This window comes from Erythrobacter sp. HA7-11 (genome assembly GCF_055693605.1).
Window position 1 is genome coordinate 1 of sequence record NZ_JBVFUF010000002.1, and the last position, 55896, is coordinate 55896.

Annotated in this window: 56 protein-coding genes and 4 pseudogenes (1 of these 60 only partly in view); 31 read left to right on the forward strand and 29 right to left on the reverse strand. The window is 57.4% G+C overall.

Annotated elements, in window-relative coordinates; genetic code table 11:
- Positions 1 to 22: 22 nt before the first annotated feature.
- The 4 genes from ACZ1GU_RS00100 to ACZ1GU_RS00115 all read right to left on the reverse strand — a co-directional run bounded on the left by ACZ1GU_RS00100 (position 23) and on the right by ACZ1GU_RS00115 (position 2565).
- A complete protein-coding gene (locus ACZ1GU_RS00100) occupies positions 23 to 1216 on the reverse strand; it encodes an efflux RND transporter periplasmic adaptor subunit (RefSeq protein WP_472646121.1) in 1194 nt (397 codons plus the stop codon).
- 243 nt (positions 1217 to 1459) lie between these two features.
- A complete protein-coding gene (locus ACZ1GU_RS00105; RefSeq protein ID WP_472646122.1) occupies positions 1460 to 1726 on the reverse strand; it encodes a GlsB/YeaQ/YmgE family stress response membrane protein in 267 nt (88 codons plus the stop codon).
- A gap of 175 nt (positions 1727 to 1901) precedes the next feature.
- Positions 1902 to 2201 (reverse strand): CtrA inhibitor SciP, encoded by a 300-nt coding sequence (gene sciP, locus ACZ1GU_RS00110; protein ID WP_218316081.1) that lies wholly within the window; start codon positions 2199 to 2201, stop codon positions 1902 to 1904.
- Entirely contained in the window at positions 2194 to 2565 is a 372-nt protein-coding gene (locus ACZ1GU_RS00115) for a hypothetical protein (RefSeq protein WP_472646123.1), read from the reverse strand. Before ACZ1GU_RS00115 ends, sciP begins: the two co-directional genes overlap by 8 nt.
- Before the next feature lie 166 nt (positions 2566 to 2731).
- On the opposite strand from ACZ1GU_RS00115, the gene mnmA reads away from it, so the two are divergent.
- On the forward strand, positions 2732 to 3898 hold the full coding sequence (gene mnmA / locus ACZ1GU_RS00120) for a tRNA 2-thiouridine(34) synthase MnmA (protein ID WP_472646124.1): 1167 nt from the start codon (positions 2732 to 2734) through the stop codon (positions 3896 to 3898).
- A 12-nt stretch (positions 3899 to 3910) separates the two neighbouring features.
- Here mnmA and ACZ1GU_RS00125 read toward each other — a convergent pair whose 3' ends face one another.
- Positions 3911 to 4261 (reverse strand): hypothetical protein, encoded by a 351-nt coding sequence (locus ACZ1GU_RS00125; protein ID WP_472646125.1) that lies wholly within the window; start codon positions 4259 to 4261, stop codon positions 3911 to 3913.
- A gap of 34 nt (positions 4262 to 4295) precedes the next feature.
- Between ACZ1GU_RS00125 and ACZ1GU_RS00130 the strand changes: the two genes are divergently transcribed.
- Positions 4296 to 5060: a serine hydrolase domain-containing protein gene (locus tag ACZ1GU_RS00130; RefSeq protein WP_472646126.1), complete on the forward strand. Its 765-nt coding sequence runs from the start codon at positions 4296 to 4298 to the stop codon at positions 5058 to 5060.
- On the forward strand, positions 5027 to 5452 hold the full coding sequence (locus tag ACZ1GU_RS00135; RefSeq protein WP_472646127.1) for a hypothetical protein: 426 nt from the start codon (positions 5027 to 5029) through the stop codon (positions 5450 to 5452). The genes ACZ1GU_RS00130 and ACZ1GU_RS00135 overlap by 34 nt, the downstream gene beginning before the upstream one ends.
- Here the strand turns inward: ACZ1GU_RS00135 and ACZ1GU_RS00140 are convergent.
- The 3 genes and pseudogenes from ACZ1GU_RS00140 to ACZ1GU_RS00150 all read right to left on the reverse strand — a co-directional run bounded on the left by ACZ1GU_RS00140 (position 5437) and on the right by ACZ1GU_RS00150 (position 7248).
- Positions 5437 to 6241, reverse strand: a pseudogene (locus ACZ1GU_RS00140) (PhzF family phenazine biosynthesis protein). The gene ACZ1GU_RS00135 and the pseudogene ACZ1GU_RS00140 overlap by 16 nt on opposite strands.
- Positions 6238 to 6900, reverse strand: a complete 663-nt coding sequence (gene pdxH / locus ACZ1GU_RS00145) for a pyridoxamine 5'-phosphate oxidase (RefSeq protein ID WP_472646128.1) — start codon at positions 6898 to 6900, stop codon at positions 6238 to 6240. The pseudogene ACZ1GU_RS00140 and the gene pdxH overlap by 4 nt, the downstream one beginning before the upstream one ends.
- A 138-nt stretch (positions 6901 to 7038) precedes the next feature.
- Positions 7039 to 7248, reverse strand: coding sequence for a hypothetical protein (locus ACZ1GU_RS00150; RefSeq protein WP_472646129.1), 210 nt, complete (start codon positions 7246 to 7248; stop codon positions 7039 to 7041).
- A 267-nt stretch (positions 7249 to 7515) separates the two neighbouring features.
- Between ACZ1GU_RS00150 and ACZ1GU_RS00155 the strand changes: the two genes are divergently transcribed.
- Genes ACZ1GU_RS00155 through fabI form a run of 3 tightly spaced genes read left to right on the forward strand, consistent with a single transcriptional unit; the run spans position 7516 to position 10363 of the window.
- Positions 7516 to 8472 carry a DnaJ C-terminal domain-containing protein gene (locus ACZ1GU_RS00155; protein ID WP_472646130.1) on the forward strand — a complete coding sequence of 319 codons (957 nt, stop codon included), beginning with the start codon at positions 7516 to 7518 and terminating at the stop codon, positions 8470 to 8472.
- 60 nt (positions 8473 to 8532) lie between these two features.
- Positions 8533 to 9522: a YihY/virulence factor BrkB family protein gene (locus ACZ1GU_RS00160; RefSeq protein ID WP_472646131.1), complete on the forward strand. Its 990-nt coding sequence runs from the start codon at positions 8533 to 8535 to the stop codon at positions 9520 to 9522.
- Positions 9523 to 9526: 4 nt separating this feature from the next.
- The gene (gene fabI, locus ACZ1GU_RS00165) at positions 9527 to 10363 is read left to right on the forward strand and encodes an enoyl-ACP reductase FabI (RefSeq protein ID WP_472646132.1); all 837 of its coding nucleotides are present in this window, start codon (positions 9527 to 9529) and stop codon (positions 10361 to 10363) included.
- Positions 10364 to 10394: 31 nt separating this feature from the next.
- Here fabI and ACZ1GU_RS00170 read toward each other — a convergent pair whose 3' ends face one another.
- From ACZ1GU_RS00170 to ACZ1GU_RS00185, 4 genes are all read right to left on the reverse strand, one after another.
- The gene (locus ACZ1GU_RS00170; protein ID WP_472646133.1) at positions 10395 to 11462 is read right to left on the reverse strand and encodes a hypothetical protein; all 1068 of its coding nucleotides are present in this window, start codon (positions 11460 to 11462) and stop codon (positions 10395 to 10397) included.
- Positions 11463 to 11561: 99 nt separating this feature from the next.
- A complete protein-coding gene (locus tag ACZ1GU_RS00175) occupies positions 11562 to 13739 on the reverse strand; it encodes a GumC family protein (RefSeq protein ID WP_472646134.1) in 2178 nt (725 codons plus the stop codon).
- Between the two features lie 7 nt (positions 13740 to 13746).
- The gene (locus ACZ1GU_RS00180) at positions 13747 to 14457 is read right to left on the reverse strand and encodes a polysaccharide biosynthesis/export family protein (protein ID WP_472646135.1); all 711 of its coding nucleotides are present in this window, start codon (positions 14455 to 14457) and stop codon (positions 13747 to 13749) included.
- Positions 14458 to 14482: 25 nt separating this feature from the next.
- Positions 14483 to 15907, reverse strand: a complete 1425-nt coding sequence (locus tag ACZ1GU_RS00185; protein WP_472646136.1) for an O-antigen ligase family protein — start codon at positions 15905 to 15907, stop codon at positions 14483 to 14485.
- Between the two features lie 312 nt (positions 15908 to 16219).
- Between ACZ1GU_RS00185 and tviB the strand changes: the two genes are divergently transcribed.
- From tviB to ACZ1GU_RS00275, 18 genes are all read left to right on the forward strand, one after another.
- Positions 16220 to 17524 (forward strand): Vi polysaccharide biosynthesis UDP-N-acetylglucosamine C-6 dehydrogenase TviB, encoded by a 1305-nt coding sequence (gene tviB, locus ACZ1GU_RS00190; protein ID WP_472646137.1) that lies wholly within the window; start codon positions 16220 to 16222, stop codon positions 17522 to 17524.
- Between the two features lie 94 nt (positions 17525 to 17618).
- Positions 17619 to 17852, forward strand: coding sequence for a glycosyltransferase (locus ACZ1GU_RS00195; RefSeq protein ID WP_472646138.1), 234 nt, complete (start codon positions 17619 to 17621; stop codon positions 17850 to 17852).
- Positions 17758 to 18834: a hypothetical protein gene (locus ACZ1GU_RS00200; RefSeq protein ID WP_472646139.1), complete on the forward strand. Its 1077-nt coding sequence runs from the start codon at positions 17758 to 17760 to the stop codon at positions 18832 to 18834. The genes ACZ1GU_RS00195 and ACZ1GU_RS00200 overlap by 95 nt, the downstream gene beginning before the upstream one ends.
- Positions 18834 to 20624 (forward strand): N-acetylneuraminate synthase family protein, encoded by a 1791-nt coding sequence (locus ACZ1GU_RS00205; protein WP_472646140.1) that lies wholly within the window; start codon positions 18834 to 18836, stop codon positions 20622 to 20624. The genes ACZ1GU_RS00200 and ACZ1GU_RS00205 overlap by 1 nt, the downstream gene beginning before the upstream one ends.
- Positions 20625 to 20655: 31 nt before the next feature.
- Positions 20656 to 21084: an acyltransferase gene (locus ACZ1GU_RS00210; protein ID WP_472646141.1), complete on the forward strand. Its 429-nt coding sequence runs from the start codon at positions 20656 to 20658 to the stop codon at positions 21082 to 21084.
- Positions 21081 to 21482, forward strand: a complete 402-nt coding sequence (locus ACZ1GU_RS00215; protein ID WP_472646142.1) for an acyltransferase — start codon at positions 21081 to 21083, stop codon at positions 21480 to 21482. Before ACZ1GU_RS00210 ends, ACZ1GU_RS00215 begins: the two co-directional genes overlap by 4 nt.
- Positions 21476 to 22549: a hypothetical protein gene (locus ACZ1GU_RS00220; RefSeq protein ID WP_472646143.1), complete on the forward strand. Its 1074-nt coding sequence runs from the start codon at positions 21476 to 21478 to the stop codon at positions 22547 to 22549. The genes ACZ1GU_RS00215 and ACZ1GU_RS00220 overlap by 7 nt, the downstream gene beginning before the upstream one ends.
- 223 nt (positions 22550 to 22772) lie before the next feature.
- Positions 22773 to 23816 carry an NAD-dependent epimerase/dehydratase family protein gene (locus tag ACZ1GU_RS00225; protein WP_472646144.1) on the forward strand — a complete coding sequence of 348 codons (1044 nt, stop codon included), beginning with the start codon at positions 22773 to 22775 and terminating at the stop codon, positions 23814 to 23816.
- The gene (locus ACZ1GU_RS00230) at positions 23816 to 24832 is read left to right on the forward strand and encodes a WaaS/CpsH family glycosyltransferase (RefSeq protein ID WP_472646145.1); all 1017 of its coding nucleotides are present in this window, start codon (positions 23816 to 23818) and stop codon (positions 24830 to 24832) included. Before ACZ1GU_RS00225 ends, ACZ1GU_RS00230 begins: the two co-directional genes overlap by 1 nt.
- Before the next feature lie 231 nt (positions 24833 to 25063).
- Positions 25064 to 25951 (forward strand): hypothetical protein, encoded by an 888-nt coding sequence (locus ACZ1GU_RS00235; RefSeq protein ID WP_472646146.1) that lies wholly within the window; start codon positions 25064 to 25066, stop codon positions 25949 to 25951.
- Positions 25948 to 26517, forward strand: coding sequence for a serine O-acetyltransferase (locus ACZ1GU_RS00240; protein WP_472646147.1), 570 nt, complete (start codon positions 25948 to 25950; stop codon positions 26515 to 26517). Before ACZ1GU_RS00235 ends, ACZ1GU_RS00240 begins: the two co-directional genes overlap by 4 nt.
- A gap of 11 nt (positions 26518 to 26528) precedes the next feature.
- Positions 26529 to 27725, forward strand: coding sequence for a lipopolysaccharide biosynthesis protein (locus tag ACZ1GU_RS00245; protein ID WP_472646148.1), 1197 nt, complete (start codon positions 26529 to 26531; stop codon positions 27723 to 27725).
- A 101-nt stretch (positions 27726 to 27826) separates the two neighbouring features.
- Positions 27827 to 28402, forward strand: coding sequence for a dTDP-4-dehydrorhamnose 3,5-epimerase (gene rfbC, locus ACZ1GU_RS00250; protein WP_472646149.1), 576 nt, complete (start codon positions 27827 to 27829; stop codon positions 28400 to 28402).
- Positions 28403 to 28453: 51 nt separating this feature from the next.
- Positions 28454 to 29452, forward strand: coding sequence for a dTDP-glucose 4,6-dehydratase (rfbB, locus tag ACZ1GU_RS00255; RefSeq protein WP_472646150.1), 999 nt, complete (start codon positions 28454 to 28456; stop codon positions 29450 to 29452).
- Between the two features lie 5 nt (positions 29453 to 29457).
- Entirely contained in the window at positions 29458 to 30315 is an 858-nt protein-coding gene (gene rfbD / locus ACZ1GU_RS00260; protein WP_472646151.1) for a dTDP-4-dehydrorhamnose reductase, read from the forward strand.
- Positions 30315 to 31187, forward strand: a complete 873-nt coding sequence (gene rfbA / locus ACZ1GU_RS00265; protein ID WP_472646152.1) for a glucose-1-phosphate thymidylyltransferase RfbA — start codon at positions 30315 to 30317, stop codon at positions 31185 to 31187. Before rfbD ends, rfbA begins: the two co-directional genes overlap by 1 nt.
- Before the next feature lie 648 nt (positions 31188 to 31835).
- Positions 31836 to 32705 carry a sugar transferase gene (locus ACZ1GU_RS00270; RefSeq protein WP_472646153.1) on the forward strand — a complete coding sequence of 290 codons (870 nt, stop codon included), beginning with the start codon at positions 31836 to 31838 and terminating at the stop codon, positions 32703 to 32705.
- Between the two features lie 49 nt (positions 32706 to 32754).
- Positions 32755 to 33768 carry an NAD-dependent epimerase/dehydratase family protein gene (locus ACZ1GU_RS00275; protein WP_472646154.1) on the forward strand — a complete coding sequence of 338 codons (1014 nt, stop codon included), beginning with the start codon at positions 32755 to 32757 and terminating at the stop codon, positions 33766 to 33768.
- Positions 33769 to 33772: 4 nt separating this feature from the next.
- Here the strand turns inward: ACZ1GU_RS00275 and ACZ1GU_RS00280 are convergent, their stop codons facing one another.
- The 9 genes and pseudogenes from ACZ1GU_RS00280 to ACZ1GU_RS00320 all read right to left on the reverse strand — a co-directional run bounded on the left by ACZ1GU_RS00280 (position 33773) and on the right by ACZ1GU_RS00320 (position 41243).
- Complete coding sequence (locus ACZ1GU_RS00280) at positions 33773 to 34402, reverse strand: hypothetical protein (protein WP_472646155.1); 630 nt, start codon at positions 34400 to 34402, stop codon at positions 33773 to 33775.
- Positions 34403 to 34518: 116 nt separating this feature from the next.
- The gene (locus tag ACZ1GU_RS00285; RefSeq protein ID WP_472646156.1) at positions 34519 to 35040 is read right to left on the reverse strand and encodes a demethoxyubiquinone hydroxylase family protein; all 522 of its coding nucleotides are present in this window, start codon (positions 35038 to 35040) and stop codon (positions 34519 to 34521) included.
- Positions 35037 to 35513, reverse strand: coding sequence for a disulfide bond formation protein B (locus ACZ1GU_RS00290; protein WP_472646157.1), 477 nt, complete (start codon positions 35511 to 35513; stop codon positions 35037 to 35039). The genes ACZ1GU_RS00285 and ACZ1GU_RS00290 overlap by 4 nt, the downstream gene beginning before the upstream one ends.
- Positions 35514 to 35533: 20 nt before the next feature.
- Positions 35534 to 36880: a S41 family peptidase gene (locus ACZ1GU_RS00295; RefSeq protein WP_472646158.1), complete on the reverse strand. Its 1347-nt coding sequence runs from the start codon at positions 36878 to 36880 to the stop codon at positions 35534 to 35536.
- 146 nt (positions 36881 to 37026) lie between these two features.
- Positions 37027 to 38262: a murein hydrolase activator EnvC family protein gene (locus tag ACZ1GU_RS00300; RefSeq protein WP_472646159.1), complete on the reverse strand. Its 1236-nt coding sequence runs from the start codon at positions 38260 to 38262 to the stop codon at positions 37027 to 37029.
- An 18-nt stretch (positions 38263 to 38280) separates the two neighbouring features.
- Positions 38281 to 38704, reverse strand: a pseudogene (locus ACZ1GU_RS00305) (23S rRNA (pseudouridine(1915)-N(3))-methyltransferase RlmH).
- A gap of 134 nt (positions 38705 to 38838) precedes the next feature.
- On the reverse strand, positions 38839 to 39249 hold the full coding sequence (gene rsfS, locus ACZ1GU_RS00310) for a ribosome silencing factor (protein WP_472646160.1): 411 nt from the start codon (positions 39247 to 39249) through the stop codon (positions 38839 to 38841).
- 66 nt (positions 39250 to 39315) lie between these two features.
- Positions 39316 to 40005, reverse strand: coding sequence for a nicotinate-nucleotide adenylyltransferase (locus ACZ1GU_RS00315; protein ID WP_472646161.1), 690 nt, complete (start codon positions 40003 to 40005; stop codon positions 39316 to 39318).
- The gene (locus tag ACZ1GU_RS00320) at positions 39969 to 41243 is read right to left on the reverse strand and encodes a glutamate-5-semialdehyde dehydrogenase (protein ID WP_472646162.1); all 1275 of its coding nucleotides are present in this window, start codon (positions 41241 to 41243) and stop codon (positions 39969 to 39971) included. The genes ACZ1GU_RS00315 and ACZ1GU_RS00320 overlap by 37 nt, the downstream gene beginning before the upstream one ends.
- A gap of 251 nt (positions 41244 to 41494) precedes the next feature.
- Between ACZ1GU_RS00320 and ACZ1GU_RS00325 the strand changes: the two genes are divergently transcribed.
- Positions 41495 to 42643, forward strand: a complete 1149-nt coding sequence (locus ACZ1GU_RS00325) for a M23 family metallopeptidase (RefSeq protein WP_472646163.1) — start codon at positions 41495 to 41497, stop codon at positions 42641 to 42643.
- A gap of 49 nt (positions 42644 to 42692) precedes the next feature.
- Positions 42693 to 43112 (forward strand): bactofilin family protein, encoded by a 420-nt coding sequence (locus ACZ1GU_RS00330; protein ID WP_472646164.1) that lies wholly within the window; start codon positions 42693 to 42695, stop codon positions 43110 to 43112.
- Positions 43113 to 43177: 65 nt separating this feature from the next.
- On the opposite strand, the pseudogene ACZ1GU_RS00335 reads toward ACZ1GU_RS00330, so the two are convergent.
- The 4 genes and pseudogenes from ACZ1GU_RS00335 to ACZ1GU_RS00350 all read right to left on the reverse strand — a co-directional run bounded on the left by ACZ1GU_RS00335 (position 43178) and on the right by ACZ1GU_RS00350 (position 47576).
- Positions 43178 to 44844: pseudogene (locus ACZ1GU_RS00335) on the reverse strand (long-chain-fatty-acid--CoA ligase).
- 167 nt (positions 44845 to 45011) lie between these two features.
- Complete coding sequence (locus tag ACZ1GU_RS00340) at positions 45012 to 45776, reverse strand: cell cycle transcriptional regulator TrcR (protein WP_472646165.1); 765 nt, start codon at positions 45774 to 45776, stop codon at positions 45012 to 45014.
- A gap of 71 nt (positions 45777 to 45847) precedes the next feature.
- On the reverse strand, positions 45848 to 46549 hold the full coding sequence (locus ACZ1GU_RS00345) for a glutathione S-transferase family protein (protein WP_472646166.1): 702 nt from the start codon (positions 46547 to 46549) through the stop codon (positions 45848 to 45850).
- Positions 46542 to 47576, reverse strand: a complete 1035-nt coding sequence (locus tag ACZ1GU_RS00350) for an NAD(P)H-quinone oxidoreductase (RefSeq protein WP_472646167.1) — start codon at positions 47574 to 47576, stop codon at positions 46542 to 46544. The genes ACZ1GU_RS00345 and ACZ1GU_RS00350 overlap by 8 nt, the downstream gene beginning before the upstream one ends.
- Before the next feature lie 110 nt (positions 47577 to 47686).
- Here ACZ1GU_RS00350 and ACZ1GU_RS00355 point away from each other — a divergent pair, with 110 nt between their 5' ends.
- From ACZ1GU_RS00355 to ACZ1GU_RS00375, 5 genes and pseudogenes are all read left to right on the forward strand, one after another.
- The gene (locus ACZ1GU_RS00355) at positions 47687 to 47890 is read left to right on the forward strand and encodes a DUF1192 domain-containing protein (protein ID WP_472646168.1); all 204 of its coding nucleotides are present in this window, start codon (positions 47687 to 47689) and stop codon (positions 47888 to 47890) included.
- Positions 47891 to 48024: 134 nt separating this feature from the next.
- A pseudogene (gene clpA / locus ACZ1GU_RS00360) lies at positions 48025 to 50462 on the forward strand (ATP-dependent Clp protease ATP-binding subunit ClpA).
- A 66-nt stretch (positions 50463 to 50528) separates the two neighbouring features.
- A complete protein-coding gene (locus ACZ1GU_RS00365) occupies positions 50529 to 51560 on the forward strand; it encodes a ligase-associated DNA damage response exonuclease (RefSeq protein ID WP_472646169.1) in 1032 nt (343 codons plus the stop codon).
- Complete coding sequence (locus ACZ1GU_RS00370) at positions 51560 to 53170, forward strand: cisplatin damage response ATP-dependent DNA ligase (protein WP_472646170.1); 1611 nt, start codon at positions 51560 to 51562, stop codon at positions 53168 to 53170. Before ACZ1GU_RS00365 ends, ACZ1GU_RS00370 begins: the two co-directional genes overlap by 1 nt.
- Positions 53171 to 53249: 79 nt before the next feature.
- Entirely contained in the window at positions 53250 to 53759 is a 510-nt protein-coding gene (locus ACZ1GU_RS00375; RefSeq protein WP_472646171.1) for a DUF1993 family protein, read from the forward strand.
- A gap of 22 nt (positions 53760 to 53781) precedes the next feature.
- Here the strand turns inward: ACZ1GU_RS00375 and ACZ1GU_RS00380 are convergent, their stop codons facing one another.
- The 4 genes from ACZ1GU_RS00380 to hemB all read right to left on the reverse strand — a co-directional run.
- Positions 53782 to 54348, reverse strand: a complete 567-nt coding sequence (locus ACZ1GU_RS00380) for a gamma carbonic anhydrase family protein (RefSeq protein WP_472646172.1) — start codon at positions 54346 to 54348, stop codon at positions 53782 to 53784.
- A 78-nt stretch (positions 54349 to 54426) separates the two neighbouring features.
- Positions 54427 to 54933, reverse strand: coding sequence for a GNAT family N-acetyltransferase (locus ACZ1GU_RS00385; RefSeq protein WP_472646173.1), 507 nt, complete (start codon positions 54931 to 54933; stop codon positions 54427 to 54429).
- The gene (locus ACZ1GU_RS00390; RefSeq protein WP_472646174.1) at positions 54926 to 55504 is read right to left on the reverse strand and encodes a GNAT family N-acetyltransferase; all 579 of its coding nucleotides are present in this window, start codon (positions 55502 to 55504) and stop codon (positions 54926 to 54928) included. The genes ACZ1GU_RS00385 and ACZ1GU_RS00390 overlap by 8 nt, the downstream gene beginning before the upstream one ends.
- Positions 55497 to 55896, reverse strand: partial view of a porphobilinogen synthase gene (gene hemB / locus ACZ1GU_RS00395; protein WP_472646175.1) — the final stretch only. Its footprint extends 596 nt past the window's final position; the window shows 400 of its 996 coding nt (coding positions 597–996); its start codon lies beyond the right edge, outside the window; the stop codon is at positions 55497 to 55499. Before hemB ends, ACZ1GU_RS00390 begins: the two co-directional genes overlap by 8 nt.

The window sequence follows — 55896 nt, forward strand, 5'->3', positions numbered from 1 at the left end:
TGTTGCGGAAGTTCATGTGGGCTTACCCTTCTTCTTCCTCGCGGCGCGGATTGACCGTTTCGCCCGGGTTGAGGAAACCGCCCGCCCGCAGGACAACTTGCTCATTGCCGCTCAAACCATCAGTAATGGCGATGCCTTCCGGTGTATTCATACCTGTCGTGACCGAGCGCCGCTCCACCTTATTTTCTTCGCCAATAACGTAGACATAACTGCCTTCGCTATCAGCCAGAACCGCGCTTTCGGGAAGGACGGTAGCGACCACGGTGCCGCTTTTGATGACAGCGGTTGCAAAGCCTCCGGGACGCAGTTCGGGCGCATAAGGCAAAGCGATCCGCGCGGTTCCCTGACGGTTCTGCGCGTCGATCGTGGGCGAAATCTGCCACACTTGACCGCTAAAGCTCTTCTCAGATCCGGTCGGGACCACACTCGCCTGGACACCCTGACCAAGACTGGCGAGCTGCGCTTCGCTAACCTGAGCAAGCATCTCCATCTCACCGCCGCGGGCGATGCTGAAGAGGGCGGGCGTTCCGCCGCTTACCGTCTGTCCGGGCTCGACATTGCGCTCAAGGATCAAGCCAGCCGCAGGAGCAACGATGTTCAGCCGGGCGTTGCGGGCGCGCAGCTCACGCAATTGCGCCTCGGCCACCCGAACCCGCGCGACAGCTGCATCGCGGGTTGAAGTCAGCCGATCAACGTCCGCTTTCGAAATGAAGCCGCGCTCGACCAGCTGCAGGGCGCGATCAAGATTGGCCTGCGCAAGATTGGCATCGGCCTGTGCAACCGAGATCTGCGCCGCTTGCGCCTGAGCTTGCTGCGATTGAACCGAACGATCGATGACCGCAAGAACTTGTCCCTGACTCACCCAATCCCCGGCATCGACCGGCACGGAGACAACGCGGCCGCCTTCTCCGACAACACCAACGGGAAGCTCGCGCCGTGCAGCAATTGTGCCCGGCGCGTTGATTTCGCCTTCGACTGTGGTTTGTCCGGGCGCCACCACGGTGACCGTTGGCGCCTGCGAATTATCATCAGCAACTGCTTCACCGCCGCCGCTGGTCGCGACGGTGTATGCCGCAATCGCCAGCAAGAGCCCGATTACGATGATCCCGCCGATCTTGATCTTTTTGGAAATCAATGGCTTGTCACCACCAAAATCCGAGACATCCGACGGCACACTATCGGCTGCTTCTGCGACAATCGAACTCTCGTAATTCATGGCCAATCCTCAGGCATACTATCGCAGGTGTGTTATACCCATAACTCACCCAAGGCAATAGTCATAGGCGCACGGAGCGAATCGGGCAATGCGCGGTTCGACTGATGACTTTCAGACTAGACGAGCGGCATTTGGGATAAGTTCCTCCACGCCCAAGAAAAAGCCTGCATTACCGACAGATAAAAAGGGCAGAGCCGCAGTTAAGCAGCCCCGCCCTTTTGGCAAATACCTTGGTGGCGCGTTTTAGCGCACACGTCCACGCTGAATAAGGTTGACGATGCCCAGCAGCACAACCGCGCCGACCACAGCAACGCCAAGTCCGACCAGTGAAAATTCCTGAACACTGCCGCTGATGCCGAGCAACGGTCCCGCGATCATATTGCCGACGATAGAACCGACACAACCAACGACGATGTTCCAGAAAATCCCCATCGAGGCATCGCGGTTCATCACGAGGCTTGCGAGCCAACCGGCAACACCGCCGACGATAAGTGCAATAATCCAACCCATAACTGTTTCCTCCTCATTTATTTTCAAACGGTTATATTGCTGCAACTCCACAGGTGCAGTCCCGTTCCCGGCTCATTCGACCGTGGCGTGGAGGAAGTCTAGACGCTTTGTGTGCAAAATACCAAACGGGCCGCCCTCTTTCGAGAGCAGCCCGGTTTTGGTCGAATTGTCGAAATCAGTATTTCAGCTGGCGCTCGTATAGATCGCGGTAGTGCTGGATGCGGGTCACCCGCAGGCCTTGCATGCCCGAACGGTCGACAGCGCGCTGCCACGAAGCAAACTCTTCGAGTGTAAGTCCGTAGCGCTCAAGCACTTCGTCGATTGTCAGGAGCCCGCCATTCACGGCGGCCACAACTTCGGCCTTGCGACGCACAACCCAACGCTTCGTCTTGGGCGAAGGCAGGTCGTCAATCGTCAGCGGCTCGCCAAGAGGGCCGATCACTTGTGCAGGGCGGATGTCCTGATTTTCAATCATTTGTATTCTCTCGATCGCCTCTTGCTGCGTCGGTCTCGTCTGCCAACGGGATTACCGCAGAGGCTTTGCGACCCTCTAAAGCAATAGGGTTAACGGGCCGTTCGCCTTCCAGAATAGCAGCGAAGTAACTTGCCGCTGCATCCCCAAAGCTGGCCACATTCATGGATCCTTGTGCAGCATCGCGGCGCATAACTTCGCGCAGATCGTGTGCAGCACTGATCCTTGCGGACAGTTCGTTCCATCCGATCGCGCGCAATGCGTCGCCAGCGCGCGCACCATCACCGTCCGGGACCACCACTTCGCCATGAGCGAGTGCGGTTTCAGCCTTGAGCGCGGTTTGAATCGATGAAACATCTTCGAACATTCGCTCGTCTCTAAAGCGCGAAGGTCAAGATGTAGTAAAACCGGTATTTACCGCAGGTTAGGAATGATGTCCGGAAATGAGACAATCGATTGGCGCCGCAGAGCCGCGCCCTTCACCTCAAAGCACTGGAAAACTGCGGCTGGTGAGACTAAATAGTGCGCTCTTCATGACCACAACACTTACTCTTGATAGCCTGCCCGACCTCGGGCTTGATGCTGCATCCCTGTTCGATCTTGGCAAACCGGCAAGCGAAGCGCGCATTGTCGTAGCCATGTCGGGCGGAGTCGATTCGTCGGTGGTCGCAGCTTTGGCCGCCGCGAGTGGGGCCGAAGTCATCGGCATTACCTTGCAGCTCTATGACTATGGTGCGGCGACAGGCCGCAAAGGCGCGTGTTGTGCAGGGGATGACATTCAGGATGCCCGCGCAGTTTGCGACCGCCTGGGCATTGCGCACTACGTCTTCGATCATGAGAGCGCATTCCGCGAAGAGGTCGTCGAGCAGTTCGCCGATGAATATCTCGCCGGGCGCACGCCCGTGCCCTGCATCCGCTGCAATATGGGGCCGAAATTCACCGACCTGTTTCGCATGGCGCGAGAGCTAGGCGCGGATTGCCTGGCGACCGGGCATTATGTCCAGCGGGTTGAGGCAGAAGGCGGTCCGCACCTTTACCGCGCGGTCGATCCCGCGCGCGACCAGTCTTATTTCCTCTATGCGACGACGCAGGAGCAGCTCGATTACATCCGCTTCCCCTTGGGCGGCCTGCCGAAGACCAAAGTGCGCGAGCTTGCCGAGGCAGCGGGCCTGCGCAACGCGGCCAAGCCTGACAGTCAGGATATCTGCTTCGTTCCCGATGGCAATTACGCAAAGATCGTAAAGTCGCTGCGCCCAGAAGGCGGCGTGGCAGGAGACATCGTGCACGCGCAGACCGGCGAGACTTTGGGCCAACATAAGGGCATCGTCCATTTCACCGTCGGCCAGCGCAAAGGCCTTGATATCGGGGGCCAGCCTGAGCCGCTCTATGTTGTGGGTCTTGACGCGTCCAAGCGCGAGGTGCGCGTCGGTCCGAAGCTGATGCTGGCTGTCGATGAAGCGCATCTGATCGAAACCAACCGGATTGGCGATCTGCCCGATGAACCTCTGACAGCTAAGGTTCGCAGTCTGGCGAAGCCTGTGCCGATTGAGCTGGTGGGCGCTCTGGGTGACAACGCGCCTGCAACGATCCGCTTTGCCTCACCCGAATTCGGCGTTGCTCCCGGGCAAGCGGCGGTCATCTATTGTGGTGAGCGCGTGATCGGCGGCGGCTGGATCGACGGAACGAGCGCCGCCGCATAGCGCGCGCGGCGCTTAGCCCTCCCACTTCTCCATCACGCAGCCATATCCCTCGCGGTATCGCGCGGTCGAGTCTGTGACCAAGGGAAAGCGCGCGGTTACGCTTTTGGCATCAACATCATCGACCAAGGTGACCAGCTCGGTCCCGGGCAATTTGTCTTTCTCGCAATCTTCCAGGCTTCGCCCAGCGATGAACCGGCACGAGCAGGCGACCCGCGCAGTGTAGGCCGTGCCGACCTCGGCATAACCGCGGATTGGCTCGCGGTAAGCAAAGACCAGGGCCGCGATCGCGCAGATCGCGAAGAGAAAAAGCCACAGAATGGCGCGCGATTTGCCCGAGCGGCGCGCGATGTTTGGATTTGCCATTGCCAAGCGAGGGTCCTTGCCCAATTGAGTGCGCATGTTTGCACGTTTCCGCTTCCCTAGCTGCGCTCCGGTCGTCCTGTCAGCCCCTTTGATGATGCTTTCTGCATGCGCCGATACCGCGCCTGCGGGCCCTGCACCGCTCAACGAAAAGGCAATGGCAGCTGTCACCGAGAATGCCGGCGCGCCGCGCGAACAATTGGCACGCGAGGTTGATGAGATTTTCACCAGCGAGGGCATGGGGGAAACCCGCGCAATTGTGGTGATGGCGGACGGTGAATTGGCCGCAGAGCGTTATAGCGCAGGCTATGATGCCGAGACCCGGTTCATCAGTTGGTCGATGGCCAAAACCATCACCGCCGTCATGGTCGGAATGCTTGTCGCCGATGGCCGGCTGCAGCTTGACGAGGCAGCGCCGGTCGCCATGTGGCAGCGCCGCGGAGATCCGCGCGCCGAAATCACCGTGCGTCACCTGCTGCAAATGCGCAGCGGGCTGCGCCACACCGAGGCTGGCGATCCGCCTTATGAATCCGCCGAGGTGCGTATGCTGTTCCTCGATGGCCGTGATGATATGGCGAAGTGGGCAAAGGAACAGCCGCTAGAGGCCGAGCCGGGCGAAAAGTTCGAGTATTCCTCCAACACGACCGTGATCCTCGCCGATATCGCGACGCGCGCGCTAACTGGCAGTAACGATCCCGATGCTCGGCGCACGGTACCGTCAGCGAGTATTTGCAGGAGCGGCTGTTCGAGCCGCTTGGGATGGATTCCATGGTGCTCGAGTTTGACGCCTCGGGAACTTTGATCGGTGGAAGCCTGATGCACGCCACAGCACGCGATTGGGCGAAGTTCGGCGAGTTTATGCGCCGCAATGGCCGCGCACCAAGCGGTGAACAGCTTGTGCCCAGCCGCTACATTGAAGCAATGGTAGAGCCATCGCCCGCATCCCCGCATTACGGCCTGCAGACATGGCTCAACCGGCCCATGGAAGAGGCTGGTGACGACACGCAGCATCCGCTCTTCCCAGACCGCGCACCGCAGAGCCTTTTTTCGCTGATCGGACATATGGGGCAATACGTGTTGGTCTCGCCCGAACAACGCGTAACTCTCGTTCGTTTAGGGCATTCGACCTCTGAAGAGCGTGAAGTGATGCTGCAACAGGCCGCGGATATTCTTGCGCTCTATCCTGTCAGGTAGAACGTCCCTTCCACGACTGTCACGCAAGCGCCGCCCAGTTCGACGCGCTCGCCATCAAGGCGGCAGGTAAGGTGCCCTCCACGCTGCGACGCCTGATAGGCGGTGAAAGTGTCGCGGCTGAGATCGTTCACACCAGAAGGGTGTGAGAACCGCGTGCGCGCCGCCGGTTACCGGGTCTTCATCTATTCCGTAGCCGGGCACGAAAACGCGGCTGATTATGTCTGTTGCATCGCCCGGCGCGGTGCAGACGAACAGGTCACCGCCCAATTCGGCTAACTTGCGAAAGTCGGGATCAAGCGCCCTGATCGACGCTTCATCGTCATAAAGGAACAGGCTGTAGCCGAGCGAATTGCGCCACGTTTCTTGAGGAGAGCCGCCCAACAGCCTGATCGCTTCGGGCCAATCGTAAGGCTCGGTTTTGATCGCGGGGAGCTCGACAGTGTAGACACTGTCCGTGCGGCGGACCCGAAGTAGTCCTGCCTCGCGAGTCCGAAATGTTACGCGCTCACCACCGCCTCTTTGAAGCAGGACATGCCCGCTCGCCAAGGTCGCGTGACCGCAAAGGCGGATTTCGGCGGTTGGGGTGAACCAGCGCAATTCCCAATCCGCCTCACCGCTCTGGTCGCGGACCAGAAATGCCGTTTCCGCGAAGTTGTTCTCAGCACCGATTTTGACAAGGACGTCATCGGGCAACCACTCATCCAGCTCCATAACGGCAGCTTGGTTGCCGCCGAACGGCTCTGCGCTGAAGGCATCAACGTGCCAGTATGGAATGGCAGGTTGCGTCACGGATAGAGCAGCGTGTCCGTCCAGTCACCACTGGCTACCCGCGTAAACCGGCGGCGATCATGCAAGCGGTTGTCGCGATCCATCCAGAACTCGATGGCCTGCGGAACGAGCGTAAAGCCTGTCCAATGAGCAGGGCGTGGGACTCTGCCCGCCTCTGCATGTTGCGCACGCAGGGCATCGACACGGGCGAGATATTCGTCGCGGTTTGCGAGCGGTCGAGACTGATCGCTGGCGGCTGATCCAACCTGGCTCTTGAACGGGCGTGAATGGAAGTATGCATCGGCGCGCTCGGGGCTCACCTCATGCAGCTCGCCCTCGATGCGAATCTGACGCCTCAGGCTTTTCCAGTGAAACAGCATGCTGGCCTGCGAATTGGCGCGGATTTCCTGACCCTTGCGACTGTGAGCATTGGTATAAAAGGTGAAGCCACCTCCTCCAATATGGGCTGGAGCGTCGCTTGGCCCATACTCTTTGAGCAAGACCATCCGCGCCGAAGGAGCACCATCCGGAGTCGCGGTCGCCAGCGCCACCGCGTTCGGATCATTGGGCTCGCTTGTCTTTGCAGCCGCAAACCATTCGTCGAACAGCGCGTAAGGGTCCGCGCCGGACAGTATCGCACTCTCGGCCAGTTGGTCTGGGTTTAGATCGATATTACTCATTGAGACGATCTAGGGCGAGAGCGTCGCTTTTTACAGTGCTGAAAATGCAAGCATGAAGGCGGCACCGACGCCAAATACATTTCGGCCCGGTATCCTGCGGGACACCGGGCCGAAAAAATCGACTATCGTCAAATTCGCTTATGCGCTGACAGGATCAAACTCATCGTCCGATGCTGCGAGGACAGCAATCGCTACAATACCTGCCAGAAGGCCGAGAGCGAGAAAGGAGCTGTTCTCACCCAGTTCGTTTTCATCAGCTACAGGAGCGATGGCTGGCGCAGCAACCTGCGCCATAACAGGAGCAGTAGCGAGACCGAGAACGGCAACGCCTGCCGCAATCTTTTTCATAATCATAAAAGCAACCTCAAAAAATGAAGAAATCAATGAATTCCAGTGTCGTCTTAGCCAGCTTTGCATGACAAGTCGACGACTTTGGCCCGAAAAATGACAATTTCATCAAAGGAGTCGCAATTTTCCCACACTTCCGGGCAGTGAAGTGATCCTATTTAGCAAAGATTGCTGCGCCAAGAGAAGGTTTATTGAGTGGCACACTCCTGCGCGTGGATCACGCTTCAAAGCTTGCACCCATCGACTGTTGCACCTAGCTACCACGCTATGGCTGACCCATACAGCACCCTTGGCGTTGCGCGCACGGCTTCCGAGAAGGAAATCAAAAGCGCATACCGTAAACTCGCCAAGGAGTTGCATCCCGATCGTAACAAGGACAACCCCAAAGCGGCTGAGCGCTTTTCCGATGCGACCAAGGCCTATGATCTGCTGTCTGACAGTGCCAAGCGAGCGCAATTTGATCGCGGCGAAATCGATATGGAAGGCAACCCCACCAATCCGTTCGGCGGATTTGCCGGCGGGGCTGGGCCCGGCGGGTTTGGCGCAGGCGGATCTCGCCAACGTTACACCAGCGAGGATTTCGGCGGCTTCTCGCCAGACGACATGGATTTAGGCGATCTGTTCGAGGGTCTTTTTGGCGGTGGCAAGCAGCGCGGCGGATCGCGTCGAGGGTTTGGCCAGCGCCCCCCACCACCGCCTCCTAAGAAGGGCGCGGATATCCAATACCGGCTGGCGGTGCCATTTGTGGACGCTGCTGCGGGACGTGACCAGCGAATCACTTTGGCTGATGGCAAGACCATAGATCTGAAACTTCCGGGCGGCGTCGAAGACGGCACACAGATGCGGCTCAGGGGCAAGGGACACAAAGGACCCGGCGGCTACGGCGATGGACTGGTTATTGTAGAGGTCGGAGGCCACCCCTTCTTCCGCCGCGATGGCGACCATATCCGGATGGACTTGCCGCTCACGCTTGATGAAGCCGTGCGCGGCGCGAAGGTGAAATGTCCGACCGTCGATGGCCCGGTCATGCTGACGATCAAGCCGGGTACCAATGGCGGCACGGTCATGCGGTTGGGCGGCAAAGGCTGGACGACCAAGGGCGGAAAGCGCGGCGATCAGCTGGTAACACTGGAAATCCAGCTGCCAGAAGATCTCGACGGGTTTGCGCAACGCATTGATGGCTGGAGCGATCCGGCCAAACCGCGTGAGAAATTCGGGCTATAGGCACCCATTGACGCAATGATTGGCGACCCCTCCGGCCTACCTGACAGATCAGAACGTGAGGTGCGTTCACTATCGCCAGAGGCGCGCAGGCAATCGGCCCAGATGGAGGCGCAGGGCCTGCTCGGCCACACCGATGAAGCGGCCAGCATGCGCCAACGTATGCTGGCTCGGCTCGGTCCCGGGACACGCGCTTTTGAAGTGATAAGACGCGCCGCAATCGGCACCTATAATGATGGTTTCATCCATGCGGGAAATCTCGCCTACCTCTCAATGTTGGCGATTTTCCCTTTCTTCATTCTCGGAGCTGCGTTGATCGAACTGGTTGGGGGGCAAGAAAACAGCGAGGCGCTGATCGAAACCGTTCTGGTCGCCATGCCGCCCACAGTCAGACAGGTGATCGCTCCGGTCGCGACCGACACGATGGACGCACGCAGCGGCTGGCTCTTGTGGTTTGGCGCGGCGGTCGCGCTATGGACAGTATCGAGCCTGATTGAGACCATCCGCGATATTCTCCGACGCGCCTATGGAACGACGGCAAGCCACGCTTTCTGGAAATATCGGCTGCTTTCCGCCGGGCTCATCCTTGGGGCAGTGGTGCTGTTGATGGTGTCGCTCTTCGCGCAGGTCGCCATCGGAACTGCACAGCAAGTGATCGATGCCCGCTTCCCGCAACTGACCGAAGTCATCGACACACTGCGGCTGTCGCGCATTGTTCCGGCCCTGGGCCTGTTCGGCTCGCTCTATCTGCTCTTCTACACGCTGACGCCCGCTGCCTACCGCAGCAGCGGCTATCCCAAATGGCCCGGAGCCTTGTTTACAGCTGCATGGTGGCTGGCTGTTTCGAGCGCGTTGCCCCCGATCCTGCGGAGCTTCTTCAGCTACAGCCTTACCTATGGAAGTCTCGCCGGGATCATCATCGCCCTTTTCTTTTTCTGGCTCGTCGGCTTAGGGCTGGTAATAGGCGCAGAATTAAATGCCGCCTTGGCCGAACCGGAAGGCGAGGTAGAGGCGGACAGGATTTCAAGCGCGGCGGATGCGCAAGGAGAATAAGCTGATGGCAAATTCCGGTCAGGGGCTGATGAGGGGCAAGCGCGGGCTGATCATGGGGCTCGCCAACGACAAGTCGATTGCCTGGGGCATCGCAAAGCAACTGGCCGAACAAGGCGCGGAATTGGCTTTCTCTTATCAAGGTGACGCTTTGGCGAAGCGGGTGAAGCCGCTCGCAGAGCAACTCGGCAGCGATTTTACTTTCGAATGCGATGTCTCCGACATGGAAGCGCTCGATAAGGCCTTCGCGGTGCTCAAGTCGCGCTGGGACACGATCGATTTCGTGGTTCACGCGATCGGATTTTCCGACAAGTCGGAACTGCGCGGCAAATATGTCGACACCAGCCTCGACAACTTTCTGATGACTATGAACATCTCCGCCTATTCGCTGGTAGCCGTAGCCAAGCGCGCGGCAGAGATGATGCCGCCGCTGCAAGAGGATGGCACTGGCGGCGGCAGTATCCTAACGCTCACCTATTATGGCGCGGAAAAAGTCATCCCGCATTACAACGTCATGGGGGTTGCAAAGGCGGCGCTGGAGACCAGCGTGCAATATCTCGCGAATGACCTTGGCCCAGCTGGGATCCGCGTCAACGCGATCAGCGCCGGCCCGATCAAGACCCTGGCCGCGAGCGGGATCGGCGATTTCCGCTACATCCTCAAATGGAACGAGCACAACTCTCCCCTGCGCCGCAATGTGTCGATTGACGAGGTCGGCGGCTCAGGACTCTATTTCCTCTCCCACCTTTCCAGCGGCGTGACAGGGGAAGTGCACCACGTTGACGCCGGGTACCATACGGTGGGTATGAAACAGGAAGACGCGCCTGATCTGACGGTCACCTGATGGCAAGTGTGTCCTCTAGAGGACGCCTTGGCTAGCTAACGTCGATCTTCGTGATGAGGCCGCGCAAGGTCGGCTCACCCTGAAACACACGGGCCGACACGCTGACTTCCACAAAACCGCAATCTTGATCTGGCAGAGGCGCTTCATACTCAGCCTCGCCCGTCACAAGTAGCTGATCAAATAGGAACGAGGACGCACCAGCGCAGCGCACGCGCAGCCTTACCTTGTCGGCATGAATGGCCGGCTCAATCGAGGTATTGATCGTGATCGAGAATGTGCTGCGCTCCGCCTTGTAAAGCCGCCTCATCAATTCTCCGCCTGCACCAGAGCGGACTTGAAACTCGATACCACTGTTTTTTCGGTTGAGCTGCGCGCGGAGGTTTCTGGTATCTGAAAAGCTCCAATCAAAGGGAGGAAAATCAGTTCGCAAATCAGGTGTGGCTTCGCTCAGATACCGGGTCTTCGCGAATTCATAGTGGTCAAATCCTCCCTCTAAATCGCCAGCGCGCGCTAGCCCCTCGACCAACCGCGCATCGAGCGGCTCATCTTCCAGCTTCATCGAACGGCGTAGTATTGCGAGGTTGGGAACTGCTGCGGGTGTCCTGCTAGCGAACGCGAAAAACTGGTCGCGCCAGGGAGGATCGCTCGCAAAGATGCTACGCACAACGGCACCCGCTTCATCATCGGCCAAGACTTGAGATAGGACTGGGAATAGATCTGTGTAGACCTCCGGGTGGACCCGAAGAATTTGATCGAGTGTCGACAGCACTTGATCGGTATTCTTTTCGATCATTGCCTGCTCAAGAGCCAGCCCCTGAAGCGCGGCAGCTCGGCGGTTCAAAGCAGTAGCAGAACCCAGGATGGCCTTGCGCTCGTCGGACGCGCCAGCTGCGATCGCAAGTATCGCATGAGCATTTGGCGAAAGCTGATTGTAGCGCACGGCCTTTGCCGCAAATGGTTCAACATTGCGCGCTGCCGCCACCTGATCCCCGGTCTCTGCCAGCTTTGCTGTAAAGCCTGCAAAAGCCTTGCGTTCATAAGCGTGGCCATTGTGCGGAGCGAGTTGGAGCGCGATATCAGGAGAAGTACGGCTCGCCACAATGCTTGCCGACTGCAGCAACGACAAAACCGCCAGTGGAACTGCGATTATGGAAATGGTTGCCAGCCTACCGATTTTTTTGCGGGCCAATTTTCAGACCTATCTTGTTACTTCGGCGTCGCTTTGGTGACCGTCGCCATATCCGTAACCGTAGCCATAACCATAACCATAGCCGTAAGCGCTGGCACCGGTATCCAGCTTAGTAACGATCGCTCCCTTTATCTCTGCGCCAACCGAACGCAGACGCTCGAGTGCGCCATTGATGCCGCGCAGCTTGATCCGATCAGCCTCGATAACATAGACGACACCATCTGCCGTGGTGGCCAGCTCCAGAGCATCAGCAAGCGCGAGGACTGGCGCGCTGTCGATGATAATCTGATCGTATCTCTCGCGGGCGAGAGCCAAAAGATCCTTGACACCTTGACCGCCTAACAACTCAACCGGGTTTGGCGGAACTGGGCCAGCATGGAGAAAGTCAAAGCCCAAATCGTCAAAGTGCTCCACAACCGTATCGAAACCCTCAGACTGTCCGGACAACATCCCGCTCAAGCCGGCTCTGTCCTTAGGCGTGATGTTCAGCGCTTCGATAAGCTTGGAAGCACGAAGGTCAGCGTCGATTAGCAGTGTCTTGCGCCCCAACTGCGCAAAACTCGCTGCCAACGCGATTGAAGAAATCGATTTTCCTTCGTTCGGGACCGACGACGTCAACATCAAAACATGCGGCGCGCCGTTGGCTGTCAAGAAGTTCAGATTAGTGCGTATTGACGCATACGCTTCGCTGAATTCTGATGAGCGCTCTGCCACTTCATCGAGCAATTGAGCAGAAGCATTCGCTGGAATCGCACCGAGGAGCGGGATGCCAAGGTCTCTCTTGACTTGCTGTGGATCTTTGAGGGTCTGACTAAGAATGACGCGCAGATAAACGATTACAGCGCCGATCAGACCAGCGATGGCGAGCGCCAATGCTAGGTTGCGGGGCCAAGAGGGGGCATAGGCAAATCGTGGAAGTTCGGCCCGGTCAATCAACTTGATGTTGTTCTGTCCAGCGCCCGATGCCTCAAGTTCTTTGAAACGCTGCAACAAGCCGTCATAGAGCTCGCGATTTGTATCAACCTCGCGCTTGAGTATTCCGTAGCGGATGCCTTGGTTCTGCTGACCCAGAAAGCTCGATTTTGCCTCCGCCAGTTCGCGCCGCAAAGCGGCTTCTTTCGCCTGCGCTGCACGCAAGCGCGATTGGGCTTCGTCGCTGGCGACGCTGGATTTCTCTCCAGTTGCTTCATCGATCGCGGCCTGCAACGCGGCAACACGCGCCTCGGCTTGGCGACGTGGAGGGTAGCCGGGGCCGAAATTCGCACTGAGTTCCGCCAGCTCCGACTGAGCCTCCGCCAAACGATCATTCAGCTGGTCCGAAGCCGCGAAGCTTGCCCCAACACCGGAACGAAGCGCAGCTTCAGCAGCGATGCGTTCCGTCACTGCTTCGGCCAAGGCTTCGTTGAATGCCGTCAGCTCGGTTGCAGTGAGTGTCTGTGTCGCGGTTTCAGAGCCCGCACGCTCGGAGGAATTTGCATCGAGCACCAGAATGCCATTGGCATTGGCGTATTCCACCAACTCTTGCTCTGATATAGCCAGCTGATCGCGCAATTCTTCGATCTGATCCTGAAGGAAATTGCGCGCTTCAATATTGTCGCCGAACCTCTTTTCGTAATTGGCAGCGATAAATTCTTCAGCCCAAAGCGCGCTAATCTTTTGCGAAACTTCGCGCGAAGCGCTCGAGAAACCGACATCAACAAGACTCGATTGCGTGATCGGTTCGACAGTCAGATTTTCCATCAGAATCTGCTCGACGTCGGCCTCGGTCAGATCTTCTTCTTCAAGCAACCCGAAGGTTTCCAAAAATTCCTCATCGCGGGTTAGATTGGCCGCCTCGACCACTCGCTTAGCCATGAAGCGGCTTTCCAGCAGTTCGTACTGGGTGTTGAGATATTGCAGCTCCGATACGGCGCTGTCTGCCTCCAACGGATCAATATCAGTCACATTCGCGCTGACCTGAGTTAGCTCAAGCCGCGATTTCGCGCGGTACAATTCGGTGCTCAGCAGCGTGACTATCACACCGACGAACAGGCCCAGGACTACAAGCCCGCCCAGCCAATATTTGAGGCGCAACGCCTCATTGAGATATTTCTCGAGCTCGAGCGCGATCAGATTATCGTCAGAATCGCTGTAATAGGCCTGATCTGACGAGTCGCCATTGGCAGCCATTTGCGTCTTGTCCAACATGCTTGCCTTAACGCCCCAACCTATCGATCAGGATGACCGCACTGCTCAGGACCGGGATGAATTGCAGGATCGTCGCGAGCCGTCTCTGGGCTGCAGAATCGCCAACCATCACGATGTCGTTCGCATAAAGCCTGGGGTCGGCATAATTGCCACGTTGTATCGCTTCCAGATTGTAGACGCCGATATAGCGTTGGCCTTGCACTTCACGAAACACCAGAACCTCTTCAAGCTTGGCAAATTCACCGCGCCCGCCGGCAAGGTTGACCGCGCGCATCAAGGTCATGTCTTCATCAACGGGGTAAGCGCCTGGACGTTCAACCTGCCCGCCGATTGATAGGGTGACGCGATCGAGATCCTCCGGAATGACAATAACTTGGGGGTCGATCACATACTCTCCGCGCAGACTGTTTGCGATCACTTCCGATGCTGCTGCTGGAGTTAGGCCACTGAGATTGACTTCACCAGCAAGCGGCATTTGTACGCGCCCGCGTTCATCAGTGATGAATTTGCTGCTGAGAAGATCTGACCCGACGACAGAAATTTCGAGAATTTCCTGCGGTCCAATTTTGTAAAAGCCGGCGTTCTCATTGGAGGGCAGCGTGTCGAGGTCGGTCAACTCAACCGACGACGCCAACCCCAAAGGCTTGTTCGAACCCGCACAACCGGAAAGAGCCAAGGCTGCAGCAATGGCCAGCGCTGACATTTTGATGGAGTGCATAATATTTAAGGCCTTGGGCTGATCTTTAAGCATGCTCAGCATCGCGTGTGCGCTCTGCGGTGGCACGGTGGCTTGCCGCTTTTGCATCTAGCGTGAACACGCACAAGAGCCAAATGAGGCTAGCCTGAAAAATGGGCGTCCGGACGGGATAATCTACAACAGATGCGGCTGCGACGGCCATAAACACAGCAATCCAGAAGATCGGTACAGCGCTCAAAAGCCCCTGCGCGCGAATGATGCCAAACAGGCCTCTTGCGAGAAAGGCAATCAAGGCAACAGCAATCAGGACTGCGGGAATGCCGCCTTCAATGATCAGTTGCAAAAAATCATTATGGGCGTTGTTGAGATAGGCCGGTCTGGCAAGATCGACAGGTTCGAAAATCTTGTAGGCATCTGCAAACGAACCAAATCCAGAACCCAGAACCCAGAACTGACGCATCATTTCAGTGAGGGGGCCAAACAGCTGCCATCTGAGATCATCGACCGGACCGCCGGTGGAGATATCGGCAAAACCGGGGATACGATCGAGCGACAAAAACAGCGCAATTAGCCCGATCAGAGCAGCAGCAATGGCTCCGAAGATGTAGCGCGGCGAGAACTGAGGAAACTTTGACTGCCTGCGTGATGTTCGTGAATTCTTTGCCTTGCGGCTGCCCATCATCTGCGGCAACTCTTTCCAGAACATGGCCAAGGCGGCGAGCGCGGACGCCAGGCCCAAGACGATACCCGCGCGCGAACCATGCACAAGGATCGCCAGGAAGGCCATCCCAAGCAAGCCCCATAGCCCCAAAACAAGGCTGCGCGGCCTTTTTTGCTCACTGGCCAGAAGGATCAGTCGCGCGACGACCAAAAGCACGATCGCGAGAAACACGCCCGAATGGTTTTCATTGGCGAAAATTCCAGTGGGGCCACCTCGGTTGTTTATGCGATAGAGACGCAAAGCATCGCCGCCTCCGGCAGCAACCTGCAAGAAGCTGAGAAGAATGTTAAGCGCGCCGATTCCGGCAACAAGCGCCAGCAAATCTAGGCGCTTAAGTTTGAACGCCGCAGCCAGCAGCAACGCGGCGATCGGAATAGCGAATCCGGCTGCTGAGGCCCAACCCAAGGTCGGCGACATCGAAATCGGACGCCACACATTACCCAACCCGATTTGTTGATCGAGAGCAGCAATCGCTGATCGCGACGGCAGGGCGTTCCAAACATCTGGGGGCAAGGGGATGAGCTGAACCACTGACCAGGCTGTCAGCAGCAACAGCATGATCAGAATGGGCTTGTAGTCCCTCAGTTCAGCAGGCGATAGCGCATAAAGCGCCGGGATCAGAAACAGAAACGCCAGGGGCTGCAAGGCGATGAGCTGGACCATGTCCGGACGCGAACTTCCGCCAAGGAACGTCACCGCGAGGGCGAACAGGGCAATCGCGACCCACGCCGCACGCAAAGGCGAGGACATGGCCCCTTGATGTGGCTTTCGTTCAGTGTTGAACACAGATTGCGCCCTATATTGCGGGGCGTACCAGGGCCCTCTCAACAAGTTGCCGACGCGATAGCCGCGCCCCCATTGCGAGGCAAGTGCCGCCAAACAGTATTGGAGCCAAAGCGACGACCGCATCCCGTGAGGCTCGGCTTGCAGAAAAACCCCGCGCTAGCTAGTTGGGCCGCCAGAAAGCGTCGCAATTCTCCAAAAACGAATCTTTGAATGTAGTTTTCGCTTCAACCTGCATCGGGGTTAGAGCGTTTCACCGGATCACGAGACTGATTACCAATGACAACCTCACAAGCATTGCCCAATCTGGATGAGCTTCACATCGCCGTGATCGGCCTAGGCTATGTCGGCCTGCCGCTAGCGGTGGAATTCGCCAAGGCGCGGCCCGTAACCGGGTTTGATATTGCAACCAGCCGGATTGATGAACTGAGATCGGGGGTCGATTCCACGCAGGAAGTCGATGCCAAAGAGCTGGGCCAAGCCCAACATCTGCGCTTCACAGCGGATCGTGAGGACTTACGCGATGCGAACTGCTTTATTGTGACCGTCCCCACTCCGATTGATGCGAGCAAGAGACCGGACCTAACGCCGCTTATCAAGGCATCGGAAACCGTCGGCGCAGCGCTCAAGAGAGGTGACATCGTTATTTACGAATCCACCGTATATCCAGGCGCCACCGAAGATGATTGCGTGCCCGTGCTGGAGCAAGTCTCCGGCCTCAAATGCAACGTGGATTTTCATGTCGGCTACAGTCCCGAGCGGATCAATCCAGGTGACAAGCAGCACCGCTTGCCCGACATCAAGAAGGTGACTTCGGGCTCGACCCCGCAGACGGCCGATCTGGTCGACGCACTTTACAGCTCCATCATCCGAGCTGGTACGTTCAAAGCGGAGAGCATCAAGGTCGCCGAAGCGGCAAAGGTCATCGAAAACACCCAGCGTGACCTGAATATCGCGCTGATCAATGAACTCGCCATGATTTTCAATCAGCTCGACATTGATACCGCATCTGTTCTGGATGCAGCCGCGACGAAATGGAACTTCCTGCGATTTGAACCCGGGCTGGTCGGCGGACACTGCATTGGTGTCGATCCGTACTACCTCACCCACAAGGCCGAAAGCATCGGATTTCATCCGCAGGTCATTCTGGCAGGCCGCCGGATCAATGACGGCATGGGGGCTTATGTTGCGGGCGAAATGGTCAAAGCGATGATCAAGCAATCGATCATCGTGAACAACGCCAAAGTTCTGGTGCTGGGACTGACCTTTAAGGAAAACTGCCCTGACACCCGCAACACGCGCGTCATTTCGGTGATTGATGAACTCAAAAGCTATGGCATGGAAGTCGACGTGATGGACCCATGGGTCAGCAAAGAAGCTGTCGACGAGGAGTATGGCTCTGGCTCTATCTCGCTCGTCGAAGAGCCTGAACCGCAAGGTTATGATGGCGTGATAATCGCGGTCAAACACAGCCAGTTCCGCGACCTTGGCGAGAAAGGCATTCGAAGCTTCGGGAAACAGAACCATGTGCTTTACGATCTCAAGGGCCTCATCGAGAAGTCAGAAGCCGACCTCAGGCTCTAGTTATCGCTGCCGGGCATAGCAGTCTAAACCAGCGAGGTTTGACGCTTTGCGATCGACAAGACACGCAAAAATCTCAGGGTATGGAATAGACTCGATGTTGAGGATTTACCTGCTGAACTACAATTACGGTCGGTATGTCGGCGAGGCGGTGGAATCGCTGCTGGGCCAAACCGACCGGGATTTTGCGGTCACGTGTATCGACAACGGTTCCAGCGACGGTTCGGTACGACTTCTTGAAGCAGCAATGCGAGCAGCACGGGTGGGACTTCGCGCAATTTCCCAATCTTTCGGTCTCGAAAATCGGCAATTATGTCGCGCGCAATTTTGACGAGGACTACATCGTCAGGCTCGATGCGGACGATGTATTCTGCCCGAATTATGTCGAGTGGGTGAAGGCTGCGATCGCCAGCGAAAATGCGGATGTCGTTTATGGCGACTATCACCTGATGGATTTCGATAGCCGCGTGTTTTCAAGCCAGCAGATACTCAGGCGCGGCAAAAACGACGGCAGACCGATCCACGACGAGCCGTTTCATGGGGCGTGTACCGTCATCAAGCGGGAACGGCTGCTCGAACATGGCGGCTATTACGAGCAGTTTTCGCGCAATGACGGCTATGATCTTTATCTGAAATTCCGCAAGGACCGGCTGGTCCATATTGCAAAGCCGCTGTTTCATTACCGCCGGGGCCATCGCAGCATGTCGACGAACCGTGCCATGCTGTTTGAAACGCGCATCAAAATGATCGCGGCCTATGCCGGCGAACACAATCTGACTGTCGGCCCTGAGGTGGTGCATGTGCTCGCCTTCCCCGATCATCCCGACTTTTACAGCGATGGTCGATTGGAGCGCTATCGCAGCTTTGCCCAATCATGGGGTAGAAATGTGAAGCTGCTGGTTCGCGACGAGGCGGCTCCTGACGGCGAATGCCTGCGCTGGTCGCAAGTTCAGGCATATGATGATTTGCGACAATATCTTGATGAAGATGCGGCATTTGAAAACGCTGAAAGCTTTGTCGTACATTCGATGAGCAATCGGCTGGCTCCGCTCGAATTCTTCGAAATGGCGCCGATCGCCATGCAATTGTTCGAAAGTCAGGCCATTATCACGGGTGAAAAGCTCGAAAGTTCGCTCTATTGGACCACCTCTGGCGGCGTCAGGCGCCAGGAGAATTCGAGAAAACTGTTTGAGGAAGATCGCGCAGTGGTGCACTCGGGCGGGCTAACAGGTTTCGTGCGTGGCAGCTCTAGAGATACGCTTGCCACCCTTTTGGAGATCAGCTCGAACATGACGGTTGAGGGACATTGCTAATGGCTGACTATGAGATTTTCATCCCGTGCCGGGTGAACAGCCATCGCCTGCCATTCAAGCATTTCCGCACGATCGCGGGACGCACCCTGATCGAGCGTCTGATCGGATCGCTAATGGATCTCACTGATGCCCGGCTGAACCTGATCGTCCCTGAGGGCGCCGAAAACAACATCTACACAGAGCTTGAGAGCCTGTATCCCGTCCAGGTTTTCCGCGGGCATGAAACCGATGTGCTCGATCGGTTTGTGTCGGCTATCAACCAGCGCAAAGATCACACGCACTATGCCGTACGGATCAACGGCGACAGTCTGTTCCCTTTGCCCGAACTGTTTGCTCAGCTCGATGAAGCAATGGGCGACAAGCGCCATGATATCTACACAACGGTTGGTTCAAATGTGCCCAGCGGACGACATGTCGAAGCGGTACGCATTTCGTGGCTGATGGAGCAAAGAGACGCCATCGCAGCAGCCACGCCTGAACAGCGCGAACACGTTTTTCCGCTGCTTTACGATTTGTGCGATAACACCGGCGAGCTGCGTGCTCGTAGTGCGGAAAAGGGAAAGTTCTCGGTCGACAATTACCACGACCTGTCGCGCGTCACTTACATCGTTGAACAGCGTGGCGAGCGTCCTAATGCGTCGCTTTTCGACCTGAGTGAAGAGTTCAAGGATCGAGCCCCCTATATTGGGCAGAACGGTGCGTATCTGATCGCGGAAATCGGCGGAAATCACGAAGGCGACTTCGAGTATGCGAAGAAACTGGTGCAAAGCGCCTGCTCGACCGAAGTCGACGCCGTCAAATTGCAAATCTACTCGCCCGATTTGCTGGTGAACAGGCGGATCGACCCGGACCGCTGGGCTCATTTCAAGAAGTTTGCGCTCAGCGCCGAGCAATATCGCGAATTGTTTGCCATCATCCGCGATGCGGGCAAGCACACTTCAGCTTCAGTCTGGTCGCTTGAGGAAATGGCAGAGCACGAAGACGATATCGACGTGCTCAAAGTGGGAAGCGGTGATCTGAATAACGCTCCGATGCTGGAATATCTTGCCAAGCTAGGAAAGCCAGTGGTGCTCAGCACTGGCCTTACCACGCTGGATCAGGCGGACTTGGCGCAAAAGATCATACTGGAGGCAGGGCTGCCGGCTGAAAAGCTGGCCATTTTACAATGCACATCGATGTATCCCATCCCCGATGCCGAAGCGAATTTGGCCGTTATGAGCCAGTTCGCCAAGCGTTTTGATTGCGTGGTCGGCTATTCCGATCATACAGTCGGGTATGACGTTTTGGTCGATAGCGTTTTGGCCGGCGCTAAAGTGCTGGAGTTTCATTTTTCCGATGACACCAGCAATGCCGGTTTCCGAGATCACCTTGTGTCTTTGGATGAAGCTGGCACGGCTGCATTGGTTGAAGGAATGAAGACCAAAATGATGCGGCTCGGCGCACCCTCAAAACATCTGACGATGATGGAGCGTGCCCGCAATCACCCCATCTCTTTCCGCAAGGGTGTGTTCCTGCGCAACGATATCCCCGCCGGGCACATCATCACCAGTGATGATCTGATCGCGCTGCGGTACCGCTCGCTGGCATCGATGCGTTTGAATTCAATGCGCTTGTCGGCAAAACTGCTGCCCAGCCGATTGAAGCACTCGAAGCGCTTTCATGGAGCATGTTTGAAAGCGCCGACGGGAGTTAAATGCACCGGCGATGAGTCAATTCCACCGCCATTTGAAGGTCTCGTTGCGAGATCGCTTGCGAAACCGCTATCTTCGGTCGCGCGGCGCGCGAATTGACAAAACTGCCATTCTTCAGCGCGGCAGTGAAGTGCTGCGGTTTCCGCACAATGTCTCAATCGGAGCCAGCACTGTCGTGAAAAAGAACGTCCAGATTTGTGCCTGCAATGGGCAAGCACAGATTGATATCGGCGGGCGCACCACGATCGGCGACTATGGCTATATCTATGCTTCCGAACACATCAGCATTGGCAGCAACGTCCTGATCGCTCCGTTTTGCTATCTGGTTGATGGCAACCATGGGACAATGCGGGCTCAACCGATCCGCGATCAAGAGCTTACAACCAGCCCGATAACCATTGGAGACGATGTTTGGTTGGGGGCAAATGTAACGGTCCTACCGGGCATCACTATCGCACGCGGAGCGATTATCGCCGCTGGCAGCGTTGTCACGAAATCGGTCCCTGAGTACGAAATTTGGGGCGGCATACCCGCGGCCAAGATTGGGGAGCGTTCGTGATCAATCCGCCCGAATCTGCGCGCATAGGATCGAACACTGACTTGCGCTTCAATTCCAAGAACATCATCCTTGGCGAGAACATTGTGTTCGATGACGATGTGAGGATCGTCGTGCCTGATCGAGGGCGGCTGGTAATCGGTGACAACGTAAAAATCGGCAAGGGCACCGTCATCAATTGCGGCGGCACGGTAAGCATTGGCAATGATGTTTCCTTTTACGGCTATTGCTATGTCCAATCATCGCGCTGGACCTGGAGCGGCAATGAAAAGCTGTTCGCTTATCACGACATCACCATCGGCGATCGCGCGACCCTGGCTCCGCATTGTGTGATTGCGGGCGATGTGAAGATTGAGGCCGGCTATCGCAGCCAGCCCGGCGAGGTGATCGGGCAATGGTGATCCGTCTTGGCGCCTTCGTCGCATTTCTAATCTTCTGCGTGGAAGTGACGCCCTATGCATCGATCCTTACTTTTGGGGCATCGAAAACGATTGTATTCACGGTTCTGATTGGCGCCGCCGCAGCATTGCTGCTGGGCATCGGCAAGCTGAAGTTCACTCTGATCTCGCTGATCCTGCTGGCGCTCGCAGCAAACGAGCTGGCGATGGGTGCGATCAACGGCTTGCCAAGCATCAACTTCGTGCGGATCACCGCGGCTGTATTGGCGTCGATGCTTATTTTCTCGAGCGACAAGCTTTACCGCACAATGCTCAAGGGTCTGCGAATATCGCATATACTGCTCATTGGCGGTTTTGTTCTGGCCACGCTCGCGATCGCGATTCTCGGCTCTGGCGTCCTAGGCAACGTGTTCCCGCTGTCCGACCCATCCGTATTCAGAAAAATCGACTACACGGGGGCATCGCGGGTCCAATCGCTGGCAATTTTTCATTTCACTCTCAACGCAGCGCCTCCCCTCAACCCCTTGGGGCTTAATGTTTTGCCAAGCGGTAGCGCGGCTGAACCGCATCCGTTCTTCTCCTTCATCCTCATCTCCACACTGATTTTGCTTCGGCAAAAAATGATCGATTGGAGAGTTCTGGCTCTCACCACGTTGGCGCTAGTCTTCTCCTTCTCGATGTCGAACGGGATTGGACTTGCGGGTGCTACTGCGGTGACTTTGTTGGTGTATCTCGCGCAAAAGTTGCGCGCTCGTCGGATCGTTCTGGCTTTCATGGCCATTGGCGCAATCGGCGTGTTTGTTTCACTGTGGCGCTCGGGCTATCTGCAGCCTGGTAACATTGCGGTCGCGCTCAATGCGTTCGATCGTTCGGTGGCCGAAAGCTATGCTACGCTCGTCCGTTTCTTTGCTTTTTCCAACGTACCGCTATCCTCTCGAGGCCGTCCCCCACTATTTCAACGACTTCACAATCTTTCCGCTAGCCGCGTCGTCTTTTGCGCTGCTTGCGTTGGTCCTCGTTGGGATTTTCGCAAGGCTGTTCAAGGTCGCCAAAAAGCTCTCCTACATTGATATCTTCCTGCTCTCCTATGTGTTCGCGTACAGCCTGAAGAGCTTCGGCGTGACAATCTTTCAGCCGTTTATACTTGTCAGCATTCTTATCGTTCTGCATCGCACCCAGCCGGCGGTGTCCAAAAACAAACCTGGCAAGCGAGCGACCACTGCAATCGGCAAGGGTCGACGAATGCAGCCCGCATTTGGCTAACTCACATCATTACTCATTAGGTTTAGCGTTATGAAAAATCTGTTGGTCGGCGGAGCCGGTTTTATAGGTACGTCACTTCTCAGGAAATTGGGGCCAAGCGACACGGTGGTCTTCGATAATTTTTCTCCGGTTGTTCATTCTGCAGCTTCAGTCCGGGACTTTGTCGAGCTTGGGGTGGATTTCACTGTGGGCGATGTCACCGATCGCGAGACAATCGATGCGATGCTGGATGAGCGCGGCGCGCCAAAGACCATCGTCTATCTTGCAGCTGAGACGGGAACCGGTCGGTCGTTAAGCAATTGCGCCCTCAATGCCCGCGTCAACACTCTGGGGCTTGCAAACTTGCTGGATGCAATTTCCAACCGCGGCGAGATGCCTGAGCGGATCATCCTCACCTCGACCCGAGCAGTGTACGGAGAAGGCCCCTATCAAAGCGCTGACAACACTGTGGTGTTCCCGGCGCAAAGGCCGGTCGATGACCTTGAGGCGGGCCAATTCGAATATGCCGGTCTGACGCCACTTGCGATGGATGCTTCGCTGCATATGTCGAAACCGACCAATATCTACGGATCGACCAAACTGTCTCAAGAGCACCTGTTGCAAAACTGGACCACAGCATTTGATGTCCCATTGTTCGTTTTCAGGCTTCAGAACGTCTACGGTGCAGGTCAGTCGCTGACCAATCCGTACACGGGCGTCTTGATCCACTTCATCAAACAGGGCCTCGCAAACGAGGCGGTGAGCATTTTCGAAAATGGCGGTATCACGCGCGACTTTGTTCACGTGGATGATGTCGCAGCGCTTCTTTCCCGCGCCGTGTCGGGCAAAGGCACTCCTGGCACATATGATTGCGGGTCGGGCGAACGGGTTGAACTAGAAAATGTCGCCGGCATGCTGGCAAAAATGAGCCAGTCACCGATGCCTGTTCGTTGCGATCAATACCGCCTCGGCGACGTCAGGCATGCCTGCGCATCGATCGAGCGGACTAGCAACACATTTGACTGGAAGTCGGAAATCTCGCTCCAAGATGGGCTCTCAACTCTTTACGATTTCGTCCGACAGAAATTGCAATAATGCGAGTCTTACTCCTCTCTCCAAGCACTTTTGGCTACGAGGAACGCCTGCGTGAGGCATTTGAGCGTATAGGCAACGAAGTCGTCTGGCTTGATGAGCGGATCGGCAATGGCGTTTTAGCCAAGACCGCCACGCGGCTTGGTCTTGTCCGTGCTGTTCCCGGTCTGATCGATCGACATGTTCAGCGGATCGTGGAACAAGCAAAAAATCATCGCGCCGAACGAATAATCGCCATTAATCCTGAAACGCTCAGGGGCGCGCAGTTCCGCGCTATCAAGCAAGCACTGCCGGATGTTCCGATCAGTGTTTATCGATGGGACAGTCTGGCTCAAAAACCAATCGATGACGAAACCTTCGAAGTGGCGAGCGCTGTTTACAGCTTTGACCCAGTCGATTGCGAAAACGAACCGCGGCTGAAACACCTGCCGCTGTTCCATAATCACGCGGAAGCGCCTGATGCAAAAGATCTTGAAAGCGCCGAATATGCCGTGTGCTTTATCGGCACAGCTCAATTGCGCCGCGTCCGATTGCTGGGTCGATTGTGCAGGCTGCTGGAAGAAACGGACCAACCGTTTTTCTTCTTCCTGAAAACGCAAAGCCCAATCCACCATATGATATTCAAGCTGGCGGCCTGGCGCAACGGATACTCCGGAATCCTATCGCGGACGGGCATGCCATATGATGAAGTGCTGGCTGCTATCGATCAGTCCGCAGCGACAATCGATATCGAGTTTGGCCGACAAAGCGGTCTCACGATGCGCACCATCGAGGTCGCCTTCTCCGGCATCCCGCTGTTGACCACAAACGCAATGGTCAAACGGTATGATTTCTACGCAGAACGACCAATTTTCGTGATCGATGAGGACAATCTGGCGCTTCCTGCCAAGGATATCTTTGACGGGCGATCAAGCAACACTCTATTCGAAAAATACCATATCGATCACTGGGCCAGATCTTTGACTGAAAAAAAGGTTGGGCAGTATTTTCTTGGTGAAACCAGTCAGCCGGGGAACTGATGGCAAAGCTCAAACCCATCCAGCTGTTTCGGGCGTCTCAAAAAGCTCTGCGCAATCGTGAGATCCTCGCCGAGAGCGCGTCGCGGCTCGACATTCGAGCGCGGTGAGCTGTTTCGATATTTGTCGGCTGTAACACTGTTCCCCCTGATCAGGGCAAGCGCGAACCTGCGTTTTGGGCGAAACAAACCTCCCCACGACACATTGGCCATCGGCTCACGTAAGCGGCCAAAGTTGCACAGTGTCGTCACCGGTGAAGTGCCGTTTGACGATTTGGAATACGAGCTGGTGAAGGAGACTTGGAGCTTCTTCGATTTTCGTATGGCATTGGCCTATTACGGGCGCTTCGCCCAACACATCGGTCCGATTGTCACGCTGCTGTTCAAGAGGTCTTTATGGACTTCTGCGCACTATGCGATTTGCTTGCTTGAATGGTCTTATCTTGCGTCAATCTTGCAGCGCTACCCGCAAATTGAGCGGGTGCACTGCGGCTATTACATAGATCGAAAAGCCTTTGCCCTTTCGCTTATCCGCGCAGAGACCGGCATCCACTGCGTCGGCGTTCAGCACGGTGCCTTCAATATCTTTCCGACCCTGCACCGAGCGCCCGTCGATGAGGTGTTGCTGATCTATCCCTTCAGCGAGCCATTTGCGCAGGACTTTTTCGCCCTGCCAGCGGATGGCAAAGTGCGCATCGCCCCTGAGGAGTTTGAACTGGGTTGGAGCGAGCACGCATCCACCCACCCCTTTGTCGTCTTTGGCGCGAGCGCAGACAGCACCGATCTGAATCGCGCGATCATCAGAGCCTTGGACGAAGCAGTACCGCCAGATTTGGAGGTGCTCATTAAGCTTCATCCGCGAGACACACGCGAGGATTATCTTGACCTCACACAGGGTCGGATCGGCTTCATTGACAAGAACGCAAAAAACGCGGCAGCCTATGTCGGTCAGTTATCGAGCGTGATCGCAGAGGCATGGACAATGAGAATTCCCGTCGCAATCATGCGTGGATCAGGCGCGAGAGGCTCTGACTTTCAAAAGATGCTGAGCGATGATGTCTGCCAAGATGTCCCCCACTTAAAGGCTGCGGTTGCCACAAAGCTGCGCAGTTTTAATCGATGAGCAATCCGTTAGAAGCGAAACCAACTTTGCGCGGCAATCTGTCGGGTGATTGGCATCACCTGCAAGAGCTGAACGGTGTTTCGCGGGAATTGCGACCATGGCACGCAATCCACCCACGATTTGCGCATATCGTGTTGATCAGATTGAGCCTTCACTCCAAACGCAAAGGCCTGTCTGTACTCGCCAAGTTCTTTTCGCTTCTGCTCTATTTCTTTTTCCGCATCGAACTGAACACCAATGTGAGCATCGGGCCAGGTTTGGTTTTGCCGCACCCGATGGGCATCGTGATCGGAGCACACAGAATTGGTGCGCGCGCGGTCATCTATCAAAACGTCACACTGGGAGCGAAGACACCGGATATCTCTTACGATCCGTCCAAGAGGCCGCACCTCGGGGACGGCGTGACTGCTGGATCAGGCGCAGTCATCGTCGGCGGCGTCACGATAGGTAACGGCAGCGTAGTCGCCGCCAATTCACTGGTTACGCGCGACGTTGCTGAAAACTCGCTGGCGATCGGAGTTCCGGCTGAAGTAAGCGAGCTTAATCGCCAAGCCAGGGCCGAGTAAGCGGCTAGCGCATGCTGTCAAAGCTCAGACTTCATCCGCTCTATTTCTATTTGGGAAGCGCACTATTCGCGCAGCTGCTGTTTTTCAGGGCAGTCTCGGTTGAACTCGGCCTCGATCAGCTTGGCTATCTCGCGCAATTTGTCGCAATCGCGTTCGTGGCATCAGGCGTTGTCATGTTCGGCTGCGAAAACTCCATTGGGCACGTAATCCTTTCGAAGAAGGCAACAGCAGATCAACATCGCGTCATCGGCTTTCATTATGTCATTGGAGCGCTCGGGCGATCAGCTGTTATAGCTGTGCCCCTGTGCATTCTGGCAGCTGTGTTTTTGAACGCCGAAATCGGACTGTTGGCTCTGATCGTTCTGCTCGCCTTTAACACGGCCTTTTCGTTTATCGAGCGGGCTGTCGGCAAACATTCAACCATGGTTTTGATGGATTCGCGGACTTCTTTCGCTGCGTTGGCGATTGCATATTACGCTGGCGGATTCATGCCGCGATCCGCAGTCGACGTGATCGGCGTGGTCGCGATCTTGGAGGCCGGCAAATTTGCGATTTATGCGCTGATCATGGCGGGGCACTTCTCGCTTTCGAGCTGGCGCGCACCGGAGGCAGCGATGCGCGTGAGGCTCCCTTACGCGCTCAACGGGATGCTCAGCATTATATCAAACTACGGTATCCCGATAATTCTGCCGATGATGATCGGGCCGGCGCATTCCGGGGTGTTCTTCCTCATCCAGCGGATCGTGAATCCGCTTACCTTTGCTTTGAACGCGATCAACTCGATCACGACAGCCAGGATTGTGCGGCAGTTTGAACAGATAAAGCAGATTTATCTGTCTTCAGTGAAAGAGCTAGCCGCCATCACAGCTCTGGCAGTGATCGGCCTGCTGATCATCCAGGGGCCTCTGCTCGAATTCTTTAATGTCAGCCAGTACAGGTTCGAGTTTATCCTGATGCTGGGCGGGGTTGCGGCAAACCTTTTGACCGGCGCCTCTGCCGCGGTCTTCAATAGCGCGGATAGGCCTCGGTTTAACTCGTGGGCGAGCATTGGGTTTATCTTCGTTTTTCTGGCAGCTGTCGCGATTGCAATCTGGACCAGTAATGTCGAATTGAGGGTCGTCGCGTGGGCATTCCTGATTGCAAATATCGCAAAGAATTTGGTTGTCCTATTCGGGATAAGGCAGCTAAGGCGCGAAGCGATCTTCTGAGGCCTGACCTGGCATTCTAATTGTATGCTTGTTCGTGCGATGTGCGCAGGGCGCTACGCCGACTGACCTGGCCAAAAATCGTTGAACTGAATGGATTGCACGTGTCGCTTATCGCAGAAAAGCACCCGGAAATAGACGGGCTTATCACTTTCACGCCGCGCCGGTTTGGCGATCATCGCGGGTTCTTTGCCGAAACCTACAGCCAGCGCGCATACCAAGAACACGGCGTTGCGCCGGTGTTCGTCCAAGATAATCATTCGGTCTCAAGCGCGGTTGGAACGCTGCGCGGCCTGCATTTTCAGGCTCCTCCCGTTGCTCAGGACAAGCTCGTGCGGTGCGGAATGGGCAGCATCTTTGATGTGGCCGTGGATATTCGCAAAGGTTCGCCCACCTACGGACGCTGGTACGGCGTTGAGTTGAGCGCAGAAAACGGCAAGCAGCTGTTCGTCCCGGCGGGATTTGCGCACGGCTTTGTCACACTCAAGCCAGATAGCGAAATCATTTACAAATGCTCCGATTATTACGCGCCTGATACCGAAGGAGCGCTTCATTGGAGTGATCCGGATGTCGGCGTTGAATGGCCTCTGTCAGGAGATCCAGTGGTGAGCGAGAAAGACGCTGAAGCACCGTTTCTCGCAGGCTTTGACAGCCCTTTTTTGTTTGAGGCGAAGCAATGAAAATACTCGTTACCGGAGGCGCGGGCTTTATCGGTTCGTACCGTCGCCCGATTGGCAATAAAGCAAGGGCATGAGGTCCTCGTCCTCGACGCTTTGACTTACGCGGCGTGCATCGAAAACCTCGCAGATATCTCTGACAACGAAGCCTACGCTTTCGAGCAGGTCGACATTCGCAATCGCTCAGAATTGGATCGGGTGTTCGCTCAGCACCGGCCCGATACGATTATGCATTTGGCAGCCGAGAGCCATGTCGATCGCTCTATTGATGGGCCAGGCGAATTCATGGAAACCAACATCATCGGCACGTTCCACATGTTGGAAGCCGCAAGGAAATACTGGACCCAAGCCGGCCAGCCTGACGAATTTCGCTTCCACCATGTCAGCACCGATGAAGTGTATGGCTCCCTTCCAGCAGATCCTGACGTCAAATTTACTGAGGATACCCCTTACGATCCTCGCAGCCCCTATTCCGCGTCAAAGGCAAGTTCCGACCATTTGGTAAGAGCGTGGGGTGAGACGTATGGCCTTCCTATCGTGGTGACCAATTGTTCAAACAATTATGGCCCGTACCAATTTCCTGAAAAGCTCATACCCGTCATCATTATCAATGCGCTGCACGGCAAACCGTTACCGATTTACGGCGATGGATCGAATGTACGCGATTGGCTTTATGTTGAAGATCACGCCGATGCGCTTTTGACCGTCCTTGAAGGAGGCGCGCTGGGCCGGACCTACAATATTGGCGGTGAAAACGAGTCTTCAAACCTTGCTCTAGTCAAAACGATCTGCGCGATTTTGGACCGCCTGCAACCCAATGAAAACGGGACGCCCTATTCCGATCAGATCACTTTTGTGACGGATCGCCCCGGACATGATGCGCGCTATGCGATTGACCCGGTTCGCATCCGCACCGAACTGGGATGGAGTCCTTCGGTCACCGTTGAAGAAGGCCTTGAGAAGACCGTTCAATGGTATCTCGAAAATCAAGATTGGTGGCAGCCCTTGCTGGATAGGAAGGGCGTCGGTCAAAGAATTGGCACTGGTAAGTAGCCGCGATGACAATTCTCGTTTTTGGCAAGACCGGTCAGGTTGCGCGCGAGCTGCAGCTGCGCGCGCCAGTCGTCGCGTTGGGCCGCGACAAGGCCGATCTGAACGACACGCAAGCATGCCTCGCCGCTTTGGAGGCACACTCCCCCCGACTCGTCATCAACGCAGCGGCCTACACAGCGGTCGACAAAGCCGAAACCGAAGAAGAATTGGCCAATCAAGTAAACGGGCATGCTCCAGCCGCGATCGCTGAGACGTGCGCAAAATCAGACATCCCAATGGTCCATATTTCGACCGACTATGTCTTCGATGGCTCGGGATCACAGCCCTGGAAGCCAGACGATCAAACGGCACCCCGCTCAGCCTATGGCCGCAGCAAACGTCTCGGTGAGGAAGGTGTGCTCGGCAGCGGCGGGAACCATGCGGTTCTTCGCACGTCGTGGGTGTTTTCCGCTCACGGCCAGAACTTTGTGAAGACCATGCTTCGGCTTGGCGCTGAACGCGACGCGCTGAACATTGTGGCTGACCAAATCGGCGGACCGACACCAAGCGCAGCGATTGCGCAGGCGTGTTTGGAAATTGGCGAGCAATTGCTGCAATCACCATCAAAGGGCGGTCTTTATCACTTTAGCGGCGCTCCGGATGTCTCCTGGGCCGACTTTGCAAGGGGAATATTCGCTCAGTCCGGCACGCAATGTGTGGTCCATGATATCCCGAGCTCAGAGTTTCCAACGGCTGCCGAGCGGCCCATGAATTCACGCCTTGATTGCAGTTCTCTGGCCGCGACTTTTGGCATCAAGCGGCCCGATTGGCGTTCAGACCTCAATGATGTGCTGCAATCCCTCAAAATCGATCAGGAAAAATGATGAGTAAGCGTAAAGGCATAATTCTAGCAGGGGGATCAGGCACTCGGCTCTATCCTGTGACTATCGGCATCTCGAAACAGCTTTTGCCGATCTATGACAAGCCGATGATCTACTACCCGTTGAGCGTTTTGATGCTGAGCGGAATTCGCGAAATTGCCATCATCACCACGCCAGATGATCAAGCGCAATTCAAGCGCACTCTGGGCGATGGCAGCCAATGGGGTTTAAGCCTTGAGTTTATCGAGCAACCCAGTCCCGATGGGCTCGCTCAGGCTTATCTGCTCGCGGAAGACTTTTTAGATGGGTCACCATCAGCAATGGTGCTGGGCGATAATATCTTTTACGGGCACGGCCTACCTGACCTGCTGACCGCAGCGTCAGCTGAGACCAATGGCGGAACTGTCTTTGGCTATCGGGTGGCTGACCCGGAACGATATGGCGTTGTGGACTTTGCTGATGATGGGGCGGTGCGCTCAATCGAAGAAAAACCCGAGAACCCGGCATCTAATTTTGCCGTCACAGGGCTCTATTTCCTCGATCACACCGCCTCCGAAAGAGCGGCAAAGGTTCAACCGTCGGCGCGTGGTGAGTTAGAGATCACCTCGCTGCTTGAAAGCTATCTCGACGATAACGCGCTTCAGGTTAGCCTGATGGGCCGCGGATTTGCTTGGCTCGACACCGGCACACATGCGAGCCTTCTCGACGCTGGAAACTTCGTGCGTACGCTGGAAGAGCGGCAAGGATTGCAAACAGGAAGCCCCGACGAGATCGCCTTTTCGCAAGGCTGGATCACCGCGGACCAATTGGCCGAACGTGCCAGCATATTTGGCAAGAACGCATACGGGCAATATTTGCGAGCTTTGATCGATTAAGTTGCGTCAATTGTTGACAGAACCTCCGTGTGAACACCTGAAACGAGCGCAATTGCACTGACCACTTAAAGGTCACTTCCGGTCGCCAATTTGGCTGTCTGCCCTTGCGCGCGTGACCTCATCGACTTATCGCCTCATCGTTCAAGATCGCAAAAGACGATAAAACACGCTGACAGCTTTTGGCAGCCAAAGAAAATAGACATGGAATTATTGCCGCGAACTCAAGCCAGCCAGATTGAGCGCGGACGCAAGTCCGGTGGAATCTTGCGCTCCACTTTCATGCAACTGCTCACTTATTTGAGCATCGGTGTGACAGCACCAGCCGTTGCTTGGTCGCTGATCCGCAACCTCCCCTTGAATCAAGGCGCTGCATTCACGACATTGATAGCCTCAGCCGTAGCATCGCTTCTTGTGTGTTACACACTAGATCGGCTCCGCCAATACGCGCGGGCCCGCCTCTTGAGCTATGTCCTCCCTGTGAATTTGCTGTTCTTTGGCGGTGCCTTCGCAGCCTTGGCGGTATTCCGATTACCATACACGTCAACGCTCTTGGCCCCGGTGACGATTTGCACGCTAGCCGTGAGTTATGTTGTCATTGCTTTGACACGCATGGCGGCGCGTACGCAGTATGTCATACCAGGGGGCCGAGTGACAGAATTGCCGCAGACCGACGCTTTCGTTGAGCTTGCGTCACGCAATCAATTGCGTGCCCTGATCGATAATGGCCGAAATGATTGTTCGGTCGTGGCAGACCTGCACCATGAGCACGAGTTTGAATGGGAGAAGCTGATCTCCCAAGCCGCACTCAAAGGCATTCCGGTGTATCACTACCGGCAAATTCTAGAGCAGTTCACCGGCCAGGTTAGGATCACCCACCTGAGTGAGAACGACTTGGGCTCGTTGATCCCAAACCTACCTTACATGGCGGTGAAGCGGGTTACAGATATCGCTTCAGTGATAATTCTTTCGCCGATCTTGTTGCCATTGATGCTTACGATCTTTGTGGTCATAAAGCTCGATTCTCGCGGGCCAGCGCTATTTTTCCAGGAACGGATGGGTTTTCGCGGCGAGACCTTCAAAATGGTCAAATTCAGGACGATGAAGACGCGCGATATCGAAGAGAGCACCGATGCTAAACGGCGCGATGCAATGACTCAGGATGATGATGATCGAATTACGCGGGTCTACCGGTTCTTGCGCAAATCACGACTGGATGAGCTTCCGCAGGCCTGGAACATATTGCAAGGCTATATGAGCTGGATTGGTCCTCGGCCCGAAGCCGCCTCGCTGTCGGATTGGTATGAGAGCGAAATTCCGTTCTACTCTTACCGGCACATTGTGAGACCAGGCATCACAGGATGGGCACAAGTCAATCAGGGACATGTGACCGATTTGGATGCGGTAACGAACAAATTGCGCTTCGACTTCTACTACGTAAAGAACGTGTCGGTTTGGCTTGATGCCTTGATCGCACTCAAGACTATGCGCGTCGTGATTTTCGGGTCAGGCGCAAAATAGCGCGCCAGCGTGCATCGTTCGAATTTAATGTAAGGCAGCACTTCACACAATGCGCAAAGTTCTCGTCACCGGAACCGCCGGCTTCATCGGCTATCATCTTTCGAAACTCTTGCTCGATGAAGGCTTCGCCGTCGTCGGCTTTGACGGCATGACCGATTACTACGACGTGCGGATCAAAGAGCGTCGGCATCAGATGCTGCTACAAAATCAGCATTTCAGCTGCACCATCGGTCGGCTCGAAGATTTCGATACGCTGCGCGAGCTAGCGCTTAAAGAAGAGCCCGACGTGATAGTTCACCTCGCCGCTCAAGCAGGCGTTCGCTACAGCCTTGAGAACCCGCGCGCCTATATGGAAGCGAACGTCACCGGCACATTCAACGTGATGGAGTGCGCGCGCGAGCTCGGCGTCGATCATCTGCTGATGGCCTCAACAAGCTCAGTTTACGGCGCAAACGAAGACATGCCATTTGACGAGCGGCAGAAATGCGACACGCCACTCACGCTCTACGCAGCGACGAAAAAGGCCAATGAAGCGATGGCGCATTCCTACGCGCACTTGTGGAACCTGCCGACCACCATGTTCCGCTTCTTCACGGTCTACGGCCCGTGGGGCCGACCCGATATGGCGCTGTTCAAATTCACGAAAGGGATCCTCGAGGGCACGCCAATCGACATTTACAACAATGGCGAAATGTTCCGCGACTTCACATTCGTCACTGACCTGGTCCGCGGCATTCGCTTGCTAATCGACGCCGCGCCAGAGCGCCCGGAGAGCGCCGACGCAATCGCCGATTACGACAGCCTTTCACCTGCCGCTCCTTTCCGCGTGGTCAATATTGGCAACAACGACAAGGTGCGACTGATGGACTTTGTCGAGGCCATCGAAGCGGAATGCGGACGCGAGGCGGTGAAGAATTTCATGCCGATGCAGAAAGGAGATGTGCCCGCCACGTGGGCAAATGCCGATCTGCTCCAAGAATTGACCGGCTACACCCCGCAAACCAATGTTCGCGAAGGCATCAAGCAATTCGTCGCTTGGTATCGCGACTATTACAAAGTGTGATCGTCTATTCTGGCTGCTCGGCAGCGGCCTCTTCGCTGGCTGCCTCGGCGGGCTCATCGGCGACAGGAGGCTGCGCCAACGCCGGAGGGGCGTCTTCCCCGGGGAGCGTCTGACTGCGCTCGCGCTCTAACCGCTCGAGATATTCGCGCTCGATCTGTTCGACACGCTCCTGTTCTGCCGCAGCATCGACATCAATCGTGGAAAGGCGCTCTTGCCGTGCTTGCTCGATCAGCTGGCTAAAGCGGACATCCTGGCCTTCCTGACGGTCTTTATACGCATCATTGATCAATTGTTGCGTACACCCGGTAATGCCGCCTGCACCCGTCGGGCTGCACGACAATGTGCCAAAGGCTCCGATGAGCTCGAGGCTCTCTACGCGCTCAGACCATGCAATGTTTTGTGGGTTGTCCGAGAAGCGCAGCGCGGGCGGAATGCGAAAGCGATCATTCTCGGGGAGGCGTCCCACAACACAGATTGTTCCTTCCGGACAATCTGGCGCAGCATCGTCGCCGTAAACATAGGCGATCTGGACATCGTCGGAGAGACTGTCTTCCTCTTGCGCGGCAGCAGGGGTGAGGCCAAGAGCCAAGCCTAGCGCCGAAACACCAAGAATGCCTGAAATTCGCTTTGTCATCACTTTCGATCCTTGATCGCGCAAAGTCCTGCGCGCTTTTCTTGCATAGCCTTTATTCGAATGCGCGTGAATGCATTGTGAAGGCTCTGGGGACGGCGCAAAGGGTTAACTGGCCCTCAAATCCGTTCGCTTATCTTGATCGCGGCGCGGCAGCCCAACCGGATAGCGCCTGACAACAGCCCATAAGCAGGGGCGTTTTCCGCCCCATGCTCAATCGCAGCATCGTGATGCTCGCGCTCTTCCTCGCGGAACTTCTCGATCATCTCGGCGAGCTCAGGATCGGTATTGTCCTTCTCTAGCGCGTCGAGCTGATCGGAATAATGCTTGTCGATCTCGGTTTCGACCGCAGCGGTGCATGCCATTGCAGCCTCCGGTCCGAGCAAGGCCGTGCCGGCCCCGAGAGCATATCCGGCCATCGACCAGAGTGGTTGCAGCGCCGTCGGGCGCACGCCGCGCTCTGCCATCAGCGCGTCAAACTTTTCGCGGTGAACCTTTTCCTGCTCAGCCATATGCGCGATTTCCTGGCTGTGCGGTCCGCGGTCACCCATGACGGCGAGTTGACCCTCATAGATCCGCGTTGCGCCGAATTCTCCGGCCTGATCGACCCGGATCATACGGTGAATGTCTTCGCGTTTCATGTGCGCTCCTGCTTGGCTATCAGTCCCAAGATGGTGATCCCGCCGCCGCATGAAAAGAGGAAATTCCAACCGGCGAGTGAAATGCCGAACAGGCTCCAAGGCGCGACGTCACAGCGCACCAGCGGCGCGCTTGCATCTAGAACCGAGGCAACGGCATCGGGTCCGGTCGGGATGGTGGAGCAACCGGTGATGCCTTGCCACCAGCCATATTCAACGCCTGCGTGAAAGCCGCCGATCAAGCCAGAAGCGATGATCGCTAGCGCTGCCAAAGCGAGCCAAAGCCGTTTCGGTGCAGCCACCCAGCCGAGTACGGCAAACGGCAGTGCGGCAAAATGCGGCCAGCGCTGCCACCAGCACATCTCACACGGGAACAGGTCAAAGCCATATTGCGAGATATAGGCGCCGCCGAGCAGGCCTGCAGGCAATGCCAACGCCAATTGCTGCGCGGTGCGAAGCCGCGTTTGCTTAGCCATGCTGCCTCGCCCGCTGGCTCTTAGTCTTCGCGAAGTGCGACCGAACTTGCGGTCGTCCGGCGCAAGGTCTCCACCGCATAATGCAGCTGGAAATCCTCGACGCCTTGCTCCTCAAGCTGCTCTGCCGTCAGCTTGAAGCGCGGATCGTCGACCTTGTCGCCTTCCAGTTCCTCGTCCTTAAGGCCCAGCTCATTGACAAGGTGCCCGCGCAGATCGCTCTCACGGGTCACATACTTGCTGCGTAGTGCGTAATCAGGATCAGAAAGCTGCGGCACAGTAATGTCGGGCTTGATCCCGCCTTCTTGCACAGAGTGGCCCGAAGGCGTGTAATAGCGCGCGGTCGTCAACTTGAGAGCAGCGTCACGGCCCAGCGGCAGGAGCGATTGTACCGAGCCTTTGCCAAAGCTGCGATCACCCATGATCAGCGCTCGGCGGTGATCTTGCAGAGCGCCTGCGACAATCTCGGACGCCGAGGCAGAACCTGCATCGATCAGCACGATAACCGGGGTGCCTTCCGCCATATCGCCGCGGAACACAGTCTCAGCATCATACAGCAGAGTTTCACCGCGAGCGCGCCCGCGCTGCGAGACAATCCGCCCCTTATCGAGGAAAAGATCCGACAATGCGACGGCTTCATCAAGGCTGCCGCCCGGATTGGATCGCAGGTCGAGGATCAATCCGCCCATCCGACCGGTCGCCTCTTCCTGAAGCTTTTCCCACGCCTGAAAAACATCGCGGCCAACATCGGCGGAAAACTCGTTGACGGTAATCACACCGACATTTCCGGTTTCGAGTTTGTGCGTCACTGGTTCCAGCTCGATCACGCCGCGCGTCACATCAACTTCAAGAGGCTCATCGCGACCCGGGCGGAAAATCGTCAGCTGGATCGACGTGCCGGCCTGGCCACGCATCCGTGCTACCGCATCGTCCAGATCACCGCCATAGATGAGCTCGCCATCGAGATGGGTGATGAAATCGCCAGCTTTCACGCCTGCTTCTTCCGCCGGGCTGCCACGGAATGGAGAAACGACCTTCACCGCGCCCTCTTCCATCACGACCGAGAGGCCGAGCCCTGAATAATTACCATCGATCAGCGTGGTGAGCCGCTGCATCGCAGCCCCGTCAATATAGGCCGAGTGAGGGTCGAGTGAGGCAAGCATGCCGTCGATCGCGCCGCGCACCAGCTTCTCGTCATCGACATCCTCGACATAGCTCGCCTTGATCCTTTGATAGGTGGCGAACAGTTTCGAGAACTCCGGACCCGCGCGTCCCTCAACCTGCGCCATAGATGCGGTGGCGGTTGGAATAAGGGCAACTGTGGTCACAAGCGCTGCGCTTTGCAGCAGGGCGATATACTTCTTGGGCACGCAAGGCTCCTTCGGGATGAGACACTATGTGTATCGCGCAATCCCCCTTAACGCCAGATGAGAGCGACAGGCCGAGACCCAGCGTTGCATTTGGGGACAGCGCTGAGCGCGAATCCTAGCGATACAAAGCGCGCATGACCCTGTTTCTACAGGAATTGCAGCGGGTTGATCGGCTCGCCCGAGCGCCGCAGTTCAATCGTAATGGCCGGATCTTCACTCTCTGCGACGCCCAGCGGGCTGCCACTGACCAGATCATCGCCGACTTCAACGTCGCTCGACGCAAGGCCCGTGACGAGGCTGGTCCAACCGCCATCATGCTCGATAATGATGATTCGCCCGAAACCGCGATAGGGGCCGGAAAAAGCGACCCGGCCCGCCGCAGGGGCGATGATTTGTGCACCAGCTGCGGGCGCAATAGTGACGCCAGTGCTGCGCGCGCCGCTGTCTTTGAGCTCCCCAAATCCCGCGATCGTGCGCCCTTGGACCGGCATTTGAAACCCCGGTGGGGGCGCAGTCGACGTCGCGGTTGGCGCGGGCACAGGCGCGCCTGTGGCGACCACTTCAGCCGCGCTTGGGCGCGGTGGACGCAAAACCGGTCCGGGCAATGCCGCGAGTTCCCGGCGCAAAGCGCTCGCCGCACCCAGCTCTCCGATCAAACCGTCGAGGTCGCGCGCATCTTCCGCCAGAGCCAAGGCGCGCTCGCGTTCGCGCACAGCGTTGCTGCGCGCTTCGCGCGAGACAAGACGTTGCCTGGTTTCGAGCGCATCAAGCGCTGCGCGCCGTTCGCGTAGCGAGGTTTCACTGCCGCGCAGATCGGCCAGTGATTCGCGCGCTTGATCCTCCAGCGACCGCCCTTCCTCAAGATCACTTCGTAAAGCCGCAGTGCGAGCACGGACTTGCGGGATGGCGCTATCAAGCACCGCCCGAACATAAACCGTTTCGCGCAAGGATCCAGGCTGCAAAGCGGATAGCGCCAACGGACGTCGGGACATCGCCTGAAGCGCGCCGGTTAGCCTCACCAGCGGCTCCTGCCGCCGCGCCAGACTGCGACCCAATTCCGCTCGCCGGGCTTGTGCTAATGAATAACGCGCTTGTGCCGCCGCGATTTCCGCTTCGGATTGCTGGATTTGCGCGGCCAATGCGGCGGCTTCGCGCGCGGTTTTGTCTGCGGTGCGAGTGGCGGTTTCAGCTTGCGCCGTAAGCCGCCCAGCACGCGCTTCGGCATCTTTGGCTGCGGCCTGCGCGCGGGCCAATTGCTCGCGTGCTTCGGCAGGGTCGAGCAGGGCAATATCGCGCTGTGCCAATCCGAGCGGGGCCAAAGCAATCGCACCCGCCAGTGTGACGCCAATAAGTCCCAGTCCGATAACGCTTGGCCGTCTCATTGTCGCCCTTGTGCCCGATCAGCCCGAGCGATGATAGGGGTGACCGGCAAGGATGCTGGTCGCGCGGTAAAGCTGCTCCATCAGCATCGCCCGCGCCAGCAGATGCGGCCAGGTTGCAGGACCGAATGCTAACAGCAAATCAGATTTGGCACGTTCCTCGCGCGAATGACCATCGTACCGCACCCAAGACAAATCGCGCCTCCCTCATCCCGTCATCACGCCAGCGCCCCAGCAATGCGGCGAAATCCTCTGACGACATCGCCTTGCCACGCTCATCGAGCAGCACTGTTTTGTAAGGGGTTTGCGGATCGGGAATCTTGCCGCCGGTCTCAGGCAATTCAGTCAGTTTCACCGGCCAAGTCAGCCGCTTCTCATAGCGCGCGACCAGTTCTTCTTCCGGCGACCGGGCAATCTTTCCGCGAGCGATCACATGGAGAAGGATAAGAACGAGCCCCTGGTATTGAGCGTTTTGGCTTGGTCGCGGAGCACAGCCAGCGCAGCTGGCTGCAAGGGCGACCGCCCGCCCGCAAGGCCGCTAGGCCTGAGGAGTTCGCACCCCGGATGGGGTGCAGAAAACTATGACGCGGCTGCTTCGCTGCCGTCAAACGCCCACATGCGCTCAAGGTTGTAGAAGCTGCGCACTTCCGGGCGGAACAAATGCACCACCACATCGCCCGCATCGATCAGAACCCAATCAGCCGCTGGCAAACCTTCGATCCGCGCCGAACCAAAGCCAGCCTGCTTCACCTTCTCAGCAAGTTTCTGCGCCATCGAAGCCACTTGTCGGGTCGAGCGCCCGGATGCGATCACCATGTAATCGGCAATCGAGCTCTTGCCCTCCAGCGGGATCGAAACAATTTCCTGTGCTTGATCATCGTCAAGCTGAGCCATCACCAGCGCGTGCAGATCATGATCAGCCATATCAGCTGACCCGATCGCATGAGGCGCTGCGCCTGGCGCAGCCGACAAGATGTGTGCCTGTGTCATAGGCAATCATAGGTCTCCAGATTGTGGGGAAGTAAAATGCGGGAGATGAAACGCTTCGCATGCGCCTCATATTCCCTCCGATGAATGAACCCGTCTGAATGTCAGCCGGTCTCGCGCGCTTTGGCCAGTATATTGCTGCGCCCAATCCGCATTGGCGCGGCGGATCGCCGTGGCCGACCTTGGATCAGGATCGAAACGCAATAACACCAGTGCCGGTGCGCTCCATCGCCCCCGTTCTCGAAAGCTGGACACAGATGCGGAATAGCGCCTGAGCCAGGCCATGGCGGGGCTCGCCATTGCGGCACCTTCATAGCCGGGCCTTGCAATGACTGCAATCGGCATTGTGCGCGCAATATCGCGCCAAGCTTTCCATTTGTGGAATTGGGCGAGGTTGTCGGACCCCATTAGCCAAACGAATTGCCGCTTTGGATAACGCTGCTTAAGCGCCCGTAATGTGTTGATTGTAAAGCGGGTTCCGAGGTACTGCTCAATCGCGGTCGGGACGATCGGGGCGCGGCGTGCCTGCCGTTCAGCCGATTTGAGTCGGGCATTGAGCGGCGCCATCCCTTTGCGCGGTTTCAGTGGGTTTCCCGGGGAAACCAGCCACCAAACCGCGTCTAGAGCGAGCGCATCCATGGTAAAAAGCGTAATCCGCCGATGCCCGCCATGCGCGGGATTAAAGCTGCCACCGAGCAGCCCAGTGCGAATGGGCGGTTTGCTCAAGGACGTGCCTGACCCGAGCCGCGCACCAGCCATTTGTAGGTCGTCAGCCCTTCCAAGGCGACGGGTCCGCGAGCATGCAAGCGCCCGGTGGCGATGCCAATTTCTGCCCCAAGCCCGAATTCCGCTCCATCAGCGAACTGGGTCGAGGCGTTATGCATCACAATGGCACTGTCGACACAGGCTAAGAATTTCTGCGCCACGCCATCATCATCGGTGATGATCGCGTCGGTGTGCGCACTCGAATGCTCGGCGATATGGGCGAACGCCGCATTGACGTCATCGACCATTGCCACCGAGACGACCGAGTCGAGATATTCAGTGTCCCAATCGGCGGGTTCGGCAGATCTCACGCGTTCGTCGAGAGCCGCAATCCGTTCATCGCCGCGCACCTCGCAGCCTGCCTCGATCAAGGATGAAAGGAGCGCGTTGGCGTCGCTGAAATTCGCATCAATGAGCAAAGTCTCCATCGCGCCGCAGATGCCAGTGCGGCGCATTTTGGCGTTGACCACGATTTCTCGCGCCATCGCCGGATCGACCGCCGAATGCACATAGGTGTGACAAATCCCGTCGAGATGCGCGAGCACGGGCACACGCGCGTCTTTTTGCACACGCTCGACGAGGCCGCGCCCGCCGCGTGGAATGATCATGTCGATTGCGCCGTGCGCCTGCAGCATTTCCCCGACGGCAGCGCGATCCTGCGTTGGCATCAATTGCACTGCAGCGGCAGACACCCCGCCTTCGGTCAAGCCTGACCTCAAAGCAGCATGGATGGCGCGATTGGAATGCACCGCCTCGCTGCCGCCACGCAGCAACACCGCATTGCCGGAGCGCACGCACAAAGCCGCCGTATCTGCCGTTACATTGGGGCGGCTTTCGTAAATGATGCCGATCAGACCGATCGGCACGCGAATACGCGACAATTTTAGGCCGTTTGGCGGCCTGGTTTCATCGATGATCTGACCGACCGGGTCAGGCAAATCCGCCACCGCTTCAACGCCTGCTGCGATGCTTTCAAGACGCGCCTCATCAAGTAGCAGGCGATCAAGCATGGCGGGCGAAAGCCCTGCATCCTTCCCTGCCGCCATATCCTTCGCGTTCGCCTCCAGAATAGCTGCGGCGTCACGACTCAAATGTTCCGCTGCCATATGGAGCGCTTTTGCGCGGTCTTCGCTGGACATTATTGCAAGCTGGCGCTGAGCCGATCGCCCATCAGCTGCGAGCTGCGCGACCAGAGACCTGGCGTCGATTTTTGGAGGGGTTTGCATGTTCATTTCTAGGCGGCCTTAGCAGCGCATTTCAGAGCTGTCAGCGCCAACGCAAACCAGCGCTGATTCGGCCCTTCCGGCGTTGCGCAGATTTGCATTTTTTTGCATTTTTTGCGCAATATTGCACCCATATGAACCGTTCGTCCCGTCGCAGTTTCGACTCAGCGGGTCCGTTAACACTTAGATTCGACCTGCGGCGATTCCCTTGATAGCCCGCCTCAGACGAAATTGGGGCAAAAACACAAAAAGGGTTCGCCTTGCAAAACGAAGGTTCCACCAGCAGCTGGCGGGAGCGGTTGCAGGAGTGGTTTCCAGACCGCGAGTTTTTTATGCGCTCGCAGGGTCAGGTCCGCTTCATCACCATTACCTCGCGCATGCAGAAAATTGCTGCGGCTACGATTGTTGCGCTCATCCTCGGATGGGGCGTCACTATGTCTGCGATGGCTTGGTCCAAATACCAGGCCGACGCTGACCGTCTCTCATTGCTAGAAAACGCAGCCAAGGTTGCCACCGCTCAAGAGCGTTTGGATACTTATGGCGATGATCTTGATGCGGTCGCTCAAGACCTGACTAAGCGTCAGGATTTCATTGAGCAAATGACCGAAGCATTGCCTGCCGATGTGAAAGACGCCAATGGCACGGTGACCGACTCTTCTTCGGAAGCGTCGGAAATGATCGAAAAGGTTAGCGTTTCTTTTCCAGAGGCAGCGGAACTTGCACGGATCGAAGCGCGCCAGCTTGCCTATGTAGAGCGCGTCACTCGCTTTGCTGACGACCGCGCAAAACGCGCTGAACAAGCGCTACGCAAACTGGGCCTCAATCCCGATGCTATGGTCCGCAAAGCCGATCTGGACGCGATGGGCGGTCCACTGGAGCTGCTCGCAACTTCAGCCGACGGCAGCATTGACCCGCGGTTTGAACGTCTCGGCATGAGCCTCGCTCGTATGGCTGCGCTCGAGCGCGGACTGGACTCGGTTCCGCAGTTCACGCCAACAAATACCGCGGTAACACGGGAATCGTCAGGCTTCGGTTATCGCCGTGATCCGTTCAACGGCGGCGGCGCGATGCACAGCGGGCTCGACTTCAAAGGTCCGTCTGGCTCCGACATTTATGCTGCCGCCAAGGGCAGAGTATCATTCGCAGGCTGGAAGTCTGGCTATGGAAAGACCGTTGAGATTGAGCACGGCAATGGCATGATGACCCGCTATGCTCACATGTCGCGTCTCACCGCGCAGGTCGGCCAAGCGGTCGACGCGGGAGACCTCATCGGCGCGCTCGGCAGCACCGGCCGTTCGACCGGACCGCATTTGCACTTCGAAGTACGTATCAACAACCGCGCGGTGAACCCGCGCCCATTTCTGGAGACCGCACCCAATGTTCTCAAAGAAGCCCGCGGAACCCAGTGATCCCGCCGCACCGCCACCCAGCCCACCCAAACGTTCTCAGGGAAAATCTATGTCTTCCAACTCCTCAACCTTTTCTGTGATCGGCTCAGACGTTGCGATCAAAGGCAATGTTTCGGCTTCGGCTGACCTACATGTCGACGGCGCGGTAGAGGGTGACATCAAGTGCACATCGCTGGTTCAAGGCGAAAGCTCGCATGTAACCGGCGGAATTAAGGCGGAAACCGCACGGCTTTCTGGGCGGGTTACCGGTTCCATCACGGCTCGCGAACTCGTGATCCTGAAGAGCGCGCAGATCGAAGGCGACGTTCATTATGATGCGCTGACGATTGAGCAGGGTGCTCAGGTCGATGGCCGCTTCGCGCCGAATGATCGCCGCAAGCCAGAGGCAAAGCCTGCTGCGGCAGCGCCTAAGGGAAACGAGACCACGCCGAAGGGCGATGACGAGCCGCAGCTCAAGATCGCCCAGTAAGCCACTTGCGTGATCTCAAAAGAAAGAGCCGCTGACGCAGGTCGGCGGCTTTTTCTTTGCGCGTGTTAAAGGACCTCGGCGCGAAGAGCTTTGCGGTCGAGCTTCCCGATCATGGTTTTGGGTAATTCGTCGCGGATGACCACTTCATCGACCCGCTCGTGCTTGCCGACATGGCTGTTGAGCCAATCGCGCAGATCCTCGGCGGACGTGTCACTCCCCTCATTAACGGTGACATAGGCGCGCGGCACCTCGCCTTTGTAATCATCAGGCACGCCGATCACGAGCACCTCTTTAACCGCTTCGTGCTGCAGCACCACGTCTTCGACGTGGCTCGGAAAGACCTTGAAACCGCCGACGGCAATCATGTCCTTGATCCGGTCGACGATCTTGAGGAAACCGTCCTCATCCAGCGTCGCAACATCGCCCGTGCGTAACCATTTTTTGCCGTTGTGTTCAGCAAAAGTACTAGCCGCGGCATCGGGGCGCTTCCAATAGCCGCGCATAACCTGCGGTCCGTGGATGACCAGCTCTCCCGGCTGGCCCTCAGGCGCAAGTTTGGTCGGGTCTTCCTTATCGAGCAGCAAAATCTCTGTGCCCGGCACAACCTGGCCAATCGTGCCCTTCTTGCGCACGCCAACATAGGGGTTTGCCGAGACGACTCCTGAGCTCTCCGTCAGGCCATAGCCTTCGCAGACGCGGATGCCGGTAACTTCTTCAAACTTTGTGTGCACAGGGGCTGGCATTGGCGCTCCGCCAGAAATGCAGACCTTCAGCGAGGACACATCGGTTTTGGCCAGATCGGGATGATCGAGCAGCGCTTGAAACATAGTCGGCACGCCGGGAAAGCCAGTCGTTTTGTACTTCTGGATGGTCTGCAAGACCTGTTTGGCCTCAAAACGGGGCACGATTGCAATCGAAGCGCCGCTCGCGACCGCGTGGTTGAGCAGCGCGGTGTTGGCGAAAACGTGGAAGAAGGGCAGTGCGCCCATGAAGACTTCGTCCGACCCCTTGCCAAACGGGTTGATCGAAGCGGTTTGCTGTGCGTTCATCACCAGTTGTGAATGGCCGAGCATCGCGCCCTTTGGCCGACCGGTCGTTCCGCCAGTATATTGGAGCAAGGCAAGATCTTCTGCCGCATCAATCGCGGGTAGATCTCCTGTCGCCTCACCCAAAACATCGTTCCACGCCCGAATGGCATTCCCATAATTCACTTTGGCGAGTTTGCTGCGGTACCGAGGACCTTAAGCGCCAAGCCCTTCAGGCGCGGCAGCATATCGGGCAGGGAGCCGACGATCAGCGTCTCGAGGCGGGATCCGGTCAGCACCTTTGCAGCGGTCTCGTAAAGCTCTGGCACGCCCAGTGTGACCAGCACACGCGTGCCCGAATCCTCAACCTGCCATTCCAGTTCTTCGACCGAGTAAAGCGGCGAGAAATTGACCACCACCGCACCTGCCATCATCGCGCCGTAGTAGGCCGAGGCGTAAATCGGGACGTTGGGCAAGAAAAGGCCGACACGGTCGCCCTTCTTGATGCCCATCGCAATCAGGCCTGCGGCAAAGCGTCGGGCTTCGGAATAGATTTCCTTGTAGGAATAAGTGCGCCCAAGGAAATGCAGCAAAGGCGCGTCAGGTGCCGAGGTGGTCGAGCGCTCGAGCATGTCGGGCAAGCTCATCAATTCGAATTGCGTGTCCCAAGGCGTTGGGTGATGATAGGGGGCGCTACTAACACTCATGTTAATAGCATGGCGCATCATTTTCCCGTGCACAAGCGCTGTTCGTCGAGCGACGTGTGCTTTTCACAAGGTTGTACCGCGATGGCGCACACAACAAAAAGCCGCTCACCGGATGATTCCGAGAGCGGCTTTCTAGATTGTTCTTACGCTTAGGCGCCGATCAGCTTTCAGGCGTTTTGATCGCCATCTTCGCTTGGCGCAGCGGCATCGGCCTCGGTGCCGTTTTCCTCTGCATCACGCTTGGCGGCGAGCCAGGCTTCCGCTTCGGCTTCCTGCGCGGCTTCGGCGGCTGCTTTGGCATTTGCCTCACGCTCGGCGCGGAGCTCTTCGATGAGCTTATCCTTATCCGAACGCGTATCGCCATCTTCGGCTACCGGCGCCTCTTCAACCACGCCAGCGCGCTTCGCGGCCTTGGCAACGACAGCATCAAGCTCGCGCTGCGAACACAGGCCCAAAGTCACTGGGTCCTTCGGCTGAATGTTCTGGATGTTCCAGTGCGTGCGCTCACGAATCGCGCCGATCGTGTTGCGGGTCGTACCGATCAGCTTTGAGATTTGCGCGTCCGACACTTCCGGGTGGCTGCGCAGGATCCACGCGATCCCATCAGGCTTGTCCTGACGCTTGGAGACCGGCGTGTAGCGAGGGCCCTTGGTGCGGGTGACTTCAACCGGAGCCTTTTGCATGACGAGCGAATATTCGCTGTCGGCCTGACCCTTTTCGATCTCTTCCTGCGTCAATTCGCCAGCATGAACCGGGTCACGTCCGGTGTATTTGCTGCCAGCAAGATCGTCTGCCATCGCCTGCACTTCGAGCAGGTGAAGGCCGCAAAACTCGGCGATCTGTTCGAAAGACAGGCCGGTGTGATCGACCAGCCAGGTGGCGGTCGCATGCGGCATCAGCGGCTTTGGTTGTTCCGTCGGCGCTTTGGCCATGGGTAGACTCCATCAGGTCATGAAAGGATCATGAAATTAAAAGGGCCACCCCTTGCGGAGCGGCCATTGCGTTAGCGTAGATAGGCGAGAGCGCCGGATTCGGCAAGCGCGAAGGCGTATCTCCGAGACGAACGCGCCACCATCAGTCCATAGGGACGAATTTGGGCAGCGCCTCGATGCGGCTGATCCAGGCTCTGACATTGCGAAACGGCTCGCAGCGCAAAGCCGCCTTCCTCTGCCAAGTGCGTGTACGGAAACAGCGCAATATCTGCGAGGGTCAACGCGTCACCACATAAGTACGTGCGATCCGCAAGATGTTCGTCCATCACTCGCAATGCGTCCTGTCCCGCCTCGCGTTTCATTTCGATCTGCCCGCGCTGCCGCTCAGACAGATTGGCTTCACCCACAAACTTCATCCAGAACCGCAAGGTCGCGACATTGGGCTCGTGATTGTATTGCTCAAAGAACATCCAGCGTAGCATATCAGCCTGCGCCATCCGATCGTCCGGAATGAGCTCAGATCCGTGCGCTAAATACCAGCACACTGCATTGCTTTCGGGCAGAAAGCGCGCGTCATCGCCAGTGCCGATTTGCAGGACGGGAATACGACCGTTCAGATTGACGTTCGCCAGAAATTCTTCAGTCCGGGTTTCGCCTTCCAGAATGTTGTACTGCTTCGTCTCAAGCGGAATATCGAGCAGAGCGGCTGTCAGCTTGATCTTGTAGCAATTGCCGCTGCAGGGATCTTCGTGAAGAATGTAATGCTCAGACATCAGAGACCTTTAGCACGATTTTTCCTATATGCTCGCCCGCTTCCATGCGGGCATGGGCTGCGGCTGCCTCGGCCAGCGGGAAAGTTTGGTCCATGATGGGTGCCAGCTCTCCATTTGTGAACAGCGGCCAGGCGTGGCGCGAGATTTCATCGGCAAGCGCGGCTTTGAATGCGTCCGAACGCGGGCGCAATGTCGATCCGGTCAGCGTCAGGCGTCGCATCATGACAAAGGCCATATTGATATCAGCCTTTGCGCCGCCCAGCACCGCAATCGTGACGTGCCGTCCATCTTCGGCGAGGCATTTGAGATTGCGCGCGACATAATCGCCTGAAACCATGTCGAGCACGACGTTCACGCCCTTGCCGCCGGTTATCTCTTTCACCACCTCGACAAAATCTGCTTCGCGGTAATTGATCGCGTGATCCGCGCCGACTTCGCGCGCAGCCTGACATTTTGCATCATCACCGCAAGTTACGATTACGCGGATATCGAATGCCTTGGCGAGCATGATCGCCATTGTCCCGATGCCGGATGTGCCGCCATGGATCAGCAACGTGTCACCATCTGCGGCCAGTCCGCGCTCGAACACATTGTGCCAAACGGTGAAGAGCGTCTCGGGCAGAGCCGCCGCCTGCTTGAGCGGCATTTCGTCAGGCACCGGAAGGCAGTGCTGCCATGGCGCGGTGCAGAACTGCGCATAGCCGCCGCCCGGTGTGAGTGCCGCAACCCGGCTACCAAGTATTTCGCGCGGCACATTCGCGCCGATAGCGACCACTTCACCCGACGCCTCTAAGCCAAGGATCGGCGAAGCGCCCGGCGGCGCCGGATAATGACCCGCGCGCTGGATGCAGTCGGGGCGATTTACGCCGGCATAGGCGACGCGGATCAACACATCGTCTGTGCCGGGTTCCGGCACATCTACCTGTTCCAGGCCAAGCACATCAGGCCCGCCCGGCTTTGCAAATCCAATCGCGTGCATTGTCGCCGGGATCGTCGCAGCGTCGTCTGCCATGGCCGTTTCGTCCATGAAAAGCCCCCATTTCGCTATCAACCGCGCTCACTTGGTCGATATTGAGCGTGATTAACGCTGCGGCGCATTGACAGCAAGCCGATCCGCTTGCGATGTTGTGACTTGTGATGGAAGACGAAGATCGCCCCCGCCCAAAGGGAGACGCAGCCAGCAAGCTCGCCGGCGAAGATCTTTCACCCTATTCGCAAAGCGAGCTCGACGAACGTGTCGAATTGCTGGAGGCGGAAATCAGCCGGGTTAAGACGCACCGCGACAAAACGGCTGCGCATATGGCTGCCGCCGATGCCCTGTTTAAGAAGCCGGCATCATGAGTGCGCACCGCTCTCAAAATTCAGATTCGCAATCGCGCGCTGGGCTCCCATATAGATCGGGAACCTGCCTTACCTCCGCCTTTACTCTTCCCTTTAGCGAACATCCGCACACTTTCCTGTTAGAGACCTAATACATGCCTAGTTTTGCCCAAAACCTCGAACGCACTCTGCACAACGCTCTTGGCCACGCGTCGGAGCGGCGGCACGAATATGCGACGCTTGAGCATTTGCTGCTCGCGCTGATCGATGATGAGGATGCTGCTCAGGTGATGGCAGCCTGCGGGGTTGATCTTGCCGAGCTGGGCGAGGTCGTGAAGCAATATCTCGATCAGGAGTATCAGTCGCTTAAGACCGAGGAAGACGCTGATCCGCAGCCCACCGCGGGCTTTCAGCGTGTAATTCAGCGCGCGATCCTGCACGTCCAATCCTCGGGAAAGGACACAGTGACCGGCGCGAATGTGCTGGTGGCGCTGTTCTCCGAGCGGGACAGCTATGCGGTCTATTTCCTGCAACAGCAGGATATGAGTCGCCTCGATGCCGTAAGCTATATCAGCCACGGCATTGGAAAAGGCGGACGCCAGCTGGAATCGAAAGCCCCACAAGGCTCCGAAGAAGCGCCAGCCGATGGCAGCGAGCAATCCAAGGATGGCGGATCGAAAAAAGAGACTGCGCTCGACCAGTTCACCGTCAATCTCAACGCCAAGGCAGAGTCTGGCCGGATTGACCCGCTGATCGTACCGCGGACCGGAAGTTGATCGCACAGTTCAGATTCTGTGTCGTCGTAGCAAGAACAACCCGCTTTATGTTGGCGATCCCGGAGTCGGTAAAACCGCGATTGCAGAGGGGCTCGCACGCAAAATCGTCGAAGGCGATGTGCCTGAAGTGCTTGCCGAAGCAGTGATCTATTCACTCGACATGGGCGCGCTGCTCGCTGGCACGCGTTATCGCGGCGACTTCGAAGAGCGTTTGAAGCAGGTCGTGACCGAGCTTGAGCAAATGCCGCATGCGATCCTGTTCATCGACGAAATCCACACAGTGATCGGCGCGGGCGCGACCAGCGGCGGCGCGATGGACGCATCGAACCTCTTGAAGCCCGCTCTGTCGGGCGGGACAATCCGCTGCGTCGGCTCGACCACCTACAAGGAATTCCGCAACCACTTCGAAAAGGATCGCGCGCTGCTGCGCCGTTTCCAGAAGATCGATGTGAATGAACCGACGGTCGAAGACACGATCAAGATCCTGAAAGGTCTGCGCACCGCGTTCGAAGAGCATCACAATGTAAAATACACACCTGATGCGCTGAAAACTGCGGTTGAGCTGTCGGCGCGCTACATCAATGACCGTAAATTGCCCGATAAGGCGATCGACGTGATCGACGAAGTCGGCGCGATGCAAATGCTTGTGCCGCCCAGCCGACGCAAGAAGAAGATCACGGCCAAGGAAATCGAAGCTGTAATCGCGACAATGGCGCGCATTCCGCCGAAATCGGTCAGCAAGGACGACAAGAAAGCGCTCGAAAACCTCGAACGCGACCTCAAGCATGTTGTGTTCGGTCAGGACGAGGCGATCCATCGCCTCTCGACCGCAATGAAGCTGAGCCGAGCAGGTCTGCGCGATCCGGACAAGCCGATTGGCTCGTTCCTGTTCAGCGGCCCGACCGGCGTGGGTAAAACCGAAGTCGCGCGTCAGCTCGCCTCGATCATGGGCATCGAGCTCAAGCGTTTCGACATGTCCGAGTATATGGAACGCCACAGCGTATCGCGCTTGATTGGTGCGCCTCCAGGCTATGTTGGTTACGATCAGGGCGGTCTTTTAACCGATGCGGTTGATCAGAACCCGCATTGTGTGCTGCTGCTCGACGAAATCGAGAAGGCGCACCCGGACCTGTTCAACATCCTTTTGCAAGTGATGGATAACGGTACGCCTGACCGACCATCACGGCAAGACGGTCGACTTCCGCAATGTTGTCCTCATCATGACGACCAATGCCGGCGCTTCTGACATGGCGCGTCAGGGCATCGGATTTGGCGATGTGTCGAAAGAAGATGCCGGGTCGGAAGCCGTGAAGAAGATGTTCACGCCGGAATTCCGCAACCGCTTGGATGCGATCGTGCCGTTCGCTTATCTTGGCAAGAGCACCGTTGCCCGCGTCGTCGACAAGTTCATCCTTCAGCTTGAACTGCAGCTCGCGGAGCAGAACGTGCACATCCAATTTGATGGCGATGCGCGCGAATGGCTGGCGGACAAGGGCTATGACAAGCTCTATGGCGCGCGCCCGATGGGCCGCTTGCTGCAAGATAAGATCAAGCAGCCGCTCGCCGAAGAGCTGTTGTTCGGAAAGCTTGCAGATGGCGGCGAGGTGCATGTCAGCATCAAGGACGGCAAGCCGAGCTTTGAGCTTACGCCCGCGCCGCCCAAGACTAAGCCTAAGCGCAAGCCGCCCGCGAAGAAAAAGCCTGCCGCGAAGAAAGCAGCGCCTAAATCTCCGCCAAAGGCTGCGACCGACGCCAAGTCCGAAGCTTCGGATAACGGTGACGGAAAGCTGGACAAGGGTGGCGACGGCGAAAGCTGAGCAACTTAGACACACAATCAGGGGCGCTGGTGGGATACCATCGGCGCCCTTTTCGTTGGTTTATCAATGAGTGCTCCCTTCTCCTGGATCCGCCCCGAGCCGTGGGGCATTCACATCGTGCCGGCCGATTGCTGGGTCGATCCGGGCCGCGCGGTCGACTGTGCACTCGTCACCCACGGCCATGCCGACCATGCGCGCGGCGGGCATGGCGAAACGTACGCCACGCCTGAAACGCTCGCGATCATGGAGCTGCGCTATCGGACCGGCGCGGAGGATGATGCGGGCGAAATCCCGCACAAGGCGATGCCGGTCCAATATGGCGAAACGGTGAAGCTGAAAGGCGGCGTCGAAGCGACCTATATACCCGCCGGACACGTGCTGGGCAGCGCGCAAATCCTTCTTGAGCATGCAGGTGAGCGGGTGATCATCACCGGCGATTACAAGCGCCGCGCCGATCCGACTTGTCCTCCCTTCGAAGTCACGCCGTGCGACGTCTTCATCACCGAAGCGACATTCGGCCTGCCTGTCTTCACCCACCCGCCGATCGAAGATGAAATGGCGAAACTGCTCCAAGCGCGCACCGATCACCCCGATCAATGCGTGCAGGTCGGTGCATACGCCCTTGGCAAGGCGCAAAGGGTAATCGCAGAGCTGCGTGCGGCTGGACATTCGGAGCCGATCTATCTGCACGGCGCGATGGAGAAGATGTGTCGCCTCTATCAAGAGCACGGCATTGATCTGGGCGAATTGCGGCTGGTCGCGGATACCGAGAAAGACGACATGCGCGGGCACATCGTGATCAGCCCACCCTCGGCGCTCAATCATCGCTGGTCGCGCCGCCTGCCCGAGCCGATCACTGCAATGGCCAGCGGCTGGATGCGCGTGCGCCAGCGTGCCCGGCAGCGCGGCGTCGAACTGCCACTCGTTATTTCTGATCATGCCGACTGGAACGAGCTCACCCAGACCATCGACGAGGTAAATCCGACCGAAACCTGGATCACGCATGGGCGCGAAGAAGCTTTGCTGCGCTGGTGCGAACTCGGCCAGCGAAAGGCGCGCGCCTTGGCGCTTGTCGGGCGCGAGGATGAGGACGAATAATGGAGGAGTTTGCCAAACTCCTTGAAGCGCTGGTCTATACCACCAGCCGCAATCGCAAGCTGTTGCTCATCGCCAATTATCTGCGCGAGACGCCGGACCCGGATCGTGGCTGGGCGATGGCCGCGCTCACCGGCGAACTCGACTTTCCAGCGGTAAAGGCAAACACAATCCGCAACCTGATGAAGGAACGGGTCGATCCGATCCTTTGGTCGCTCAGCCGCGATTTCGTCGGAGACACGGCGGAAACCGCAAGCCTGCTGTGGCCCGACAATCCAGCAGCCGAGAAGAGTGCGCCGAGTCTGACCGAAGTGGTCGAAAGCTTGAACTCGCTCACCCGCAACACTGCTCCTTCGGAATTGCCCAAACTGCTCGACCGCCTTCGGGAGAATGAGCGGTTTGCGCTCATCAAATTTGCCACTGGAGGCATGCGGATCGGTGTTTCCGCACGGCTTGCCAAGACAGCCTTTGCGCAGGCGTTTGACGTGTCAGTCGAGGAGGTCGAGGAATATTGGCACGCGCTCGACGCGCCATACCCTGAACTCTTCGCATGGGGCGCCGACGGCGCTGATCCGCCCGACATCATGGGTCGTCCCATGTTTCGCCCCTTTATGCTGGCGCATCCGCTGGAAGATGGCACAGTCGATCTCGCGGGTTTCGCTGCCGAGTGGAAATGGGACGGTATTCGCATCCAGCTAGTCCGTGTGACAAACGGCGACGGGCTGCCCGAAACGCGGCTTTATTCGCGTTCCGGGGATGACATTTCCGCCACCTTCCCCGAACTGCTCGACGTGCTGCCGATGGATGCCGTGGTCGATGGCGAGCTGATGGTGCGCGGCAGCGTTCAAGGCGGAGAAACCGGCGGCGCGGCAAGCTTCAACGCGCTGCAACAGCGCCTCGGTCGCAAAAAAGTTTCAAAGAAGATGCTCGCCGAATTGCCCGCTTTTGTCCGGCTCTATGACGTAATGCTGCTCGAAGGTGACGATTTGCGCGGGCAGCCCTGGACCGCCCGGCGCAAAACCCTCGAAAAGCTGATGAGGCGCCTGCCCGAGAGCCATTTCGACCTTTCCAGCCTGGTCGAAGCGCGCGATTTTGAACATCTCGCCGAAATCCGCGAAGGCGCGCGCGAGGACGCTATTGAAGGGCTGATGCTCAAGCGCAAGGACAGCCCCTATATTGCGGGGCGCAAGGTCGGGCTTTGGTACAAATGGAAGCGCGACCCGCTATTGGTGGATTGCGTGCTGATGTACGCGCAGCGCGGCTCGGGCAAACGCTCCAGCTTCTACTCCGACTACACATTTGGTTGTTGGGATGGCGATCCGGATGCAGGCGCTGAGCTGTTACCCGTCGGCAAAGCCTATTCTGGCTTCACCGATGCCGAGCTAAAGAAACTCGACAAGCTCGTACGCCAAACGACGCTCAATCGCTTTGGTCCTGTGCGAGAAGTGGAGCGCACTCTCGTGTTCGAAGTCGCTTTTGACAGCGTCCACACCTCGAAACGGCACAAGAGTGGCCTCGCCATGCGCTTTCCGCGGATCCACCGCATCCGATGGGACAAGCCGGTGCACGAAGCAGACCGGATTGAGAGCTTGCGGGCGATGATCCGCGACTGAATGCGACACGGCCACGCGTATTCAGTGTTGCAGTCCTGATCGCTCCCGCTATTAAGTTTCAAATAGAAACGGGAGCTCTATGATGTCTCTGAAGGATCAAACTCTGCCTGCGTGGCAGAACATGTTGAATGTGCTGGACGGTTTGCTGGTCAAGGCGAGCGAAGATGATCGCGGCGATGCCTTGCTTGAAGAAAGGCTCGCCGAGGATATGCATCCGCTGAGCGTGCAGGTACGCTTCCTGGTGAACATGCCCGGCGAGGCTCTGCAGCGCCTGACAGGTCTCGAATTCACCTCACGTGAGGACAATCCAACCACTCTCGCTGAAGCGCGCGAATGGGTCGCGACGGCCAAGAATCAGCTCGAGGAATGGGCATCGCGCGAGTTCATCAGCGCGGACGAAGCGATTGTGCTCGAACTGCCCAACGGAATGACATTCGACCTGAGCGCCGGTGAGTATGTGCGCGATTGGGCTCTGCCCCAATACTATTTCCACACGACCGCAGCCTATTCGATCCTGCGCAAAGCGGGGCTTCAGCTCGGCAAAGCCGACTTCGTGCCGCACATGTTCAGATATATGCGATCTTCCTGAGACGGGCGCATAAACGCGTTCGTCATTTCAGACCGCACTCAAACACGGCGATTGCATGGTGGCGCGCATTCTCGGTGTAGTGCGCCACGCCCATTTTCATCCCGGCAATCGCAGCGTCGGATAGCTCTTTCATCGGCTTGGCAGGGCGGCCAGCCCACAGCATACGCGGCTCCATAACCTTGCCCTCGGTCAACATCGCGCCCGCTGCCAGCATGGCGTCAGATCCGATCACCGACTTGTTCATCGCGATCGCACCAAGGCCGACAAAACCCCGATCCTCGATGGTGCAGCCATGGACCATCGCCATGTGACCGATCAGCACATCGTCGCCGATGATCAGCGGCGAGCCGCCCTCGTCGCCCGGGCGCGGCGGATCGCAATGGAGCACGCTGCCATCCTGCACATTGGTGCGTTCACCGATGCGGATTTTGAAAACGTCGGCGCGCACGACACAATTATACCAGATCGAGCTGTGCGGCCCGATCTCGACATCGCCGATGATCGTCGACCCGGGAGCTACAAAAGCAGTTTCGTGAATACGCGGGGTTTTGCCGTGGATCGGAATGATGTTCACGCCGGGTCGATACATCTATGCTATCCTCTTGCTTGCAGCTTGGCTTTGGCGTCCGCCCACCGCTCGGGCGTCAGACTGTAGACAATCGTCGGATTATCCTCGACTAGAAAAGAACGGATCATCGAAATCCAGATCCGCGCGCCGCACCATGCCAAGTTTCTCCATCAGCTTCCAGCTGCCGACATTGCTGTTGCTAGTCAAAGCAACCAGATGCGGAGCGCCGTGGGTTTCAAACGCCCAATCGATCACCGCAACCATCGCCTCTTTCGCATAGCCCATGCGCCACCGGTCCTCGCGCACCAGCCAGCCAATTTCATGATCGCCCAGGCTGGGCGAGAGCGGATTGGATACGCGCTTCATCCCGCAATGCGCGACGAGCTCGCCCGTCTCGCGCTCATAGCCAAACATAAAGCCAAAGCCCTCTTCGGCGAAGCTCGCGCGCGACATGGCGTGCTTTTCTACGATACTCTCGCGGGGGCGCGGCCCGCCCAAGCGCGCCATTACTGAGGGAGAATTGAGGTGTTCCAAATGTGCATCGACATCATCCTCGCCGATCTGTCGCAGTTCCAGCCTTTCTGTGGTCAAAACCAGCTCACCCATTCTGTCGCGTCCATTGATCACGGGTGATTGAGTAGACGATAACATCCTCGGTCCCGAACTGGGTGCTCGCAAAATCAAGGTCTTCGCGGCGCTCCATTCCTAGCCGCTTCATGAGGCCCCAGCTCGGCGTGTTCTCCTGAACCGTCAGCGCGATGATGTGCGGAGCATCAAATCTCTCGAATCCGAGCTTGAGCGACGCGAAGGCGGCTTCCTTTGCATAGCCGTGGCCCCAGGCATCTTCGCGCAGTCGCCATCCGGCCTCGAAATCGCCGAAGGGGCCTGCCTCGTCATTGCATCTCTTCAGCCCGCAAAAACCAAGCAATTCACCGGAAAGGTGACCACCGTCCTGCTTGCGCTCGCAAACCCAGAATGTGTGGCCGTGCTTGCGGCGATAGCCTTCCAGGCGCTCGCTTGCTGCGCTCTTGGTCGGCTCATCCGCGACACCGCCAAGATGTTCCATCACCGCAGGCGTGTTGCAGTGGTGCCAGAATGGCTCCCAATCATCCTCGCGCCAATCGCGCAGGATCAGACGCTCTGTCTCATGCCAAAATGAAGCAGCGTGCTTAGCCATTTAGCAGCCGCGCCGCCACCGGCGCATGATAGGTCAATACGCCGGAGCAGCCGGCTCGCTTGAATGCCATCAGCTTTTCCATCATCAACGCGTCGCGATCGCCAATGCCCGCCGCCTCAGCCGCTTCGATCATCGCGTACTCGCCGCTCACCTGATAGGCGAAAACCGGCACGTCAAATGCCTCACGCGCGCGGTAAATGATGTCGAGATAAGCGAGGCCCGGCTTTACCATCACGCTGTCGGCACCCTCCGCAATGTCGAGCGCGATTTCGCGCATCGCTTCGTCGGAATTTGCCGGGTCCATTTGATAGCTTTTCTTGTCGCCCTTCAGCAGCCCGCCTGATCCGACCGCATCGCGGAACGGGCCGTAAAATGCACTCGCATATTTGGCG

Bases quoted from the DNA above. Each gene is read 5' to 3' on its own strand.
- ACZ1GU_RS00100 (WP_472646121.1), bottom strand. From the start codon at position 1,216: ATGAATTACGAGAGTTCGATTGTCGCAGAAGCAGCCGATAGTGTGCCG.
- ACZ1GU_RS00105 (WP_472646122.1), bottom strand. From the start codon at position 1,726: ATGGGTTGGATTATTGCACTTATCGTCGGCGGTGTTGCCGGTTGGCTC.
- sciP (WP_218316081.1), bottom strand. From the start codon at position 2,201: ATGATTGAAAATCAGGACATCCGCCCTGCACAAGTGATCGGCCCTCTT.
- ACZ1GU_RS00115 (WP_472646123.1), bottom strand. From the start codon at position 2,565: ATGTTCGAAGATGTTTCATCGATTCAAACCGCGCTCAAGGCTGAAACC.
- mnmA (WP_472646124.1), top strand. From the start codon at position 2,732: ATGACCACAACACTTACTCTTGATAGCCTGCCCGACCTCGGGCTTGAT.
- ACZ1GU_RS00125 (WP_472646125.1), bottom strand. From the start codon at position 4,261: ATGGCAAATCCAAACATCGCGCGCCGCTCGGGCAAATCGCGCGCCATT.
- ACZ1GU_RS00130 (WP_472646126.1), top strand. From the start codon at position 4,296: ATGTTTGCACGTTTCCGCTTCCCTAGCTGCGCTCCGGTCGTCCTGTCA.
- ACZ1GU_RS00135 (WP_472646127.1), top strand. From the start codon at position 5,027: ATGGTGCTCGAGTTTGACGCCTCGGGAACTTTGATCGGTGGAAGCCTG.
- pdxH (WP_472646128.1), bottom strand. From the start codon at position 6,900: ATGAGTAATATCGATCTAAACCCAGACCAACTGGCCGAGAGTGCGATA.
- ACZ1GU_RS00150 (WP_472646129.1), bottom strand. From the start codon at position 7,248: ATGAAAAAGATTGCGGCAGGCGTTGCCGTTCTCGGTCTCGCTACTGCT.
- ACZ1GU_RS00155 (WP_472646130.1), top strand. From the start codon at position 7,516: ATGGCTGACCCATACAGCACCCTTGGCGTTGCGCGCACGGCTTCCGAG.
- fabI (WP_472646132.1), top strand. From the start codon at position 9,527: ATGGCAAATTCCGGTCAGGGGCTGATGAGGGGCAAGCGCGGGCTGATC.
- ACZ1GU_RS00175 (WP_472646134.1), bottom strand. From the start codon at position 13,739: ATGTTGGACAAGACGCAAATGGCTGCCAATGGCGACTCGTCAGATCAG.
- ACZ1GU_RS00180 (WP_472646135.1), bottom strand. From the start codon at position 14,457: ATGCACTCCATCAAAATGTCAGCGCTGGCCATTGCTGCAGCCTTGGCT.
- ACZ1GU_RS00185 (WP_472646136.1), bottom strand. From the start codon at position 15,907: ATGTCCTCGCCTTTGCGTGCGGCGTGGGTCGCGATTGCCCTGTTCGCC.
- tviB (WP_472646137.1), top strand. From the start codon at position 16,220: ATGACAACCTCACAAGCATTGCCCAATCTGGATGAGCTTCACATCGCC.
- ACZ1GU_RS00195 (WP_472646138.1), top strand. From the start codon at position 17,619: ATGTTGAGGATTTACCTGCTGAACTACAATTACGGTCGGTATGTCGGC.
- ACZ1GU_RS00205 (WP_472646140.1), top strand. From the start codon at position 18,834: ATGGCTGACTATGAGATTTTCATCCCGTGCCGGGTGAACAGCCATCGC.
- ACZ1GU_RS00220 (WP_472646143.1), top strand. From the start codon at position 21,476: ATGGTGATCCGTCTTGGCGCCTTCGTCGCATTTCTAATCTTCTGCGTG.
- ACZ1GU_RS00225 (WP_472646144.1), top strand. From the start codon at position 22,773: ATGAAAAATCTGTTGGTCGGCGGAGCCGGTTTTATAGGTACGTCACTT.
- ACZ1GU_RS00230 (WP_472646145.1), top strand. From the start codon at position 23,816: ATGCGAGTCTTACTCCTCTCTCCAAGCACTTTTGGCTACGAGGAACGC.
- ACZ1GU_RS00240 (WP_472646147.1), top strand. From the start codon at position 25,948: ATGAGCAATCCGTTAGAAGCGAAACCAACTTTGCGCGGCAATCTGTCG.
- ACZ1GU_RS00245 (WP_472646148.1), top strand. From the start codon at position 26,529: ATGCTGTCAAAGCTCAGACTTCATCCGCTCTATTTCTATTTGGGAAGC.
- rfbD (WP_472646151.1), top strand. From the start codon at position 29,458: ATGACAATTCTCGTTTTTGGCAAGACCGGTCAGGTTGCGCGCGAGCTG.
- rfbA (WP_472646152.1), top strand. From the start codon at position 30,315: ATGAGTAAGCGTAAAGGCATAATTCTAGCAGGGGGATCAGGCACTCGG.
- ACZ1GU_RS00275 (WP_472646154.1), top strand. From the start codon at position 32,755: ATGCGCAAAGTTCTCGTCACCGGAACCGCCGGCTTCATCGGCTATCAT.
- ACZ1GU_RS00280 (WP_472646155.1), bottom strand. From the start codon at position 34,402: ATGACAAAGCGAATTTCAGGCATTCTTGGTGTTTCGGCGCTAGGCTTG.
- ACZ1GU_RS00285 (WP_472646156.1), bottom strand. From the start codon at position 35,040: ATGAAACGCGAAGACATTCACCGTATGATCCGGGTCGATCAGGCCGGA.
- ACZ1GU_RS00290 (WP_472646157.1), bottom strand. From the start codon at position 35,513: ATGGCTAAGCAAACGCGGCTTCGCACCGCGCAGCAATTGGCGTTGGCA.
- ACZ1GU_RS00300 (WP_472646159.1), bottom strand. From the start codon at position 38,262: ATGAGACGGCCAAGCGTTATCGGACTGGGACTTATTGGCGTCACACTG.
- rsfS (WP_472646160.1), bottom strand. From the start codon at position 39,249: ATGACACAGGCACACATCTTGTCGGCTGCGCCAGGCGCAGCGCCTCAT.
- ACZ1GU_RS00315 (WP_472646161.1), bottom strand. From the start codon at position 40,005: ATGGCTGGTGCGCGGCTCGGGTCAGGCACGTCCTTGAGCAAACCGCCC.
- ACZ1GU_RS00320 (WP_472646162.1), bottom strand. From the start codon at position 41,243: ATGAACATGCAAACCCCTCCAAAAATCGACGCCAGGTCTCTGGTCGCG.
- ACZ1GU_RS00330 (WP_472646164.1), top strand. From the start codon at position 42,693: ATGTCTTCCAACTCCTCAACCTTTTCTGTGATCGGCTCAGACGTTGCG.
- ACZ1GU_RS00340 (WP_472646165.1), bottom strand. From the start codon at position 45,776: ATGGCCAAAGCGCCGACGGAACAACCAAAGCCGCTGATGCCGCATGCG.
- ACZ1GU_RS00345 (WP_472646166.1), bottom strand. From the start codon at position 46,549: ATGTCTGAGCATTACATTCTTCACGAAGATCCCTGCAGCGGCAATTGC.
- ACZ1GU_RS00350 (WP_472646167.1), bottom strand. From the start codon at position 47,576: ATGGACGAAACGGCCATGGCAGACGACGCTGCGACGATCCCGGCGACA.
- ACZ1GU_RS00355 (WP_472646168.1), top strand. From the start codon at position 47,687: ATGGAAGACGAAGATCGCCCCCGCCCAAAGGGAGACGCAGCCAGCAAG.
- ACZ1GU_RS00365 (WP_472646169.1), top strand. From the start codon at position 50,529: ATGAGTGCTCCCTTCTCCTGGATCCGCCCCGAGCCGTGGGGCATTCAC.
- ACZ1GU_RS00370 (WP_472646170.1), top strand. From the start codon at position 51,560: ATGGAGGAGTTTGCCAAACTCCTTGAAGCGCTGGTCTATACCACCAGC.
- ACZ1GU_RS00375 (WP_472646171.1), top strand. From the start codon at position 53,250: ATGATGTCTCTGAAGGATCAAACTCTGCCTGCGTGGCAGAACATGTTG.
- ACZ1GU_RS00380 (WP_472646172.1), bottom strand. From the start codon at position 54,348: ATGTATCGACCCGGCGTGAACATCATTCCGATCCACGGCAAAACCCCG.
- ACZ1GU_RS00385 (WP_472646173.1), bottom strand. From the start codon at position 54,933: ATGGGTGAGCTGGTTTTGACCACAGAAAGGCTGGAACTGCGACAGATC.
- ACZ1GU_RS00390 (WP_472646174.1), bottom strand. From the start codon at position 55,504: ATGGCTAAGCACGCTGCTTCATTTTGGCATGAGACAGAGCGTCTGATC.